Annotated in this window: 59 protein-coding genes and 1 riboswitch (1 of these 60 running past the window's edge); of the genes, 21 read left to right on the plus strand and 38 right to left on the minus strand. The window is 70.6% G+C overall.

Features of this window, described 5'->3' with window-relative positions:
* Positions 1–550: nucleoside hydrolase (locus CJ226_RS18280; protein ID WP_219719860.1), on the plus strand; the 550-nt coding region annotated here is incomplete at its 5' end.
* Between the two features lie 3 nt (positions 551–553).
* On the opposite strand, the gene CJ226_RS04695 is transcribed toward CJ226_RS18280, so the two are convergent.
* Positions 554–1555: a LacI family DNA-binding transcriptional regulator gene (locus tag CJ226_RS04695; protein WP_180964535.1), complete on the minus strand. Its 1002-nt coding sequence runs from the start codon at positions 1553–1555 to the stop codon at positions 554–556.
* A 131-nt stretch (positions 1556–1686) separates the two neighbouring features.
* Here CJ226_RS04695 and CJ226_RS04700 point away from each other — a divergent pair, with 131 nt between their 5' ends.
* Complete coding sequence (locus tag CJ226_RS04700) at positions 1687–3096, plus strand: MFS transporter (protein WP_102208465.1); 1410 nt, start codon at positions 1687–1689, stop codon at positions 3094–3096.
* 6 nt (positions 3097–3102) lie between these two features.
* Here the strand turns inward: CJ226_RS04700 and CJ226_RS04705 are convergent, their stop codons facing one another.
* Genes CJ226_RS04705 through CJ226_RS04715 form a run of 3 tightly spaced genes read right to left on the minus strand, consistent with a single transcriptional unit; the run spans position 3103 to position 4989 of the window.
* Positions 3103–4254 carry a calcium:proton antiporter gene (locus tag CJ226_RS04705; protein WP_102208466.1) on the minus strand — a complete coding sequence of 384 codons (1152 nt, stop codon included), beginning with the start codon at positions 4252–4254 and terminating at the stop codon, positions 3103–3105.
* Positions 4255–4295: 41 nt separating this feature from the next.
* Positions 4296–4673, minus strand: a complete 378-nt coding sequence (locus CJ226_RS04710; RefSeq protein WP_102208467.1) for a multidrug efflux SMR transporter — start codon at positions 4671–4673, stop codon at positions 4296–4298.
* A 1-nt stretch (position 4674) separates the two neighbouring features.
* On the minus strand, positions 4675–4989 hold the full coding sequence (locus CJ226_RS04715; RefSeq protein ID WP_062637676.1) for a multidrug efflux SMR transporter: 315 nt from the start codon (positions 4987–4989) through the stop codon (positions 4675–4677).
* 165 nt (positions 4990–5154) lie between these two features.
* Positions 5155–5218, plus strand: a riboswitch (guanidine-III (ykkC-III) riboswitch).
* Between the two features lie 130 nt (positions 5219–5348).
* On the opposite strand from CJ226_RS04715, the gene CJ226_RS04720 reads away from it, so the two are divergent.
* The 3 genes from CJ226_RS04720 (at position 5349) to CJ226_RS04730 (ending at position 7961) form a co-directional block, all read left to right on the plus strand.
* Positions 5349–5606: a hypothetical protein gene (locus tag CJ226_RS04720; RefSeq protein ID WP_062637674.1), complete on the plus strand. Its 258-nt coding sequence runs from the start codon at positions 5349–5351 to the stop codon at positions 5604–5606.
* A 74-nt stretch (positions 5607–5680) separates the two neighbouring features.
* Positions 5681–7378 (plus strand): ubiquinol-cytochrome c reductase cytochrome b subunit, encoded by a 1698-nt coding sequence (locus tag CJ226_RS04725; protein ID WP_102208468.1) that lies wholly within the window; start codon positions 5681–5683, stop codon positions 7376–7378.
* On the plus strand, positions 7356–7961 hold the full coding sequence (locus tag CJ226_RS04730; RefSeq protein WP_102208469.1) for a hypothetical protein: 606 nt from the start codon (positions 7356–7358) through the stop codon (positions 7959–7961). Before CJ226_RS04725 ends, CJ226_RS04730 begins: the two co-directional genes overlap by 23 nt.
* A gap of 10 nt (positions 7962–7971) precedes the next feature.
* On the opposite strand, the gene CJ226_RS04735 is transcribed toward CJ226_RS04730, so the two are convergent.
* Genes CJ226_RS04735 through CJ226_RS04750 form a run of 4 tightly spaced genes read right to left on the minus strand, consistent with a single transcriptional unit; the run spans position 7972 to position 9850 of the window.
* Positions 7972–8775: an SDR family oxidoreductase gene (locus tag CJ226_RS04735; protein ID WP_102208470.1), complete on the minus strand. Its 804-nt coding sequence runs from the start codon at positions 8773–8775 to the stop codon at positions 7972–7974.
* A complete protein-coding gene (locus CJ226_RS04740; RefSeq protein ID WP_062637668.1) occupies positions 8772–9245 on the minus strand; it encodes a MarR family winged helix-turn-helix transcriptional regulator in 474 nt (157 codons plus the stop codon). Before CJ226_RS04740 ends, CJ226_RS04735 begins: the two co-directional genes overlap by 4 nt.
* Before the next feature lie 27 nt (positions 9246–9272).
* Positions 9273–9587 carry a hypothetical protein gene (locus CJ226_RS04745; RefSeq protein ID WP_102208471.1) on the minus strand — a complete coding sequence of 105 codons (315 nt, stop codon included), beginning with the start codon at positions 9585–9587 and terminating at the stop codon, positions 9273–9275.
* Entirely contained in the window at positions 9584–9850 is a 267-nt protein-coding gene (locus CJ226_RS04750; RefSeq protein WP_071328022.1) for a hypothetical protein, read from the minus strand. The genes CJ226_RS04745 and CJ226_RS04750 overlap by 4 nt, the downstream gene beginning before the upstream one ends.
* A gap of 351 nt (positions 9851–10201) precedes the next feature.
* Here CJ226_RS04750 and CJ226_RS18420 point away from each other — a divergent pair, with 351 nt between their 5' ends.
* Together CJ226_RS18420 and CJ226_RS04755 are read left to right on the plus strand one after the other, a co-directional pair.
* On the plus strand, positions 10202–10336 hold the full coding sequence (locus CJ226_RS18420; RefSeq protein WP_255218720.1) for a hypothetical protein: 135 nt from the start codon (positions 10202–10204) through the stop codon (positions 10334–10336).
* 137 nt (positions 10337–10473) lie between these two features.
* Positions 10474–10785, plus strand: a complete 312-nt coding sequence (locus tag CJ226_RS04755; RefSeq protein WP_102208472.1) for a hypothetical protein — start codon at positions 10474–10476, stop codon at positions 10783–10785.
* A gap of 8 nt (positions 10786–10793) precedes the next feature.
* On the opposite strand, the gene CJ226_RS04760 is transcribed toward CJ226_RS04755, so the two are convergent.
* From CJ226_RS04760 to CJ226_RS04775, 4 genes are all read right to left on the minus strand, one after another.
* Positions 10794–11774: an SRPBCC family protein gene (locus tag CJ226_RS04760; RefSeq protein ID WP_062637659.1), complete on the minus strand. Its 981-nt coding sequence runs from the start codon at positions 11772–11774 to the stop codon at positions 10794–10796.
* The gene (locus tag CJ226_RS04765) at positions 11771–12016 is read right to left on the minus strand and encodes a hypothetical protein (RefSeq protein ID WP_062637658.1); all 246 of its coding nucleotides are present in this window, start codon (positions 12014–12016) and stop codon (positions 11771–11773) included. Before CJ226_RS04765 ends, CJ226_RS04760 begins: the two co-directional genes overlap by 4 nt.
* A gap of 69 nt (positions 12017–12085) precedes the next feature.
* The gene (locus tag CJ226_RS04770; protein WP_062638014.1) at positions 12086–13270 is read right to left on the minus strand and encodes a zinc-dependent alcohol dehydrogenase; all 1185 of its coding nucleotides are present in this window, start codon (positions 13268–13270) and stop codon (positions 12086–12088) included.
* 104 nt (positions 13271–13374) lie between these two features.
* Positions 13375–14703, minus strand: coding sequence for a cytochrome P450 (locus CJ226_RS04775; RefSeq protein ID WP_102208473.1), 1329 nt, complete (start codon positions 14701–14703; stop codon positions 13375–13377).
* Positions 14704–14851: 148 nt separating this feature from the next.
* Between CJ226_RS04775 and CJ226_RS04780 the strand changes: the two genes are divergently transcribed.
* Complete coding sequence (locus CJ226_RS04780; protein ID WP_060923431.1) at positions 14852–15289, plus strand: SRPBCC family protein; 438 nt, start codon at positions 14852–14854, stop codon at positions 15287–15289.
* Positions 15290–15304: 15 nt separating this feature from the next.
* On the opposite strand, the gene CJ226_RS04785 is transcribed toward CJ226_RS04780, so the two are convergent.
* Positions 15305–16126, minus strand: coding sequence for a shikimate 5-dehydrogenase (locus tag CJ226_RS04785; RefSeq protein WP_180964536.1), 822 nt, complete (start codon positions 16124–16126; stop codon positions 15305–15307).
* 481 nt (positions 16127–16607) lie between these two features.
* Here CJ226_RS04785 and CJ226_RS04790 point away from each other — a divergent pair, with 481 nt between their 5' ends.
* Complete coding sequence (locus tag CJ226_RS04790) at positions 16608–16814, plus strand: cold-shock protein (RefSeq protein WP_017203899.1); 207 nt, start codon at positions 16608–16610, stop codon at positions 16812–16814.
* 92 nt (positions 16815–16906) lie between these two features.
* Here the strand turns inward: CJ226_RS04790 and CJ226_RS04795 are convergent, their stop codons facing one another.
* Complete coding sequence (locus tag CJ226_RS04795; protein ID WP_102208474.1) at positions 16907–17572, minus strand: HAD hydrolase-like protein; 666 nt, start codon at positions 17570–17572, stop codon at positions 16907–16909.
* Between the two features lie 144 nt (positions 17573–17716).
* Here CJ226_RS04795 and CJ226_RS04800 point away from each other — a divergent pair, with 144 nt between their 5' ends.
* Positions 17717–17953, plus strand: a complete 237-nt coding sequence (locus CJ226_RS04800; protein ID WP_025105184.1) for a hypothetical protein — start codon at positions 17717–17719, stop codon at positions 17951–17953.
* 3 nt (positions 17954–17956) lie between these two features.
* On the opposite strand, the gene nucS is transcribed toward CJ226_RS04800, so the two are convergent.
* Positions 17957–18652 carry an endonuclease NucS gene (gene nucS / locus CJ226_RS04805; protein WP_060923428.1) on the minus strand — a complete coding sequence of 232 codons (696 nt, stop codon included), beginning with the start codon at positions 18650–18652 and terminating at the stop codon, positions 17957–17959.
* 35 nt (positions 18653–18687) lie between these two features.
* The gene (locus tag CJ226_RS04810; RefSeq protein WP_102208475.1) at positions 18688–19539 is read right to left on the minus strand and encodes a GAP family protein; all 852 of its coding nucleotides are present in this window, start codon (positions 19537–19539) and stop codon (positions 18688–18690) included.
* A gap of 115 nt (positions 19540–19654) precedes the next feature.
* Here CJ226_RS04810 and CJ226_RS04815 point away from each other — a divergent pair, with 115 nt between their 5' ends.
* Together CJ226_RS04815 and CJ226_RS04820 are read left to right on the plus strand one after the other, a co-directional pair.
* Positions 19655–20851: a sensor histidine kinase gene (locus CJ226_RS04815; protein ID WP_102208476.1), complete on the plus strand. Its 1197-nt coding sequence runs from the start codon at positions 19655–19657 to the stop codon at positions 20849–20851.
* A complete protein-coding gene (locus CJ226_RS04820; protein WP_062637640.1) occupies positions 20848–21492 on the plus strand; it encodes a response regulator transcription factor in 645 nt (214 codons plus the stop codon). Before CJ226_RS04815 ends, CJ226_RS04820 begins: the two co-directional genes overlap by 4 nt.
* A gap of 1 nt (position 21493) precedes the next feature.
* Here the strand turns inward: CJ226_RS04820 and CJ226_RS04825 are convergent, their stop codons facing one another.
* Positions 21494–22732, minus strand: coding sequence for an MFS transporter (locus tag CJ226_RS04825; RefSeq protein ID WP_102208477.1), 1239 nt, complete (start codon positions 22730–22732; stop codon positions 21494–21496).
* Positions 22733–22792: 60 nt separating this feature from the next.
* On the opposite strand from CJ226_RS04825, the gene CJ226_RS04830 reads away from it, so the two are divergent.
* Positions 22793–23854: a LacI family DNA-binding transcriptional regulator gene (locus CJ226_RS04830; protein ID WP_062637633.1), complete on the plus strand. Its 1062-nt coding sequence runs from the start codon at positions 22793–22795 to the stop codon at positions 23852–23854.
* A 13-nt stretch (positions 23855–23867) separates the two neighbouring features.
* Here CJ226_RS04830 and CJ226_RS04835 read toward each other — a convergent pair whose 3' ends face one another.
* Positions 23868–25370, minus strand: a complete 1503-nt coding sequence (locus CJ226_RS04835) for a hypothetical protein (RefSeq protein ID WP_102208478.1) — start codon at positions 25368–25370, stop codon at positions 23868–23870.
* Positions 25371–25490: 120 nt separating this feature from the next.
* Between CJ226_RS04835 and CJ226_RS04840 the strand changes: the two genes are divergently transcribed.
* The 6 genes from CJ226_RS04840 to mnhG are packed head-to-tail and all read left to right on the plus strand — an operon-like array spanning position 25491 to position 31845.
* The gene (locus tag CJ226_RS04840) at positions 25491–28463 is read left to right on the plus strand and encodes a Na+/H+ antiporter subunit A (RefSeq protein ID WP_062637630.1); all 2973 of its coding nucleotides are present in this window, start codon (positions 25491–25493) and stop codon (positions 28461–28463) included.
* Positions 28463–29053 (plus strand): Na(+)/H(+) antiporter subunit C, encoded by a 591-nt coding sequence (locus CJ226_RS04845; protein WP_257996519.1) that lies wholly within the window; start codon positions 28463–28465, stop codon positions 29051–29053. Before CJ226_RS04840 ends, CJ226_RS04845 begins: the two co-directional genes overlap by 1 nt.
* Positions 29050–30603 (plus strand): Na+/H+ antiporter subunit D, encoded by a 1554-nt coding sequence (locus CJ226_RS04850; protein ID WP_062637628.1) that lies wholly within the window; start codon positions 29050–29052, stop codon positions 30601–30603. The genes CJ226_RS04845 and CJ226_RS04850 overlap by 4 nt, the downstream gene beginning before the upstream one ends.
* Entirely contained in the window at positions 30600–31193 is a 594-nt protein-coding gene (locus CJ226_RS04855; protein ID WP_062637626.1) for a Na+/H+ antiporter subunit E, read from the plus strand. The genes CJ226_RS04850 and CJ226_RS04855 overlap by 4 nt, the downstream gene beginning before the upstream one ends.
* On the plus strand, positions 31190–31459 hold the full coding sequence (locus CJ226_RS04860; RefSeq protein WP_025105196.1) for a monovalent cation/H+ antiporter complex subunit F: 270 nt from the start codon (positions 31190–31192) through the stop codon (positions 31457–31459). Before CJ226_RS04855 ends, CJ226_RS04860 begins: the two co-directional genes overlap by 4 nt.
* A complete protein-coding gene (mnhG, locus tag CJ226_RS04865; protein ID WP_102208479.1) occupies positions 31456–31845 on the plus strand; it encodes a monovalent cation/H(+) antiporter subunit G in 390 nt (129 codons plus the stop codon). Before CJ226_RS04860 ends, mnhG begins: the two co-directional genes overlap by 4 nt.
* Positions 31846–31911: 66 nt before the next feature.
* Here mnhG and CJ226_RS04870 read toward each other — a convergent pair whose 3' ends face one another.
* From CJ226_RS04870 to CJ226_RS04890, 5 genes are all read right to left on the minus strand, one after another.
* Complete coding sequence (locus CJ226_RS04870; protein ID WP_062637622.1) at positions 31912–32673, minus strand: alpha/beta fold hydrolase; 762 nt, start codon at positions 32671–32673, stop codon at positions 31912–31914.
* Between the two features lie 35 nt (positions 32674–32708).
* Positions 32709–35351 carry a penicillin acylase family protein gene (locus tag CJ226_RS04875; RefSeq protein ID WP_102208480.1) on the minus strand — a complete coding sequence of 881 codons (2643 nt, stop codon included), beginning with the start codon at positions 35349–35351 and terminating at the stop codon, positions 32709–32711.
* A 132-nt stretch (positions 35352–35483) separates the two neighbouring features.
* Positions 35484–37319: a YhgE/Pip family protein gene (locus tag CJ226_RS04880; protein ID WP_062637620.1), complete on the minus strand. Its 1836-nt coding sequence runs from the start codon at positions 37317–37319 to the stop codon at positions 35484–35486.
* A complete protein-coding gene (locus CJ226_RS04885) occupies positions 37316–38077 on the minus strand; it encodes a hypothetical protein (protein WP_180964537.1) in 762 nt (253 codons plus the stop codon). Before CJ226_RS04885 ends, CJ226_RS04880 begins: the two co-directional genes overlap by 4 nt.
* The gene (locus CJ226_RS04890; protein ID WP_062637618.1) at positions 38074–38700 is read right to left on the minus strand and encodes a TetR/AcrR family transcriptional regulator; all 627 of its coding nucleotides are present in this window, start codon (positions 38698–38700) and stop codon (positions 38074–38076) included. The genes CJ226_RS04885 and CJ226_RS04890 overlap by 4 nt, the downstream gene beginning before the upstream one ends.
* A 203-nt stretch (positions 38701–38903) precedes the next feature.
* Between CJ226_RS04890 and CJ226_RS04895 the strand changes: the two genes are divergently transcribed.
* Positions 38904–39611 carry a GntR family transcriptional regulator gene (locus tag CJ226_RS04895; protein ID WP_180964538.1) on the plus strand — a complete coding sequence of 236 codons (708 nt, stop codon included), beginning with the start codon at positions 38904–38906 and terminating at the stop codon, positions 39609–39611.
* Positions 39612–39655: 44 nt separating this feature from the next.
* Here the strand turns inward: CJ226_RS04895 and argG are convergent, their stop codons facing one another.
* The 3 genes from argG to CJ226_RS04910 are packed head-to-tail and all read right to left on the minus strand — an operon-like array spanning position 39656 to position 41777.
* Complete coding sequence (argG, locus tag CJ226_RS04900) at positions 39656–41101, minus strand: argininosuccinate synthase (protein WP_025105204.1); 1446 nt, start codon at positions 41099–41101, stop codon at positions 39656–39658.
* Positions 41102–41143: 42 nt separating this feature from the next.
* The gene (locus CJ226_RS04905) at positions 41144–41581 is read right to left on the minus strand and encodes a PIN domain-containing protein (protein WP_062637614.1); all 438 of its coding nucleotides are present in this window, start codon (positions 41579–41581) and stop codon (positions 41144–41146) included.
* Entirely contained in the window at positions 41544–41777 is a 234-nt protein-coding gene (locus CJ226_RS04910) for an AbrB/MazE/SpoVT family DNA-binding domain-containing protein (protein WP_231868294.1), read from the minus strand. The genes CJ226_RS04905 and CJ226_RS04910 overlap by 38 nt, the downstream gene beginning before the upstream one ends.
* A gap of 78 nt (positions 41778–41855) precedes the next feature.
* Here CJ226_RS04910 and CJ226_RS04915 point away from each other — a divergent pair, with 78 nt between their 5' ends.
* A complete protein-coding gene (locus CJ226_RS04915; RefSeq protein ID WP_062637612.1) occupies positions 41856–42563 on the plus strand; it encodes a ZIP family metal transporter in 708 nt (235 codons plus the stop codon).
* Positions 42564–42585: 22 nt separating this feature from the next.
* Here CJ226_RS04915 and CJ226_RS04920 read toward each other — a convergent pair whose 3' ends face one another.
* From CJ226_RS04920 to CJ226_RS04975, 12 genes are all read right to left on the minus strand, one after another.
* On the minus strand, positions 42586–42981 hold the full coding sequence (locus CJ226_RS04920; RefSeq protein ID WP_062637610.1) for a pyridoxamine 5'-phosphate oxidase family protein: 396 nt from the start codon (positions 42979–42981) through the stop codon (positions 42586–42588).
* An 82-nt stretch (positions 42982–43063) separates the two neighbouring features.
* Positions 43064–43654: a hypothetical protein gene (locus tag CJ226_RS04925; RefSeq protein WP_146008201.1), complete on the minus strand. Its 591-nt coding sequence runs from the start codon at positions 43652–43654 to the stop codon at positions 43064–43066.
* A gap of 97 nt (positions 43655–43751) precedes the next feature.
* A complete protein-coding gene (locus CJ226_RS04930; protein WP_062637606.1) occupies positions 43752–44555 on the minus strand; it encodes a hypothetical protein in 804 nt (267 codons plus the stop codon).
* Positions 44552–44875, minus strand: a complete 324-nt coding sequence (locus CJ226_RS04935; RefSeq protein ID WP_062637605.1) for a hypothetical protein — start codon at positions 44873–44875, stop codon at positions 44552–44554. Before CJ226_RS04935 ends, CJ226_RS04930 begins: the two co-directional genes overlap by 4 nt.
* A gap of 8 nt (positions 44876–44883) precedes the next feature.
* Positions 44884–45369: a hypothetical protein gene (locus CJ226_RS04940; protein ID WP_146008202.1), complete on the minus strand. Its 486-nt coding sequence runs from the start codon at positions 45367–45369 to the stop codon at positions 44884–44886.
* 208 nt (positions 45370–45577) lie between these two features.
* Entirely contained in the window at positions 45578–46681 is a 1104-nt protein-coding gene (locus CJ226_RS04945) for a DUF4064 domain-containing protein (protein WP_102208485.1), read from the minus strand.
* Complete coding sequence (locus CJ226_RS04950) at positions 46675–47418, minus strand: hypothetical protein (protein ID WP_062637598.1); 744 nt, start codon at positions 47416–47418, stop codon at positions 46675–46677. The genes CJ226_RS04945 and CJ226_RS04950 overlap by 7 nt, the downstream gene beginning before the upstream one ends.
* A 127-nt stretch (positions 47419–47545) precedes the next feature.
* On the minus strand, positions 47546–51049 hold the full coding sequence (locus CJ226_RS04955) for a PKD domain-containing protein (protein ID WP_257996520.1): 3504 nt from the start codon (positions 51047–51049) through the stop codon (positions 47546–47548).
* Positions 51050–51264: 215 nt separating this feature from the next.
* Complete coding sequence (locus CJ226_RS04960) at positions 51265–52317, minus strand: VWA domain-containing protein (RefSeq protein ID WP_102208486.1); 1053 nt, start codon at positions 52315–52317, stop codon at positions 51265–51267.
* Positions 52314–53300: a VWA domain-containing protein gene (locus CJ226_RS04965; protein WP_257996521.1), complete on the minus strand. Its 987-nt coding sequence runs from the start codon at positions 53298–53300 to the stop codon at positions 52314–52316. The genes CJ226_RS04960 and CJ226_RS04965 overlap by 4 nt, the downstream gene beginning before the upstream one ends.
* On the minus strand, positions 53291–53779 hold the full coding sequence (locus tag CJ226_RS04970) for a hypothetical protein (protein ID WP_062637591.1): 489 nt from the start codon (positions 53777–53779) through the stop codon (positions 53291–53293). The genes CJ226_RS04965 and CJ226_RS04970 overlap by 10 nt, the downstream gene beginning before the upstream one ends.
* Positions 53766–53835 carry the 3' end of a DUF58 domain-containing protein gene (locus CJ226_RS04975; protein WP_062637589.1) on the minus strand. The gene runs 818 nt beyond the window's last position, so only the last 70 of its 888 coding nucleotides appear in the window; the start codon falls outside the window, past its right edge; the stop codon is at positions 53766–53768. The genes CJ226_RS04970 and CJ226_RS04975 overlap by 14 nt, the downstream gene beginning before the upstream one ends.

Consider the following 53835-nt stretch of genomic DNA (forward strand, 5'->3'; position numbering starts at 1 on the left):
GAACATCGCCCTGCTCCTCCAGCAGCACCCGGAGGCCGCCCGCTCCATCAAGGAGATCATCTGGATGGGCGGATCGACCGGGCGCGGCAACGTCGGCGCCTACCCCGAGTTCAACGCCTGGGCCGACCCCGAGGCGGCCGCGGTCGTGTTCGCGTCCGGTCTGCCGCTCACCATGGTCGGACTCAACATCTCCCATCAGGCCCTCATCACCGAGGAGGTCGTGCAGCGGATCGCGGCGGTCGGCAACCGCACGGCGGCGTTCGGTGTCGAGCTGCTGCGCTTCTTCTCCGCGTCGTACGACCGGGCCGAGGGGATGCCGGAGGGGCCGCTGCACGACCCGATCACCGTCGCCATCGCGATCGATCGCGCCGTCGCCACCGTGCAGCGCTGCCACGTCGACATCGAGACGGCGGGCGAGTTCACGGCCGGTGCGACCTGCGTCGACCTCCACGACATGCTGGGCAAAGAGGCGAACGCCGACGTCGCGCTGACCCTGGACGTCCCGGCCTTCTGGAACCTGGTGACGGATGCCGTCGCAGCGCTGGCCTGACGATCACGCCTCCGGTGCGGCAGACGTGGATTCCGCCACGCGCAGGGTCGGCGTCACGCGCCGCAGGGCGTATGGCGTCTCCGGATCGTCCATCCGCCGTACGAGCGCTTCCACCGCTTCCGCGGCGAGCTCGTCGAACGGCTGGACCACGGTCGTGAGCCGCGGCTCGCACACGTCCGCCAGCATGGTGCCGTCGAACCCCGTGATGAGGACGTCGCCCGGGACGCGCAGGCCTGCGCGCTTCAGCGCGGCGATCGCGCCCGCGGCGACCAGGTCGTCCCCCGCGACGATCGCATCCGGAAGCGGACCGCGGGCCCGCAGCTGCGCGACGGCGGACTCTCCGAACGAGAGAAGGTACTCGCCGAACACGTTCTCCTCGACCGGCAGCGACCGCGCGCGCACGATCGCCTCGAATGCGGCGCGGCGCTCGCGGCCGACCGACGTCACGTCGTTGCCCGACACGAGGACGATGCGAGAGGCGCCGCGGGAGGCCAGATGGTCGACGGCGAGCCTGATGCCATGATCGTTGTCCACCCCGATGAAGTCGGCATCGAGGTCCAGCACCCGCCGGTCGACCTGGACCAGCGGGAGCCGCTGGGCGGTGTCGGCGACGGCGTCGAAGGACAGCTCCGCGTCGGACGGAACGACGAAGACCCCCTCGACACGGCGCTCGACGAGCATGCGCAGGCGCGCGCGCTCGCGGTCGACATCGCCGTGCGAGTCCGCGATGACGAGATCGAACCCGCGGCGCTGCAGGTGGTCCTCGAGCCGGTGGACGAGTTCGCCGTAGAACGGGTTGCTGATCACCGGGACGACGACGCCGATGGTCGCGCCCGTGCCCTCGCGCAGACCGCGGCCGATGAGGTTGACCCGGTAGCCGAGCTGCTCGGCCACCCGCGCCACATGCTCAGCGGTGGCCCCGGACACGCGCTCCTTGCCGTTCAGCGCGCGGGACACCGTGGCGATCGACACCCCGGCCGCGGCTGCCACATCGTGCAGCGTCACCGACGGCTTCCTCATCCGCACCTCGACTCCCGACGGGCACCGACATCGGCGCCTCGACTCCCAAGATAAGCCGCGCGTAAAGGATTACGCATTCCGGCGCCCCCGCACCGACACGAAGAAGTGAGTACGACATGCACACCACCGCCCTCCGGCCGCGAACGGCCGTCGCGCCCCTGATGGTCGCCCTCCTCGCGGCCTGCCTCGCGTTCCAGCTCAACGCGAGCATGCTCAGCCCGGCGCTGGTCTCGATGGAGCGCGAGCTCGACGCGACGGCCTCCGAGATCGCCGCCACCCAGACGGTGTTCTTCACCGCCGCCGCCCTGTTCACCCTCTTCCTCCCGCGGCTGGGGGACCTCATCGGACGGCGCCGGGTGCTCGTCGGCATGCTCGTGGTGATGGCGGTCGGCTGCGTGGTCGCGGCGCTCGCGACGAACGTGCCGATGCTCTTCATCGGTCGCCTCATCCAGGGCGTCTCCGGTCCCGTCGTGCCGCTGTGCCTGATCATGCTGCGCGCGGCCGTCGCCGACCCGAAGATGTACGGCACCCTGCTCGGCGTCGTGACAGCCGTCAACGGCGGGATCGCCGGCGGCGACGCGCTGCTCGGCGGCTACCTCGCCACGAACCACGGATTCGCCTCGATCTTCTGGACCATGGCCGGTGTCGCCGTGGTCGCGGCGCTCGTCGTGCGCCTGCTCGCGCCGGAGACGATGGCGGAGGACCGTCCGCGCATGGACTGGTGGGGGTCGTTGCTCCTGGTCGTCTCCGTCGGATCGATGCTCGTCGCCCTCAACGAGCTCGGGAAGCTCGCTGAGGCGGACGTGCTCCTGGTGGTCGTGCTGGCCGTCGTCTCCGTGGTCTCCTTCCTCGCGTTCTGGAAGCTCGAGGGTGCGCTGCGGGACCCGCTCGTCTCGCCCGCCCAGTTGAAGCAGCGTGCCACCTGGGCGCTCTCCGCGACATCGTTGCTGACCCTCTCCGGGATCTTCGCGGTGATGAACGGCGTGGTCCCTGCACTGGCGCAGGACACCGCGATGGGACTCGCGATGAGCGCGGAGGAGGTGTCGTTCTGGATCCTGATGCCGTACGCCCTCGCGGGCCTGCTGATGGGACCCCTCACCGGACGGCTCGCCGCGACGGTGGGCTACCGGGCGATGCTGCGGATCGGACTGGTCGGCACGATCGTGGTGCTCGTGCTGATGGTCGCGAACGTCGGGACCTCGTCGCGGATCACCCTGCTGCTCCTCTCGGTCGCGGCCGGCATCACCTACGCCGGCATCGGCAACATCATGTTGAACGGCCTGGGGGTCGTGCTGTCGCCCACGGAGAAGCCGGGATCCCTCCCCGGGCTGAACACCGGTGCGATCAACCTCGGGGCAGGGCTGAGCTTCGTCGTGATCTACGCGGCCCAGACGTCGTTCGGCGGCAGCGGGGACGCGGCGGGTGGCTACGTCGCCGCGCTCCTCACCGGTGCCGTCGTGCTCGCCGGCGCGCTGACGTTCTCCCTCTTCATCCCGAAGCCCGTCCACGCCGAGCTGACCCGCTGAGGCGGCTCAGCTGAAGAGGACGAGGACGTAGACCCCGAAGGTCACCAGGTGGGCGGCACCGTGCATCGCGGTGACCCGCTTCGCCGCGAAGGTGGTGACGGAGAGCAGCAGCGTCACGGCGAGCATGAGGAGGTTCGCCGGCGACTCGGCGAGCACGACCTCCTGCCCGGTGAGCATGCCGATCAGGAGGACCGCCGGGATGGTCAGGCCGACCGTCGACACGAGCGCGCCGTGGCAGAGGTTGTTCACTCGTTGCGCCTCGCCGTTCAGGGCCGCGCGGATCGAGGTGATCGACTCCGGGAGGAACACGATGCCTGCGATCAGGAGGCCCGCCAGAGCGACGGGGGCGCCGAGCCGTCCGAGACCGTCGTCGAGGAGCGCCGCCATGTCGTGCGAGAGCAGCACGATGGGGAGGACCGTCACGACGAGGAGGGCGAGGCGGGTCAGCACTTCGACACGATGGGTGGCGAGCACCTGCCGGACGGGGACCCGCGGCTCCGCTGTCGCGGTCGGACGGCCCGCGGACCGCAGCCGCTCGTCGACCTCGGTGAAGTCATCGGCCTGCGGACCCATCTGCCGGAACAGGAAGAACGCGTAGAGGGCGAGGGTGAGCACGATGATCGGGATCTCCTGCCCGATCGTGTAGGCACCGCCGTCGCCGATGAGGCCGGGGAGCCCGAATGCGAGAGCGACGAGCACCACGAGCATCGACAGGTACGCGGACGTACCGGTGCGGTTGTGCGCCATCCCCCGATGGCGGAGGCCGCCGAGGAGGAGGGCCAGACCGATCACGAGGTTGAGGATGATCATCGACACGGCCATGACCGAGTCGCGCGCGATCGTGGCGTGCTCGCCCGGCCCGAGCATGACGGCCGAGATGAGGATCACTTCGATGAGCACGATCGACAGCGTCAGCACCAGGGAACCGTAGGGGTCGCCCAGCCGGTGGGCGAGGGCCTCCGCCTGCTTCACGACGCCGAAGGCACAGACGAGGATGACGGTCACGATCGCAAGGAGGGTGACGACCAGGAGCGGTCCGGGCACCGGCGGCGCCAGCAGCGGATGCAGGGCGAGCAGGGCGGCGAACGCCCCCCACCCCAGCGCCACGCGCAGCACATCGGTGCGGGTGATGAACGACGTCATCGACGATCCGGACATGGAACGCTCCTCGACGACCGGGGCCGTCCCCGGATGATCCTTTACGTCAGGTCGTCCTGCTCGCAGCGCTGCGCGGGTGCGCAGACTTCGATCGTACGCGCCGGCGTCTTCACGAGCTTGAGTCCGATGACGGCAGCCACGATCCCGGCGATGAACACGGCCTTACCGACCGAGAAGCTCTCCCCACCGGTGAGCATCGCCCAGGACACCGTCAGCACCGCCCCGAGACCGACCCACACCGCGTAGGCGGTGCCGATCGGGATCGACTTCATTGCGGCGCCGAGGCCGATCATGCTCAGGGTCAGCGCGCCGAGGAAGACCACTGTCGGCAGCGGTTTCGAGAACCCGGCCGAGGACCCCAGGGCCGTCGCCCACACGGCTTCCAGGACGGCGCTGATCAGGAGGATCACCCAGGCCATCTCAGCTCACCACCTTCAGCCCGACCACGCTGGCGACCAGCAGCAGAAGGAGCAGGATGCGCGGCAGCGAGGCCCGCTCCTTGCCGGTGACCATGGCCCAGAGGACGGTGAGCGAGGCGCCGATCCCCACCCAGACCGCATAGGCGGTTCCCGTCGGCAGGTCGTTCATGGCCCACGCGAGGCCCACCATGCTCAGGGCGAGGGCGACGAGGAAGAGCACCGTCGGGCGCGGCTTCTTCAGCCCCTCCGACGCGGACAGCGCGGTCGCCCACACCGCCTCGAGAACGCCGGATGCGACGAGGATCACCCAGGACATGACGACTCCTTCTGCGAGTCAGTCGTCGTGTGCGGGTACTGCTCCCTCGTCCGCTGCTCCGGGTGCCGGAGCCCTCCCAGGGTAACCCGCGAAACACAACACCACCTGTGCAGACGGGCGATGGTCGTGGTTGGCGACCGCGGCGCGCTCTCTGCTACGGTGGCCGCAGGTTCGCAACCCGAACCTGCGGACGAGGGCGCAGTACCCGCAGAGCGACAAGACTGACCAAGAAGGTCGTCTCGTGTCGCATCTCGCCGGTGGAACCGCCCCCGCAGCCTCCGCCTCTCCGTGCATGCCGGCCTTCTCGGTGCCCCGCCCTTCCGCCGACCGCATCGCCGCATCCTCGGAAGGGAGGTTCCGTGGACGCGCTCTTCGGAACGATCATCGGGCTGGCCATCCTCACCGTCATCCTCGGGCTGTCGCGTGCCTTCGCACGCGGGTACGACCACGCCGTGCGCTACGACGAGCTGACCCACGAGCGGCTGCACGCCCTGACGGAGGGCGACCTGGCAGCGCTCGAGATCCGCGATGTCGATGCCTGGCTCGAGCTGCGCCGGGTGGAGCGGCGGATGACGGCTCTGCGCGCCCGCGCGGCGGCCGTGCGCAGCGAGCGCTGACGCGCGTCGGCCCGTTCTCCGACACCACCCAGACCCCGACCACCCCCTGACCGATCCCGAAGAGGACACGCATCATGGCCACGACCGACACTCGCGACCAGACCGAGCCCGACGCCCCGCCGAAGCGGGGTACGCGCTTCGTCGGTGCCGCGTCGAACTACATCGACGAGCGCACCAGCATCTCGGGGCTCGTGAAGGAGCTCGGGCGGAAGGTGTTCCCCGACCACTGGTCGTTCATGCTCGGGGAGATCGCACTCTGGGCGTTCGTGGTCGTCTTCATCACCGGTACGTTCCTGACCTTCTTCTTCCAGGCGTCGATGGTGCCGACCCACTACACCGGTGCGTACGCCCCGATGCGGGGCATGGAGATGACGGCGGCGTTCGACTCCGCCCTCCGGATCTCCTTCGACATCCGTGGCGGACTGCTCGTCCGACAGATGCACCACTGGGCGGCCCTGGTCTTCGTCGCGGGCATCGGACTGCACATGCTCCGGGTGTTCTTCACGGGCGCGTTCCGGAAGCCGCGCGAGCTGAACTGGGTGATCGGCTTCGTGCTGTTCATCCTCGCGATGGCCGAGGGCTTCACCGGCTACTCGCTCCCCGACGACCTGCTCTCTGGCAACGGCCTGCGCATCATCGACGGCATGATCAAGGGTCTCCCCCTGATCGGCACCTGGACCTCCTTCCTCCTCTTCGGCGGCGAGTTCCCCGGCACCGACATCATCGGCCGGCTGTACACGCTGCACATCCTCATCCTGCCGATGCTGGTGATCGCGCTCATCGCGGTGCACATGCTCTTGATGATCGTGAACAAGCACACCCAGTTCGCCGGCCCCGGCCGCACCAACGCGAACGTCGTCGGATACCCGATCATGCCGGTGTACGCGGCGAAGATGGGCGGGTTCTTCTTCCTCGTCTTCGGAGTGATCGCGGTGCTGGGAACGTTCTTCCAGATCCTCCCGTTCTGGATCTATGGTCCGTATGACCCGTCTCCGATCTCGGCCGGTACGCAGCCGGACTGGTACATCGGGTTCGCGGACGGGGCGCTCCGCCTCGCCCCGCCGAACTGGGACATCGTGCTGTTCGATCGCACCTGGTCGTTCGGGATCATCATCCCGGTGGCGGTGATGGGACTCTTCATCCTGACGGTGCTCTTCTACCCGTTCATCGAGGCGTGGGTCACCGGCGACAAGCGCGAGCACCACATCGCCCAGCGTCCGCGCAACGCGGCCACCCGCACCGCGATCGGCGTCGCCGGCGTCATCTTCTACGCGGTCCTGTGGGCGGCGGCCTCGTCCGACCTCATCGCCACGCACTTCATGCTCACCATGGAAGGGGTCATCCACTCCCTGCAGGCGTTGCTCATCGTCGGACCGCTCGCCGGCTACTTCGTCACCAAGCGCATCTGCATCGCGCTCCAGAGGAAGGACCGTGAGATCGTCTTGCACGGCTTCGAGTCCGGACGCATCGTCCGCCTGCCCGGCGGCGAGTTCGTCGAGGTGCACCAGCCGGTCGACGTCTACGACCGCTGGAAGCTCATCGACGTCGACGGCTACGAGCCGCTCGTGGTCCGCCCGAACGCCAAGGGCCGCATCCCGTGGACGGAGAACCTCCGCTCCGCGATGTCGCGCTGGTTCTTCGAGGATCGTCTCGCCCCGCTCACGCAGGCCGAGATCGAGCGGGTGGATGCCGGGCACGGGTCGCCCGCCTCAGAGCCGGGCGGCGAGATCGAGGGGGACGGGCGGACGCATGGGTCGGATCACGGCCGCTGACCCCCGCGCGCTGAGCGGGGTCGGCGTGGCCATCGGCCTCGCGGTCGTGGTGGTCGCATTCCTCCTCGCCGGTGTCCCCGCGGCCGGAGGTGCGCTCGCCGTGGTCGGCGGGATCGCCCTCGTCCGCCGTTCCTCTCGGGCGCAGCGGTCGAAGGAGGGGGAGCCGACCTTCCTGTTCGTCCTCCTCGCCCAGGGAGGCCGCTCCGCCCCGGGGCTGCTGCTGCGGCTGCCGTCAGGCGGCGGGGACGCCGGGCGGTTGCGGGCCGGCGGATGGAGGGTGCTGGAGCCTCCGGTGAACGGCCCGCTGACGCCGCTCGGGCGGGTGGCCGTGGAGTTCGACGGCGACGACCGCCTGCGGGTGCGCGACCTCGCGGGGGTGCGGGGCGCGCACACCGAGGCGGCGCGGGGGAACGCCGTACCCCACGGCTGGGGGGCTGCGGCGCAGGAGCTCGGCTACGTCGTGCTGCTCGCAGTGCCGGAGGGGGAGGAGTACCCGCTCCGGCACGACGGCACGGTGCGGGCTCCCACCCTCGGGGCGTATGCGCTCCTCCGCGGCACGCCGTCGGGGCGTCTGCGGGCTTGACCGGCGGGACTCAGCCCTGCGGGGCGTCGTTCCAGGACCAGATGTCGTCGCCGCGCAGCACGGCGTCGGCTCCGCCGTCGCAGTAGATGGTCTGCCCCGCCATGTGGGTGTTGGCCGGACTGGTCAGCCAGACGAGCAGCTCGGCGATGGAGGACGCCGGCTGGTGGTAGTTCAGCGGCATCGGCACGGCGGCGTCCACCATGGCCAGGCCCTCGGGCGAGTCGAGCAGGCCGGCCGTCATCGCGGTGGTGACCGTGCCGGGAGCGACGGCGTTCAGCGGGATGCCCGCTCCCGCCCACGCCGGGGTGACGCTCTCGCGACGGACCCAGCGCGACAGGGCGCGCTTGCTGGACGAGTAGTTGAGGAACCCGGCTTCGGGGGTCGCGGCCAGACGGTCGCCGATCTCGGTCGCGCGCGCCTCGTCGCCGGCGAGGGCGGCGTCGACGAGCTCGGGTGACACCGGCTGCAGCGAGGCCATCGACGACACCACAGCGGCACGCGGCGCGTCCGCCAGGCTCAGCGTGGGCTGCAGCGCGGTCAGGAACTCCGTCACGCCGAAGAAGTTGATGGACATCGTCTTCGAGATCGGAGCCGAGATGCCGGCGCAGGCGATGACGGCGTCGATCCCGTCGTCGGCGGCCTCGACCGCGGCGCTCGCCGCGGCCAGACGGCCCTCGTGGGTGGACAGATCGCCCTCGACCTCGGCGCCGGCGAGGTCGACGCCGATGACGGTGTGGCCCTGAGCGCGGAGCAGGTCGGTGGTGGCGGCGCCGATGCCGGATGCGGATCCGGTGACGACATAGGTGCGGGTCATGAGGTTTCCTCCTTGATGGACACGACCGGCGGCGTGCCGGACAGTGCGGTGACGAAGCGGCCGAGCTGGCGGCGGAATCCGTCGATCTCGTCCGGTGACCAGCCTGCGAGCGCATCGTCGACCATGCGATGGCCGGCCTCGACGAGGCGCGCGTAGGCCGTCCGGCCCGCGTCCGTCAGGCGCACCTCGACCGTGCGTCCCGAGCGCACGGGGTCGACGACGCCCTGCGTCGCCATGCGGGCGACGAGCTTCGACGTGGTCGGCCGCGACAGCGTCGCGTGCGCGGCCAGATCGCCGAAGCCCATCGCACCCCCGTTCATCCCGAGCAGGTAGAGCGCGCGGATGGCGGAGGGGTCGAGGGCGACGTCGACGGCTTCGGCGACCTGACGTTGCAGGTCGCTCTCACTCCATTCCGACACCACCCGGACGAGGGCCAGATGGATGCCGGCGACGTCTTCGCCGGTGGTCATGTGTCCAGGGTACGCCTCAAAGTTGCCTCAGGCAACAGTCGTGATGTACCCCGCGCTGGCCGTGTCCTCCACGAGGGTGAAGAAGTGTCGACCGCCCGCGCGCCGCGCGCGACGCCACCGGCGCTGCTGCCCATCGGCGTAGTCGAGCACGATCCACGCGGGCGCAGGCGTGCCCTGCGGGCCGAGCACGAACGAGCACGCCCCGAGGCCGGGGGAGGCGAGCTCGGCGACGAAGCGGTCGTCCCCGGGGGCGAACGGCGCCGTGTCATGGAGCTCGGCCGGCTGCAGGCGGAGGACGGTGTCGGCGTGTTCCTGGGTCTCCGTGCGGAGCCGGCGCCTCATGCGGCACCGCCCTGGCGTGCCGCCCACTCCCGGGTGTCCCGAAGGCCGTGCGCATCGAGGTAGGCGCGGATCACGTCCGCGGTCAGGCGGATCTGCGCCTCCGTGCCCATTGCTGCCTGCATGACGCCGATCGCGGGCGCCGGCTTGCCGTCCACCCGCTCGAGCGCCTCCCAGACGATGTCCTCGCGGCCGCCGCGACCGAGGGCGTGCGGCATCGAGGTGAACCCCGTCCTGCGCTGATCAGTGGGTCGTGTCTCTGGCATGCGTGTTCCTCTCTCGGGGCGGATGGGCAGGCTCGCGCCGAGGGACGGGGGTCCCTCGCGAGGCGCACGTCAGGCGGCGGGGTGGTCTTCCCGCGTCGGTGCGCGTGGCGCGCGCTCCGCCGGCGGCCCGGTGAGGGGCGTGCGGAGCGGTCGGCCTGGCCGGTTGCTGTCCTCCGACGGTACCACGTTATTTTGAGTCATTCAAAAGAAGTCGCCGAATCGTCCTCACGCCGGATGCGGTCCTGAGCGATTCCCGCGTGCGTTTTTCTCCCGTTCAGCGGGAAATTTGACTTCCCTGTGCTTCCCGGTATGGTCGGGGGTTACGCCAGCCAGTCACAAAGGGGAAGCGCCATGTCAGGAAAGTCCACACCGGGTCGCGCAGGGAAGAAGGCGCCGCAGCTCTCGCTCAAGGAGAAGCGGGCGGCGAAGCGCGCGAAGAACGCCCCGGACGAGTTCCTCAAGCCTCGCAAGGGCGCGAAGAGCTGAGGACTCCGGCCCGGTGGGGGCGGCGGTCCTCCGCCGCGCCCACCGGGGATACCGGGGCGACGACGACCTGTCAACGGGCCTTGTCCTCAGCACGGATCCGACGCACTCTGGAGTCTCCGCTACGAGAGGAGCGCGTCATGTCGAACCCGGAAGCCTTCATGTACCCGGATGAGCCGTTGCTGTCGGAGGAGGCCCTGCGGCTCGCGGAGGAGAAGGACGGCGAATCCGACGCGGAGCCTTCCCGCGAGGGCGTCGCGGCACACCTCGCCGAACGGGGCGGCGACGACCCCGACGCCCTGCAGGACGTGCCCGCCGGTGGCGCCGGTGCGGACGCCGGGGCCGGAAACGCGGCCCGCGTCGATCCGTCGTCGAAGAACCCGCCGGAGCCCGCCTACGAGTCGACCCACAGCAGGGAGCCTGGTGTCGGTCCGCGGCACGAAGACGACTGAGCCGACGCTCAGCGGAAGAGCCGGCTGATCCCGCTCTCGACCTGCGCGAGCTGGATGAACACGACGCCGCGCCAGAGCGGCATAAGTGGTGCCCGCAGCACCCGCCGCACCGGACCGCGGGGCCTGGTCTCCCACGTCATCGTCGCGCGGATCTGCGTCCCGCCCGCGGCCGGTTCGAGTGCCATCGTGAGGGTGCGCGGATTCGCGTGGGGCGCGTCGGGGTACTCGAAGCGCCAGGTGACGGCCCCGGACTCGTCCTCCTCCCGCATCACGCAGAGGCGATGGAGTTCGGGCTTGCGGCGCAGGGGCCGTCCGTCCGGCGCTGTGGTCGGGGCGAACGCCTCCCAGGGGCCGTCACTCCCGGCGGGGAGAACGCTGGCGACGCTCTGCTCCCACTCCGGGAGCCGTTCCGGGTCGGCGAGCACGGCCCGGACCTCGGCGTCGGCGGCGGGCACGAACATCGACCGAGACCCGGTGATCCCCCCGGCAGCCCCCTTTCGGCCCGGCTGTAGGGAGCGCGCGGTGCCCTCGACCTCGTCGAGCTGGGCCGTGAGGTCGTCTTCCGTCACGGCGAGTCGACCGAGGATGGCGGCGATCAGGCCGCTGGGTTCTGCGAGCAGGGCGCGAAGCACGGCGGCGGAGTCCCCGCGGCGACCTCCTTGGGACGCGGCTCTGAGCACCGCGAGGGCACGCTCGGTCCAGTCGTAGCCGTCGGTCTCGTGGAAGACGATGCGCCCCGGACCCACCGCCGGGGCATCGATCCCCATGGCGAGGAGCTGCCCCGCGTGCTGCGCCTCGACGGCGGCCCGGGCGGTATCGAGGCGGATCCCGGCCCTCCGGAGCACCTGTCCGCCGGTGTCCGCATCGAGCGTGAGCGCGAGCAGCAGATGATCGATGTCCGCGTCATGCACGCCGAGGCGCGACGCCTCCTCCATCGCCGCGAGCGACAGCGTGTGCATGGTGGCGGCCGCCTGCGTGAACCGGCTCATGCGTTCCTCCGCGGCACCGGGATGGTGGGGTCGATCCGGCGGCTGTGCTTCTTGTGCACGGCCTGCCGCGTGACGCCGAGGGCATCCGCGATGGTCTGCCAGCTCATTCCGGCGCGGAGCGCGGCCTCCACCTGACGCAGCTCGAGCGCGTCGGCGAGAGTCCGGAGGGAGGCCACGGCGCGCAGCCCGGCACGCGGATCGGTCGTGTCCGCCGCGGTGCGGGCGATGTCGAGGGACTCCATGCTGTCAACCTACGTTGCTTGCCGAAGCTCTGTCAACACGGGTTGCTCCCGGGTCCCTCGACGGGCCCGTCAGGCGGCGGAGGGGTGCAGCACGACCTTGATGCAGCCGTCCTTCTTCTCCTGGAACGTCCGGTACAGCTCCGGGGCATCCTCCAGCGCCGCGTGATGCGTCGTCAGATCCATCACGCCCAGGGGATCCGACGGGTCCTCGACGAGCGGGAGGAGGTCGTCGATCCAGTTCTTCACGTTGCACTGGCCCATCCGGAGGCTGATCTGCTTGTCGAAGAGGGTCTTCATCGGCAGGATGTCGGCATCGCCCGCGTACACGCCGCTCAGCGAGACCGTGCCACCGCGGCGGACGGCGTCGATCGAGGCGTACACCGCCGCGAGCCGGTCGACCCCGGCCTTGTCGAGCATCTGCCGCGCTGCGGGATCGGGCAGCAGGCCGACCGCTTTCTGCAGGAACTCCACTCCGCTGTTGCCGTGCGCTTCCAGCCCCACCGCATCCACCACGGCGTCGGTGCCACGGCCTTCCGTGGCATCGCGGATCTCCTCGACGGTCGTGTCGGTGAGGTCGAGCGTCTCGATGCCGTGCCGCTCGGCCATCGCGCGCCGCTCCGCCACCGGTTCGACCGCGATGACGCGGTGACCGCGGTGGCGGGCGATCCGGCTGACGAACTGTCCGACGGGTCCGAGGCCCATCACCGCGAGGGTGCCGCCTTCGGGGAGCTGCGCGTACTCCACGCCCTGCCACGCCGTCGGCAGGATGTCGCTGAGGAAGAGGTAGCGCTCATCGGGCAGGTCCGGCGCGACCGGGATGTGGTTGTAGTCGGCCAACGGCACGCGGAGGTACTCCGCCTGCCCCCCGGGGACCTGGCCGTAGAGCTTGGTGTAGCCGAAGAGCGCCGCGCCGCTGCCGTACTTGCGCACCTGGGTCGTCTCGCACTGCGACTGCAGCCCCCGGAGGCAGAAGAAGCACACGCCGCACGAGATGGTGAAGGGGATCACCACCCGGTCGCCGGGCTTCAGCTTCGTGACGTTCGCGCCGACCTCCACCACGACGCCCATCGGCTCGTGCCCGAGGATGTCTCCGCGGTCGAGGAACGGCCCCAGGAGCTCGTAGAGGTGCAGGTCGGAGCCGCAGATGGCCGACGAGGTGATCCGGATGATGGCGTCCGCCGGCTGCTGGATCACCGGGTCGGCGACCTCCTCCACCGTCACGTTCCGCTTGCCCTGCCAGGTCAGTGCCTTCATCATGTCCTCCACGTCTCGATGTCCGTCGTCCCTCCACGCTCTCGGGTGCGGCGCAGCATGGCCACCCGGTTGACAGGCCGTGGACGACGTGCGATCCCCGGGACTCAGTGGAACGGGCAGCCGCGCCCGGAACCGGTGGCACGCACCCGTCCGCCCGACGAGGGCTTGGTGGGAAGACGACGACGGTTCACCGCGAGCCCCTCGTCGAGCACCGTCAGCTCGGGGTCGCTCAGGACGGCGATGGCGGCGGACAGGCCGGCGATGACGAGCTTCTCCCCGGGGCAGCGGTGTCCGGTGGCGACGTCGCCCCCGCCCTGAGGGACGAAGGTCGTGATCTCCTCGTAGTCGTCCACGTCGGTGAACCGCTCGGGGGCGAAGCGCTCCGGGTGGGACCACGACCGCTCGTCGGTATTCGTGCCGAGGATGTCGAGGACGACCCGGCCGCCTTCCGGGACCGTGACGCCGTCGATCTCGACCTCGGCGATGGTGCGACCAGGCAGCATCGGCACGAACAGTCCGGTCCGCCGCACCTCCTGCGCGAACATCGTCGCGAGCGTTCCACCCACGAGCGATCCCCGCTCGGCGGTCTCGGCGGCGATCCGGGTACGCCACTCGGGGTGGTCGTGCAGCTGCTTCGCGGCGAAGGCCACGAACCGCGCGGCGGCGATCATCGGACGGATGCTGTTCTGCAGCTCGACGCCGGCCACCTGGGCGGGCAGCAGCTCGCCGTTCTCGTCGCGATGCGCGGCCCACAGGGCGAGCGCGGTGCCCTCCGGTGCCGTCAGATCGCCGGCGCGGACGGCTTCGATGAGGCGACGCGCGTGCCGGTCCGAGAAGATCCGGTTCGCGAAGGCCTCGACGTAGGCGGGGGAGTAGGGGGTGCCGAACCCGTCCACGATCTGCGCGAGGCGCGCGGCCCAGCGAGTCTGCGCCGCCGCGGTCCCCGGCAGTCCGGCCCAGCGCATCATGGCGCGCCCGAAGGCGCCGACGGCCGCGTCGTAAGCGCTGCGGGTGCCGCCGGCGCGCCAGTCCTCGCGCTCGGCAGCCCATTCCCGTTCGAGGAACGGTGTGAGCCGTTCGACCTGCGCATCCTCGTACGCGGCTTCGACGAAGGTGGCCTTGCGGTGGCGGTGGGCGGTGCCGTCGAGCGCGTGCACGGACCCGTGCCCGAACAGGGGCTCGCGGACGATCCCCGGCATGGCGCCGGCGCGGGCGATGCGGCTCTCGTCGTAGAACAGCTCCACCCCCTCGGCACCGCGGACGAAGGCCGCCGGGTGCCCGAGGAGGCGCATCGGGGCCGACCGGGCGCCGGGGCGCGCTCGGCGCCAGATGCGCTCGCCGAAGTCGTAGCCGCGGGTGAGCAGCGACGGCGAGTCTTCGTGCAGGACCGCGTCGACACCGTCGGACAGTCGGGAAGTCAGTCGCTGAAGCATGATCCGACCCTGACACGGGATCTCGACGAGGCCCAGGGGGAAGCATCCTCGAGACGTTTGTGCTAGCCGGACGGTCGGCTCTGCGGATGTCAAGCACCTGTCCGACCGTCTTCCGGAGCGCGCAGGATGAGGTCGGAACGGAGGAACCATGGCCACCAACACCCGCGACCTGACGTGCACCACCCATGACGTGTTCCGCGTGCTGGCGAACGGCTGGCTCTACCCCGCGTGGGTGGTCGGCGCCTCCCGCATGCGCGACGTCGACGACTCCTGGCCGGCGGCCGGAGCCCAGCTGCACCATTCGGTCGGCACGTGGCCCGCGCTCCTGGACGACACCACCGAGCTGGTGGAGTGGCACCCGCCGCACCGTGCGGTCATGCGGGCGCGCGGCTGGCCGGTGGGAGAGGCGCAGGTGACGATCCGTGCACGCACGACCCCGACGGGGTGCCAGGTGCGCATCGACGAGGAGCCGGTCAAGGGCCCGGCGACGATCCTGCCCCGGTTCCTGACCACGCCGATGCTCCGCTGGCGGAATGCGGAGACGCTGCACCGGCTCGGCTACCTGGCCGAGGGCCGCGCCTCCTGACGCGGGTTCTGCGCATCAGGCTCCGGCGCGCATGAACTCCTCGGCGGCGCGCACCTGCTCCGCGGACGGCCGAATGCCGGTGTAGAGGACGAACTGCTCCAGCGCCTGCCGCGTCGCGACCTCGGCTCCCGAGATCACGGTCTTGCCCGCGGCCCGACCGGCCGCGATGAGCGGCGTCTCGGCGGGCAGCGCGACGACGTCGAACACGACCGCGGCGGCGTCGATGGTCGGCTGCGGGAAGGCGAGGGTGTCGGCCTCCGCACCTCCGGCCATGCCGAGCGGGGTGACGTTCACGATCACGTCGGCCCTCGCGTCTCCGACCTCCGTGCGCCAGGCGAACCCGTACAGCTCGGCGAGGGCGTGGCCCGCCGTCTCGTTCCGGGCGACGATGGTCACGTCCGTGAAGCCGGCGTCGCGGAACGCGGCGGCCGTCGCCTTCGCCATGCCGCCCGAACCCCGGAGGAGGACCGACGACGCCGGGTCGAGGTCGTTCTCCGCGATGAGCTGCGCGATCGCCGAATAGTCGGTGTTGTGGGCCGTGAGCACGCCGTCGTCGTTCACGATCGTGTTGACGGAGTCGATGGCCTGTGCCGAGGGGTCCATGCGGTCGACGAGCGCGATGACGTCCTCTTTATAGGGCATCGAGATCGCGCACCCGCGGATGCCGAGGCCGCGCACCCCCGCGATGGCCTGCGCCAGGTCGGTCGGCGCGAACGCCTTGTAGATCCAGTTCAGATCGAGGGCCTCGTACAGGTGGTTGTGGAAGCGCGTGCCGTTGTTGCTCGGCCGTGCGGACAGCGAGATGCAGAGCGTCATGTCCTTGTTCAGCATGGTCACCGAATCAGGCTACCCCGGCGTCTGTCAAGGTCCATGGCGGGAGATCGCGTCCTCCCCTATGGTGAAAGTGCATGCAAGGGGATCGATCGTCTACGCCTCTCCCCAGGAGGCGGAGGCCCTCCCCACGGGCCGGGCGATCCGTGCATGCGATTGGGCCCTCTCGAGTAGTTCAGTCCCCAATGAACTCCTCGAGAGGGCCGCTACCCGGCCGTCCGCCACGAAGATTTTTCAAATTTGTCCCCCAAAAGGGGGACAAGAAGCGCGCGGAGGGGTTAGGCTGTTTCTGACGCACCCTCCGGTCGTCTTCGGCCCTCATCGCTCCCCCCGCGGTGAGGGCCACACCATTTTCCGGGCGCGTCCGCTCATGCAACATTTGGATTACCTTCTCGCAACGGCTATTCCGCCGGGGGTCCCCTCCACTAGCGTTAGCGATGTCGGTGCACCCCTGCGTCGGCTTCTACATCAGCAGAACAGGCAGTACATGAGCACCCAGGGCACGGTCAAGTGGTTCAACTCGGAGAAGGGCTTCGGCTTCATCTCCCCCGACGACGGAGGCGCTGACGTCTTCGCGCACTACTCCGCCATCCAGTCATCCGGCTACCGCTCTCTCGAAGAGAACCAGCGGGTCGAGTTCGATGTGGCGCAGGGCCCCAAGGGCCTGCAGGCAGAGAACATCCGCCCCGTCTGAGGCGGAAGCAACACCGGGAACTCCCCGTCGGATCCACGCGCAGGCGCTGACCCGGCGGGGAGTTTCGTCTTCCCTGACGGCCCTGGAGCCGGTCAGGGCAGCAGGAGTGCGCGCAGCTGGTCGACGGTCGAGACGCGGAACGCCGCGTCGTCGCCCTCGTGCGGGTCGCTGAAGCCCCAGCCGACGAAGATCACGGGCACGCCGTTGGCGAGACCGCCCTCGACGTCGTGGTGCCGGTCGCCCACGAGGACCGGGCGGGAGGTGTCGGCACCGAGTGCGCGCAGCCGTCGCAGCGCCTCGGCCACGATGTCGGTCTTGGACGCGAGCGTGGCCTCGTCCGGCGTGGCGCCCACGGTCGTGAGGAACGACGGCCGGAGTCCGAAGTGATCCACCAGGGCGTCGACCTGATTCTCCGGCTTCGAGCTCGCCGTCGCCTGGGGGACGCCCGCCGCGTGCAGGTCATGGATCAGCTCGGCGACCCCGGGGTACGTCTGCACGTCGGTCGTGTACCCGTCGGCCTTGCCGAGGGTGCGGTAGAACGCCACCGCCTCGGTCGACTGCTCCGGCGTCATCCCGGCCTGGTCCTGGAAGGACTGGAACATCGGAGGGCCGATCCAGTGCACGAGCTCCTCGCGCGTCGGCGCCGGGTGGCCGAAGTGCGTCAGGGCGATGTTCAGGCGACGCAGGATCCCGACCGAGGCGTCGACGATGGTCCCGTCGACGTCCCAGAGCACACACGAGTAAGGCGAAGAGGGCATGCCTCCAGCCTAGGGTCCCGCGAACGGGTGCCCGCCCGTCCTGCACAGGTGTGCACGAAACGGGTTCATCCACCGAACGCGGGAACACCCTTTACGCCGATCTAGAGTCGTGACAGCGGCGGGATCACGGGTGAGAATGGGGGCATGTACGTGTCGGTGGAAGTCATCACGATGCTGGCGACGGCCGCGACGACTCTCGTCGCGATCATCAGCGGATTCGGCTGGATGATCGGTCGGATGGACACGCGGTTCGCTGCGGTGGACGCGAGGTTCGCGGCCCAGGACGCGAAGTTCGACCGGATCGAGCACGAGCTCACGGAGGTGAAGATCGCGATCGCGCGGCTGGAGGGCCCGCGGCCGCGCCTGGTCTCGACGCGCTGAGGGTCAGAAGAGGCGGGGGATGCCCGACTCGATGCCCTTCATGTCGTCGTAGTCGAGCACGAGGCAGCGGATGCCGCGATCCTCGGCGAGGACGCGGGCCTGGGGCTTGATCTCCTGGGCGGCGAACACGCCCTGCACCGGGGCGAGGTGGGGGTCGCGTCCCAGGAGCTCGAGGTAGCGGGTGAGCTGCTCGACGCCGTCGATGTCGCCGCGGCGCTTGACCTCGACCGCGATCGCCACGCCGTCGGCGTCGCGCACCAGCAGATCGACGGGGCCGATGGCCGTGGGGTACTCGCGACGGACGAGGGTGGCACCCTCGGCGACGCGGTCGACCTGCTCCGCGAGCAGCCGCTGCAGGTCGGCCTCGACGCCGTCCTTCTGCAGTCCGGGGTCGATCCCGAGTTCGTGGCTGGAGTCGTGGATGACCTCGTAGATCTGCACGCGGAGGGCGTCGCCGGTCTTCTTGTGGGTCACGCGCCACACCTCGACGACGCCGGCGCCGGCCTCCTCCTCGCCCGGTTCCTCGGTCGCGAGCACGCACGGCGGGCTCATCCAGTTCAGCGGCTTGTAGCTGCCGCCGTCGGAGTGCACGAGCAGACTCCCGTCCCCCTTGTGCACGAGCAGGCGGGTGGCGAGCGGAAGGTGGGCGTTGAGTCGGCCGGTGTAGTCGACCGAGCAGCGGGCGATGACGAGACGCACCCGACGAGCCTACTTCGTCGTCGCCGGTCACGCGGTCAGAGGAGCGCGTCGAAGAGTCCGAGCTCCGTCGCGGCCGAGCGGGCGATGAGGAAGCCGATGATGCCGATGATCCACGCCGTGTTCTCCGCGCCCGTCCGCTCCATCCAGGCGGCGAAGCGCTCCAGCGGACGCTGCACGAGCGGCGCCGCCACCAGTCGCAGCACGAGGAGCACGAGCGCCGGGGCGATCATCAGCGCGCAGTACCCGGCGAGGGAGAGCACCCGGAGCGGCGTGTCGACGCCGGCGTCCGCGAGCATCGTCATCGCCACGATGTACGGGAGCATCGTCGCCACCTCCACGAGTCCGGCCGCGATGGCGACGGCCATGACCGCGAATCCCCGAGTCTGCGGGTCGAGCAGGCGTTCCCGCCACCGAGCGATCCGACCGGGACGCGGTGCGCCCGCGGTGGCAGCGGTGGCCGGAACGGGAGGGGGTGCCGGGGCGTTCGTGCCGGACAGAGGATCGCTGCCCGGAGCGCCGGGGCCGTTCGCCGCGGTGGTGGCCGCGGGTGCTCCGACCGGCGCCGCCTCCGCAGGCTTCGTCGGCATCACGAAGGCGGTGACGAGCAGCGCGGCACCAACGACGAGACGGGTGATCATGCCCGCGGGAGAGCGCAGGAAGTCGGAGGCGACGTCGACGAGATTCACCAGCCCCCAGAGGAAGAGGAGCCCGACCACGAGATAGAACGCGGCGATCGTCGCGAGATAGAGGAGGATCCGTCCGGCGCGTATGCGGCCGGGATGCAGCAGCAGGAAGACCGGAATGAGCAGCGTCCCGACGCTCAGGCCGTCGATGAGCGCGAGCACGGCGAGGGAGAGGGGCAGCGGCAGCCCGCCGAAGAGTTCCATGCGTCCACGATCCCGGCGGCACGCCGAGCGCGGATCGGGCGAAAGTCGGGGTCGTCCGGATGCCCTCATCCTTTGGTCGGATGCGACGCCGACCGCGCCGTGGTTGCATGAGGACATGCACGATCCGGCCGACGGAAGGCCCGCCGCCTGGTACCGGCGGCACCGGTGGTGGGTGGACCCGCTGGGCATGGCCGCTCTCGCGACGGTCATGGCGGCGCTCGGGTTCCACGGCATCTGGGGGCCCTTCTCCCTTCTACCGGAGGACGTCTCGCCGTGGTGGGCCCTGGCCCTCGCATTCCCCGCCTGCGCCCTGGCCCTCGGCAAGCGGCGTCATCCGTGGACGGTGCTCGCGCTCGTCGCCGGGCTCTTCGTCGCCGACCTCCTCACCGTCGGCGGCGTCGGGACGCTCGTGGTGCTGCTGGACGTGCTGTGGACGGCGGCCTTCCTCGCCGGCCCGCGTGGGCGCCGCGTGCTGCTCGTGCTCCTGGGCGTGGCGACCGTCGCCCTCTTCCTCGCCGCGCTGCTGCTCTCGGCGGCGACTCCCGCGGTCGCGGTGCTGTTCGCGGTGCAGTTCGGCGCGATCTTCGGTACGGACTACTGGTGGGCGGTGGCGGTGTCGCAGGCGCACGAGCTGGCCGACCTGCACCGTCAGCGAGCGGAGGACGCCGCAGCCACCGCCGCTCGAGACCGGGCGCAGGCCGTGCAGCGTGAGCGCGAGGCGATGGCGCGCGAACTGCACGACGTGGTCGCGGGGCACGTGATGGCCATGGCGATCCGAGCCGAGGCGGCACTCGCTGCTCCGCCGGACCGCTCGGACGACCGTGCCGCGCTGCAGGCCGTGCGCGATGCCGGGCTGGACGCGCACGGAGCCCTGCGCACCATGATCGGGGTGCTGCGCCGCGGCGACGGGGCGCTCGCGCCGACCCCGGGATGGGCCGACCTCGAGGGCCTCGCCGCGGAGGCCCGACGCTCGGGCTTGGACGTGCGCCTCGCCGTCGAGGACCCGGGTGCCCTCGGCGGCGGCGGTGAGCAGGCGGTCGTGCGGGTGGTACGTGAGGCGTTAGGGAACTGTGTCCGCCATGCGAACGGTGCCGTGGTCGAAGTGACCATCGGCCCGGTCGACGAGCAGGCGCGCGTTACGGTGCGGTCGCGGGGCGGCGCGCCGACCGTCACCGCCGGGCAGGGCGGCGAGGGGTGGGGGCTGCAGATGCTGCGGGAGCGCATCACCGCGCTGGGCGGGACGTTCCGGGCCGGTGCGGAACCCGACGGCTGGCTGGTCGAGGCGCGACTGCCGCTGGGGGTACGGGCATGACCGCACCGACCGTGCTGCTCGCCGACGACCACGGCGCGATCCGGGCCGGCCTGCGCATCATGCTGGAGACGCACGACATCACTGTCGTCGGGGAGGCCGCGGATGGCGAGGTGGCCGTGCGCAATGCCGCAGCGCTCCGGCCGGATGTCGTCCTCATGGATCTGCGCATGCCAGGACGCGACGGGGTCTCGGCCACCCGCGAGATCGTCGAGCGCGGTCTGGGGGATGTGCTCGTCCTGACGAGCTTCGACGAGGACGAGCTCGTGCTCGCGGCGATCCGGGCGGGAGCGGTCGGATTCCTCCTGAAGACCGTCGACGCGCCGACTCTCGTGCAGGCGGTGCGCGCTGTCGCCGCCGGCGACGGGGCGCTGGACCCACGGGTCACGCGCCGTGCGCTCGCCGCCGTCGCGGCGTCCGCTCCGGAGCCCACGCCGATGACGACGTTCGCGCTGCCGGAGCTGACGCCCCGGGAGCGCGACGTCCTCGACGGGATCCTGCAGGGGTGGTCGAACGCCCAGCTCGCCGCGCGCCTGCGGATCTCCGTCCCGACGGTGAAGACGCACGTCTCGAACGTCCTCACCAAGCTCGGCGCGCGCAGCCGGTCGCACGCGGCCGCGCTCGTCCGCGGGGTCGAGGACTGAGTCAGCCCTCGACGGTCGGAACCGCCGGAGCCTTCTCCTCGGCGCGGAGCGGTCGGGCGGCGCCGGAGAACAGCCCCGAGAGCACCACGAGTGCGACCAGGATGAAGAGCGTGTTGAGCAGCCCGATGTGCTCGCTGATGACCCCGAGCACCGGCGGGCCGCCGAGGAACGCCACGTAGCCGATGGTCGCCGCCGCGCTCACCCGTGCTGCGGCCTTGGCCGGATCGTCCGCCGCGGCCGACATGCCGAGGGGGAAGCCGAGCGACGCGCCGATGCCCCACAGCGCCGCGCCGACGAGGACCAGCGGCAGCGTGGGCGCGAGGATGAACAGGAGGATTCCGGTGGCGGCGGTCGCGGCCAGGATGCGCAGCACCAGCACCCGGCCGAAGCGGTCGACCAGCGGCCCGCCGAAGAGGCGCACCACCGTCATGCCCACGGAGAAGACCGCCAGGGCGACGGCGCCGGTGCCCTCCGCGAAGCCGTGTCCCTGCTCGGTGCCCAGGGCGATCCAGTCGTTGGCGCCGCCCTCCGCGAAGGACATGCCGAGCATGACGGTTCCCAGCAGATACGTGCGCGGTTCGCGCCAGGCCTCGAGCGCGGTGTGCATGCGCTGGCGGAACGGGGGCTTCTCGTGGTCCTCGGGGTCGAGCGCGGCCTCGCGCACGGGCACCTGGAAGAAGCAGACGACGGCGATCACGGCGATGAGGACGCCCATCGACACGGCGTGCGTGCCGACGTCGACCTGGAGGGCCGCGGCGAGGGCGCCGATGCCGGCGCCGAGCACGGTGCCGAAGCTGAAGAACGCGTGGAAGACCGGCAGGATCGTGCGGCCCATCTGCTGTTCGATGGCGGTGGCCTCGACGTTCATCATGACGTCGACGCAGCCGTTGCCGAAGCCGAAGAGCACCATGCCGATGAGGACGACCGGCACCGACCCGAACACGGTCGCGCCGAGGCCGACGAGCGCGATGCCCGTGGCGAACGTGAGCATGGCCAGGAGCATGCCGCGCCGTGCCCCGGTCCGGGCCATGACGGCGGGGCTGGTCGAGATGCCGAGGATGGACGCCACGCCCATGCCCAGGAGGATCAGCCCGACCTGCGCATTGTCGAGGCCGAGCGCCTCCTTGATCCCGGGCACGCGGGAGGCCCAGGTCGCGATCGAGAGGCCGCTGGCGAGGAAGATGGCGAAGATCGCGGTGCGCCAGCGCACGAACTGCGAACGGGAAAGGGCGGTGTCCATGGCGGACAGCCTATCGAATCGATTCGACCTTGCGCGACCGAACCGGGCTATCCTCGGAGTATGACCAGGGAGACGCCGCGCCGGCCCACGATCGCCGATGTGGCTCGCGAGGCGGGGGTCGCCACCTCGACCGCGTCCGTCGTCTTCAGCGGCAAGGCCAAGGTCGCACCCGCCACCCGTGACAGGGTGCTGGCCGCCGCGACCGACCTCGGCTACACGGGGCCCGACCCGCGCGCCGCCTCCCTCCGTCGCGGACGCAGCGGCATCGTGGCGGTGGTCCTCGAGGGGCATCTGCGCGCCGCCTTCCTCGACCCCGTGACGACCGCCATGATGGACGGCCTCACCGACGGCCTGGCCGACCTCAGCGCCGGGATCCTCCTCATGCGCGACGAACCGGGCGAGGACGGCTCGGCCATCGCGAGCGCCCCCGTCGACGCGGTGGTGCTCATCGGCTGCTCGGGGCGCACCCGCGCGTCCCTCGAGATCGTGCGCGGACGCGGTCTCCCCGTCGTCGTCATCGAGGGGGACGCGGGTCTCGACGTCCCGCGCATCACCCTGGACAACGTCGCCGCCTCCGCCGAGATCGCCCGGCACGTGCGCGACCTCGGCCACCGGGACGTCGCGCTCGTCACGCTCTCGCTCGACGCCGAGCGCGAGCGCACCCTCATCACGCCGGAGCGTCTGGCCCACGCCACCGTCGACGTGACGGTCGACCGCCTGGCCGGCATGCGGGAGGTCTTCCCCGACGCACCGGCGATCTCGGCCTCGGGCAGCCTCATCGACGAGGGCATCCTCGTCGGGCGGATGCTGCTCGCCGATCCCGACACCCGCCCGACCGCCGTGCTCGCGCAGAGCGACCTGCTGGCGGTGGGTGTGATCCGCGCCGCGGAGGAGCTCGGACTCCGCGTTCCCGAAGACCTCTCGGTCGCGGGGTTCGACGGCATCCCCCTCGACGGTCTCGGCGATCTCACCCTCACCACGAGCGTGCAGCCGGCGGTCGAGAAGGGGAGGGCTGCGGGGGAGCAGGTCGCCAGGATGCTCCGCGGGGAGCCCGGCGTCACTCAGGACCTGCACTGCGTGTTCCGCGCCGGCACCACGACCGCGCCGCCTCCGTCGCGCTGATCGCGCGCACCGGTCAGGAGCGGGCGGGTCCGAGGGGAAGCGTCGCCGGGGCGTAGTCGAGGATGCGGTATCGCCCGCACGCGATGACGGCTGTCGGGGCTGCAGCGGTCGGCAGGTTCCACGCCACCGTCTGCGAGTCCTCGATGAGGAACGACACCTCCCCCGCCGCGAAGTCGCGACGATCGACCAGCCACGCGTACCCGCGGAGCTCATGATCGACCTGCACGAGCCGGGTCGGGTCGGCCGCGTGCAGCTTCGGCAGCCGGACGGTCCAGAACTGTCCGGCACCGGTGCGCCCCGACGAGTCCACCCAGTCCGTCACGCACGCGAGGTCGGGGTCGGGAGCGCTCGCCGCCTGCACGATGCGGGGTACGGACGCGGCGCCAACGACGAGGAGGACGACGGCGACGACGGCGGGGACGACCCGCGCCAGCGTGGCTCGCGGCATCCGGACGCGTGGCAGGGCGAGGAGGGCGAGGACCGGGGCGAAGACGAGCGGCTGCAGGTATCGCGCCGCGTGGGTTCCCGCCGCGATGCCGCCGATCAGCACGACGAGCGGGAGTGCCCAGGCGGCCGTGGCCACCAGGCGGTCACCGGCGTCCGACGCGTGGGCCGTCCGCACGACCGCGAGCAGCGTCAGCGCCAGCACGGCGACCGTGCCGAACACCCCGCCGGGCGACGACAGCCGGTCGATCGCGAGGTCGGCGTAGTACGCGGCGGAGTGGATCCATTCCGCGGGCTGGATGTAGCCGGCGCCGGAGTTCGCAATCCATGCCGAGAAGGGAATGCGACCGAGGAAACCGAGGATGCTGCCCCCGACCAGCGCGGCGATCAGCGCGAGACTCCGGCGCCGGACCGCGAGAGTGGTGAGACAGAGGCCGCCCAGGACGAGGGAGAGGGGCACCGTGGCCCAGGCCGCGAACAGCGGATTGCAGAGGGTCGCCACTGCCGCGACCATCCCCAGAGACACGGGCAGTGCCGCACCCTTGCGGGTGCGATCGAGGAACCGCCGACACAGGCCGACGGCGAGGACGACGGCGACGACGATCGCGGAGTAGTACGTCGTCGTCAGCATCAGCGACGCGAGCTCGAGCGCGTCTCGCGACGGCGAGGACTCCATGGCGATGAGGAGACAGAACACGCCGAGGGCGGCGACCGACCAGGCGACCGGTGTGCGACCCTCGACGCGCCGTCCGGCGACGAGCCGGATCGCCCCGTAGAGCGCGAGCACGTTCACGACCGCGTTGACCGCCAGCACGCCGTTCACGTCGAACGGCAGCGAGGCATCGAGGGCCGTGAACACCGCGATCTCGGGAAGGAAGAGCACGCTGGACAGCGCCCAGTCGCCCCCGCCCCCATCCAGGATCGATCGGCCGACGAGGGCCACGATCAGCGAGTCCCCGTCGTCGAACATCAGGGCCGAGCGCGGCGAGGAGGTGAGGCGTCCGACGGCGAGGAGCGCCAACGCCAGCGCGGCCGCCCACCCCGCCAGCTCGCGCCCCCAGACCCGCCGCATGCGACCACTCTGACACGCGATCTCGAAGCTCGCGGGGCCGACAGGCGCCTCGGCCCGGTAAACTGGACGGACACCGCCCGCCTGAGCCGCATGGCCGACGAGCCCCGAGGAGCCGCGTATATGCTGATGCTCCTCGCAGTGTTCCTCCTCGGGTCGCTCTTGATGCCCGTTCTGGTGCGCTGGCTGGGAGCTCAGGCTTTCGCCGTCGCCGCCCTCGTCCCGGCCGCCGCGTTCGTGCACGCGCTCGTGCTCACCCCGCACGTGCTCGACGGCCCCGTGCCGTTCGTCTCCGTGCCGTGGATCCCGCAGCTCGGACTGAACCTGTCCATGAACATGGACGTCCTCGGGTGGGTCCTCACGCTCATCGTCACGGGCGTCGGCGCGCTCGTGCTCCTCTACTGCCGCTGGTACTTCCACGACGAGGCCGCCGGCATCGGGCAGTTCGCGGGCGTCCTCCTCGCGTTCGCGGGGGCGATGTACGGTCTGGTCCTCACCGACGACCTCGTGATGCTCGTGATGTTCTGGGAGGCCACGAGCATCCTCTCCTACCTCCTCATCGGTCACTACCGTCGCCGCGCCGCCAGCCGACGCGCCGCGCTGCAGGCCCTCCTCGTGACCACGCTGGGCGGACTGGTGATGTTCGTCGGCGTCGTGCTCCTCGTCGTCGACACCGGCACGTCGAGCATCCGGGAGATCCTCGCCATCGCGCCGACCGGCCCGATCGTCGATGCGGCGATCGTCATGCTCCTGATCGGCGCCATCAGCAAGTCGGCGCTGTTCCCCTTCCACTTCTGGCTCCCCGGCGCGATGGCGGCCCCGACTCCGGTCAGCGCCTACCTGCATGCCGCGGCCATGGTGAAGGCCGGCATCTACCTCATCGCCCGCTTCGCGCCCATCTTCGCGTTCAGTCCCACGTGGCGGCCGATCGTGCTCACGCTCGGCATCCTCACCATGCTCCTCGGCGGCATCCAGGCGCTGCGGGAGACCGACCTCAAGCGGGTGCTCGCGTTCGGCACGGTGAGCCAACTCGGCTTCTTCGCGGTCGTCGTCGGCTACGGCACGCAGGCGGCCGCCCTCGCCGGCATCGCCCTCGTGATCGGGCACGCGCTGTTCAAGTCGGCGCTGTTCCTGATCGTCGGCGTCATCGACCGGCAGCTGTCCACCCGTGACGTGACCGAGCTCTCCGGCGTCGGCCGTCAGGCACCGGTCATGGCTACGGCCGCGTTCATCGCCGTGGCGTCGATGGCCGGGGTGGCACCGACCATCGGGTTCGTGGCGAAGGAGTCGACGCTCACGGCGCTGCTGGACGATGCGCAGGGCGGGTCGGCGTGGGGCCTCGTCGCCCTGATCGGCGTCGCTCTCGGGTCCATGCTCACTGCGGCATATGGCGTCCGCTTCCTCTGGGGGGCGTTCTGGACCAAGCGCGATGCCGACGGACAGCGGCAGCCGGACACGGTCTGGCCCGACCCCCCGGTGGGCTTTCTCTCCGCGCCGATCATCCTCGCCGGAGTGACGCTCGCCGCGGGTATCGGCGCCCCCGCGCTCGACGTCGCCCTCCAGCCGTATGCGCTGACCGCGACGCCGGGACTCGACCACGAAGGCGCAGCCGTCGAGGGACCGGGTCACCTCGCCCTCTGGCACGGCCTCGAGCCCGCACTCGGCATCTCGATCCTGTCGATCCTGCTCGGCATCGGGCTCTTCCTGCTCACGCGCCGGACCGGGTGGGACCGCCGCCCCCGCCTGCTGCCGTTCACGGCCGCCGACGCCTATTACGTGGTGATGCGCGGCATCGACCGGCTCTCGGTGCTGAGCACGACGCTCACCCAGCGGGGCTCGCTGCCCGTCTACGTGGGGACGATCTTCGTCGTCTTCGTCGCCGCCGAGGTCACCGCGCTCGTGGCGAGCGACATCGACCGCTATCAGCTCTCGCTGTGGCACACGCCGGCCCAGCTCGCCGTCGCGCCGATCATGGCCGTCGCCGGCGTCGTGGCGGTGCGTGCGCGCAAGCGCTACACCGGCGTCGTGCTCGCCTCGGTCACCGGTCTGGGCATGGTCGTCCTCTTCGCCACCAGCGGCGCACCGGATCTCGCGCTCACCCAGATCCTCGTCGAGACGGTGACGATGGTGACCTTCGCGCTCGTCCTGCGCCGACTGCCGGCGCGCATGGGCGAGCACAACGCCTCCGTGAGCCGTATCCCGCGCGCTCTCCTCGGCATCGGCGTCGGCCTCACCATGGCGTTCGTCGCCGTCGTCGCGACCCAGTCCCGCGTGGCCGACCCGATCTCGGCGATCTTCCCGGAGATCGCGTACGAGATCGGCCACGGCAAGAACGTCGTGAACGTGGCGCTCGTCGACCTCCGCGGCTGGGACACGATGGGCGAGCTCTCCGTGCTCGTGCTCGCTGCGACCGGTGTCGCCTCGCTCGTCTTCGTCACGCACCGCGCCGACCTCCTCGCCGCCACCAAGACCCTGCCCCGCTCGCTGCGGAAGTCCGCGCGCAGCCGGCCGCTCGTGGAGACCCGGGACGGTGTGCGCTTCCAGACCGCGGAGAACCGCTCGGCACCGCGGGCCTGGCTCGTCGGCGGCCAGAAGATGAAGCCCGAGAACCGGTCGATCCTGCTCGAGGTCATCGTCCGCATCCTGTTCCACACGATCATCGTCGTGTCGATCTTCCTGCTCTTCGCCGGGCACAACCTCCCCGGCGGCGGCTTCGCGGGCGGGCTCGTCGCCGGCATGGCGCTCGTCATGCGCTACATCGCGGGAGGGCGCTGGGAGCTGGGCGCTGCGGCGCCGACCGATGCCGGTCGCCTCCTCGGCACGGGTCTGATCCTCGCCGTGGGCACCGCGGTTGTGCCGCTGTTCTTCGGCCTCGCGCCGCTCACCAGCACCTTCTGGGAGTGGGAGATCCCCGGCATCGGACACATGGAGTTCGTGACCTCGACCATCTTCGACATCGGCGTCTACCTCGTCGTGATCGGGCTCGTGCTCGACGTGCTCCGCAGCCTCGGTGCGGAGGTCGACCGGCAGGCCGCGCTCCGCCCCGGCGAGAGCACCGCCGTCGACTTCTCCTCGCGGACCGGGGGGAACGGCTGATGGACGTCTCGCTCGCCCTCATCGCGATCATGGCCGTGCTCTTCGCCTGCGGCGTGTACGCGATGCTGGAGCGCAGCCTCACCCGCGTCCTCATCGGCTTCCTCCTGCTCGGCAATGCGACGAACCTGCTGCTGCTCATCGTCATGGGCGTGCCGGGCAACGCGCCGTTCTTCGGTACCGACGGCGATCTGAGCGACCCGCTGCCGCAGGCCCTGACGCTCACCGCCATCGTCATCACGTTCGCGGTGTCGGCCTTCCTGCTCGCGCTCATCTACCGGTCGTGGCAGCTCGGCCAGGCGGACACGGTCGAGGACGACGAGGCCGACATCGCGCTGCGCGAGCGCACCGACGAAGACGAAGACCTCATGGACGACGAGTCGGAGACGGACGACGACGACGCCACGACCGACTTCGTGGGCGTGCAGACCGCGCCGATCACCGTCCTGCACATGCGCGACAACCCGGCGATCCACGATGACGCGCCGTACGACGCGCCCTTCGTCGCCGAGCCGGAGCCCGAACCCGACGGTGCCGCCGACGGCGCTGCAGACCGGGACGACGACACGACAGACGGGGAGGGCAGGCCATGACCACGCTCGTCCCGCTCCTCGTCGCCCTGCCGCTCCTCGGGGCGGCCATCACCCTCGTCTTCGGTCGCAACGCGCGCCTGCAGGTGTTCGTCACCGTCGCCACGCTCGCGGTCGTGTCCGTCATCGCGGCGGTGCTGCTCGTCGTCGTCGACGCGGGCTCCCCGCTCGCGGTATCCGTGGGCGGGTGGCCGGTGCCATTCGGCATCGTCCTCTACGTCGACCGTCTCGCCGCGCTCCTGGTGCTCGTCTCCAGCGTGGTGCTGCTCGCGGTCCTCCTCTTCTCCATCGGTCAGGGTGTGGCCGACGGGGCGGACGAGACCCCGATCTCGATCTTCAACCCCTCGTACCTGATCCTCGCCGCCGGCATCTTCAACGCCTTCATCGCCGGTGACCTGTTCAACCTGTACGTCGGGTTCGAGATCCTCCTCGTGGCCTCGTACGTGCTCATCACCCTGGGCAGCACGGAGTCGCGCATCCGCACCGGCGCCGTCTACATCGTCGTCTCGCTCGTGTCGTCGATCCTGTTCCTCGCGTCGATCGCGATGATCTACGGCGCACTCGGCACGGTCAACATGGCGCAGATCGCCGAGCGGATGTCGGAGCTGCCGCAGGACACGCAGCTCGTGCTGCACCTCATGCTCGTGGTCGCCTTCGGGATCAAGGCCGCGATCTTCCCCGTGTCGTTCTGGCTGCCCGACTCCTATCCGACCGCTCCCGCGCCCGTCACGGCCGTGTTCGCCGGCCTGCTGACCAAGGTCGGCGTGTACGCGCTGATCCGCACCGAGACGCAGCTCTTCGCCTCGAACAGCATCGACACGCTGCTGCTCATCATCGCGTTGGCGACGATGATCGTCGGGGTCCTCGGCGCCGTCGCGCAGGCCGAGCTCAAGCGGATCCTGTCGTTCACGCTCGTCAGCCACGTCGGCTACATGATCTTCGGTCTCGCGATCGCGACCCCGGCGGCGATCGGCGCGACCGTGTACTACATCGTCCACCACATCGTCGTGCAGACCACCCTGTTCCTCGCGGTGGGACTCATCGAGCGTCGGGCCGGCAGCACCTCCATCCTCCGGGTCAAGGGTCTGCTCAAGATCGCGCCCGTGATCGCCCTGCTGTACTTCATCCCGGCGATCAACCTCGGTGGTCTGCCGCCGTTCTCCGGGTTCATCGGCAAGTTCGCCCTGTTCGAAGCGGCCGCGTCCGTGGGCACGCCGCTCATGATCGTGCTCATCTTCGGCGGCATCATCACGTCGCTGCTCACCCTCTACGCGCTCATGAGGGCCTGGAACCTCGCGTTCTGGCGTGAGGAGGAGGACTCGACCGAGACCGAGGGGCGCATCTCGTACCTCACCGGAGCCCCCGCCGCGGATGAGCAGCAGGAGCGCCGGCACATCCCCAAGATCATGACCGTGGCCACCGCCGGGATGGTCACCGTGACGGTGGCCCTGACGATCTTCGCGGGACCGCTGTACGCTCTGTGCGACCGTATCGGGGCGGGCCTGCTGCAGCCGGTCAACCTCGTCCAGCTGGAAGACGAGGTGGAGGGATGAGCCCCGAGACCAAGAGCGTCTGGCGGGACATCGGCATGCAGCTGCCGTTCCTCGCCTGGCTGATCGTGCTGTGGATGCTGCTGTGGGCCCAGTTCACGGTGCTCTCCTTCCTCACGGGGCTCGTGGTGGCCATCTTCGTGACGCGGGTGTTCCGCCTGCCCACGGTCGAGCTCTCCGGGCGCATCAACCTCTGGTACGGCGCGCTGTTCGTCGTGCAGTTCCTCTTCGCGATCCTCCGTGGCGCGCTCTCGGTGACCGTGCAGGTGTTCGACTTCCGCCGGCAGCCCGGCACCGCCATCATCGCGGTGCCGCTCCGCTATGCCGACGACCTCGTCATGACGCACGTCGCCGTGGTGTCGTCGCTCATCCCGGGCTCCCTGGTAGTCGAGGCCGACCGCGACCGCGGGATCCTCTATCTGCACGTGATCGGCGTGCGCAGCCGGGAGGACGTCGAGAAGCAGCGGCAGGGCGTGCTCGGCTGGGAGAAGCGCATCGTCCGGGCGCTCGGCAATCCGACCCAGTACCGCGCGCTCAAGGCCGACGAACGTGCCGGCCGCATCGACCCCGCGACGATCGGCGGTGCCCGATGAACACCCTGCTCCTCATCATCCTCGCCGTGTTCGGCGTGGCCGCGATCCTCGCCGTCATCCGCATCGTGCGCGGTCCGTCGATCCTCGACCGTGCCGTCGCCGCCGACGTGCTGCTGACCGAGGTCATGTGCGTGCTCGGCGCCGAGATGGCCATCAACGGCCACACCCGCAACATCCCCGTGCTCCTCATCATCGCGGCGGTCGGTGTGTTCGGATCGATCGCGGTCGCCCGGTTCGTCGCGAGAAGGGACAACACGACACCATGAACGTGTTCGGTCTGATGATCCCTGATGCCGTCGTCGACGTGGCGGTGCTCGTGCTCATCCTGCTCGGGGCGATCCTCTGCCTCTCCGCCTCCGTGGGACTCCTGCACTTCCGCGACGTGCCCACGCGACTGCACGCCGCGACGAAGCCGCAGGTGCTCGGGCTGCTGCTGATCTGCGTGGCGATCGCGCTGTCGCAGCGGTCCGTCGGCGGTGTGCTGTTCGGCCTCGTGCTCGTGGCCCCCGTGGTGCTCATGCAGTTCGCGACTGCGCCCCTGTCCGCGCACATGGTCGGGCGTCAGGCCTACCGCAACGGCACGATCGAGCACCGGGGTCTCGTCGTCGACGAGCTCGCCGAGTCGAAGCAGACCCCTCCCGCCGCCGGCTGACCGCTTCGAGTCGCGCACTGTGCTCCATTTCGGCCGCAGATGCCGCACAGTGAGCGATTCGAAGGGCTAGGTGCGGGCGGCGAAGGCCTCGATGAGGCGGGCGGCCGGCTCGGAGTCGCTGATGAGGGTGCCGTGTCCGTGGTCCGGGATGACGGCGAGCTCCGCGCCGGGGATCGCATCGAGGATGTCCTGGCACCAGCTCATCGGGGCTAGCGGGTCGTCCTCGCCGCGCAGCACCAGCACCGGGCAGGCGATGCGCACGAACGCCTTCTCCGGCTGATGCACGATGGTCGCCCGCATCTTGCGGATCAGGTGCGGGCCGCCGCGGAGGTACTCGCGGGCACCGCGCCAGATCACGAGGGGGCGCTCGCCCAGGAGGTCCTGAAGGAGGTAGCGGGCCTGGGCGCCGATGTTCCGTTCGGCCTTGTCGACGGTCGGACCCGCCAGCACGACCCCGGCCACGAGGGACGGATGCCGGGCGGCGAGCTCCGCGGCGATCTGACTGCCCATGGAGTGCCCGATCACCACGACGGGGTCGGCGTCGACATGCCGGAGATAGGCGGCCACGAGGTCGGCGTGCCGCTGCATCGTCAGCGTCCGTGTGGGCTCGGGGGCCTCGCCGAAGCCGGGGAGGTCGAGCGCGATCACCCGGCCCTGCAGCCGCTGGGTGAGGTCGAGGTAGACGCTGCGCCCCATGCCGATGCCGTGCAGCAGCAGGAAGGTGGGCGGACCGTCGCCGAAGGTCTCGGCGATGAGGGTCGCTCCTCCGTGCTCGAACTCGAGGAGGGTGGCCGGCGTCCCCTTCGGGGCGAGGTAGCTGGTGGGCACCCGACCACGCTAGCCGAGCAACCTCAGCCCCTTTCTCAGCCGGCAGGGGTGAGCGTCAGGGTGTCGACCGCGGCCGCCTTCACGGCCTTCGGTGTGAACGCCCAGTGACGCTGGACCCCCGTCGACCAGTCCTTCGTCTGATCGACGTAGTGCGCGTGGAAGGCGTGACCGGAGGCTCCGGTGAGGTGGATCCAGGTCGAGTCGTCGAAATCGGCGAGGTCGACGACCATGCGCATGGAGGGGACGGTGGTGGTGGCGTACGAGACGCCGAGCTGCCACCCCGTCGCATCGACCACGGAGGCCCCACCACCCACCGGATAGGGCCCACGGTTGAAGAGGGCCTCGATCGGGGCGATGCCGGAGGAGCCGAACGTGTCGCTGGTGAGGGTGAGGGCGTGCAGGTCGCCCCAGTTCCAGCGCGCCACGTCCGTGCCCTGGATCCCCGACAGCTCGTCGTACGCCTCCTCGGCCGACAGCGCGAGCATCTCGTCCCTGCTCTCGACATCGAGCTCGGGGTTGCTCCACAGCGGGTCGTCCGGGTCCTCGAGCATCGCACCGACGACGGTGAACAGGCGGCCCTGGCCGTCGATCGGCAGGGGCTGCTCGCGCTCGGCGAAGATGTTCTGCACGAGGTTCGACCACAGCACGTTCGCGTATGCGGCCCCGGCGGACGACGCGCTGTTCTGCGCGTCCCACCCGCGCAGCAGCTCGACCGCGCGCTGGGGCCCCGCTCCCTCGACCTCGACGTCGTCCATCGCGGCCACGAGCTGCGTGCCGATCCACATCTCGCCGTCCATCTGGATCTCGCGCATGTCGTCGGCCGTCAGTGGTCCGGCGGCGGCCCGGCGCTCGATGAGGTGCGCAATGCGGGCGGCGCGGTAGCCCTGGTCCCAGTCCCGCGAGAGGAAGTGCTCGTAGTCGTCGGTGACGATGGCATTGTTGGCCGTGACGATGTACCCGGAGCGGGGGTTGTAGGACACCGGCAGCTCCTCGAACGGGATGTACCCGGTCCAGTCGTAGCTGCTGTCCCATCCGGGCTGCGGCATCCAGCCGTCGCCGGCCCCGCGGATCGGCAGGCGGCCGGGGGTCTGGTAGCCGATGTTGCCGTCGACGTCGGCATAGATGAGGTTCTGCGCCGGCACGTCGAACAGCGAGGCCGCGCGGCGGAAGTCCTCGAAGTCCTGGGCGGTCGACAGCGCGAAGATCGCCGTCGCGGTGGTGCCGGGGTCGAGCGCCGTCCACCGCAGGCTCACGGCGTACTCGGCATCGTCGGACCCGGGGGCATCGGGCACGGTGCCCTCCGCCGCGAGCCCGGGCGTCGGATCGTCCGCGATCGCGGTGAAGTCGTCCGTGAGGCCGGAGATGATCGGTCCGTGCACGGTGGACCGGATGGTGAGCTCGATGTCGTCCCCGCCGGCGACCTCGATGGTCTCCGTGCTCTCCTCCAGCGGCACGAGCTCGCCGTCGCGCCAGTAGGAGTCGCCCTCGATGCGCTCGACGTACAGGTCGGTGACATCGGTGGTGAGGTTGGTGAAGCCCCACGCCACGCGCTGGTTGTGGCCGATGACGATGCCGGGAAGGCCGGAGAAGGAGAAGCCGCCCACGTCGAACGGACAGTCCTCGTCCACCGTCGAGCACTTGAGCTGCACCTGGTACCAGACCGACGGGAGCGAGGCGCCGAGGTGTGGGTCGTTGGCGAGCAGCGGCATCCCGGACTCGGTGAGGTCGCCGGAGACGACCCAGGAGTTGGAGCCGATGCCCTCGCCGACGTCGCCGACGAGCATGCTCGCCGCCTCGATGACGGAGGACGTCTCCTCCCACTCCACCGTGGTGAGCGCCTGCTGCGCCTCGCCGTCTCCCTGAGGCGTGGGGAAGGCCGCAGGCTCGGCGCCGGGCTCCAGCGGCGGGACGGTGGAGATGGTGGGCACGATCACCGGGTTCCGGTCGAAGGGGTACTCCGGGTAGAGCGTGCCGAGCAGGGCCTCCACGTCGGCGTCCGGGTCGTCGGCGAGCTGCCCCGCGAGCAGTGCGCGCTCGGTCTCGTCCTCGACGTTGGTGCGGAGATCCCAGGCCATCGCCTTCAGCCACGCCACCGAGTCCGCCGGCTCCCACGGCTCCGGCTCGTAGTCGGGGTTCTGCAATCCGAGGACCGCGTACTCGAGCGACAGCTCCGCGCCCGAACGCGAGGACAGATAGGCGTTGACGCCGTCCGCGTAGGCCTCGTAGTAGCCGCGGGTGACGTCGTCCATCGCCTCGACCTCGGCCTCGGCGGTGGTGCGCCAGCCCAGGGTGCGCAGGAACGCGTCGGTGCCGGCCTGGGAGGCGCCGAACAGCTCGGCGACCCGCCCGGAGGTGACGTGGCGGCGGAAGTCCATCTCGAAGAACCGGTCCTGCGCGTGCACGAAGCCCTCGGCGAAGAAGAGGTCGTCCGAGGAGTCGGCGGTGATCGTGGGCACCCCGCTGGCGTCGCGCTGCACCGTGACCTCCGCCTTCAGGCCGTCGAGCGTCGTGGTGCCCGAGGTCTGCGGGAAGGAGCGCTGGATCGTCCACGTCACGAAGAACGCGGCGGCGACGGCCACGATCACGACAGCGGCGACCACGAGGAACGCGATGCGTCCGATGCGGGCACCCAGGGAGGGGCGCGGGGGAACGGCGGACGCCGGCGAATCGGTCATCATCGTCGAGAACTCTTTCGGGTAGCCAGGTGGGACTCAGTCCCACCGAGCCCCAGTACGCGTTTCACGGGTACGCGCTCTCGCATCATAGCCCTCCCGCGCTCGCCGCGGGACGGCCCGCGGCGAGCGGGAGGCTCAGCCGATGAGGCTGGGCTGCAGATCGCGCAGCGTGCGGCGATGCGTCATGCGGGTCACCCCGATCATCGCCAGCAGCAGGGCCCCCGCCAGCCAGGCGCCCAGCACCGCCAGATCCCAGCCGGCCCGGGCGTAGTCGCCGCCGTACATGAGCTGGCGCATGGCATCGACGACGTAGCCGAGCGGCAGCACATGGTGCAGCGCCGCCAGGGGAGCGGGCAGGGTCTGCCACGGGAACGTCCCGCCGGCCGTGACGAGCTGGAGCACCATGAGGACGAGCCCGAGGAACTGCCCCACGGAGCCGAGCCAGACGTTGAGGGCGAGGATGATCGCGGCGAACGTGGCCGAGGCGAACATCATCACCCCGAGGGTGCCCAGCGGATGATCGAACGTGAAGCCGAGCGTGAGCGCCAGGATGCCCATCAGCCCGAGCATCTGCACCGCGCCGAGCATCGCCGGCGTCAGCCAGCCCGCGAGCGTGATCCGGATCGGGGAGTGCAGCGCCGTGACGGCGCGGCGGGAGATCGGCTTCACGATGAGGAACAGCGCATAGATGCCGATCCACGCGGAGAGGGCGGCGAAGAACGGGGCGAGGCCCGCGCCGTAGTCCTCGGCGGAGGCGACCTTGTCGCTGGAGACCTTCACCGGATCGGCGATCGTGTCGGCCTGCAGTGAGCGCAGGTCGGGGGTGGAGGCGGGGATGGCCTGCACGCCGTCGGCGAGGCCGTCCCGCAGCTCCGCGGTCCCGGAGGACAGCGTCTGCAGACCGTCGCGGAGCTGGGCCGCGCCCGCGTTCGCCGCGGCCGCGCCCGTCGCGAGGGTGCCGGCACCGCCGGCGAGATCGCGCGCCCCCGCGGCCAGGGAGGCGGAACCGGCGGCGAGCTGGTCGACCTTGCCGACCGCGTCCTGCACCTGGGCGTTGCCCTCCTCGATCCGGGTGCCGAGAGGATCCAGGCGCGCGAGCACCGCGTCGATCTCCTCGGGCGCGAGTCCCTGCTCGGTGAGGACGTCGGTGATGTCCGCGCGCACCTGCGGCAGGGCATTCGTCGCCTCCTGCACTGCGGCCCCGGCCCGGTCGGCGACGTCGGCGAGCTGGCGGTTGCCTGCACTCACCTGCTGGGCGCCGTCGGCGAGGGTCTGCGCCCCGGAGGCGAGCTGCGCGGAGCCCTCGGCGAGCTGCGCTGTGCCGTCGGCGAGGGACGTGCTGCCGGAGGCCGCGGTGCTCGCGCCGTCGGCGAGCTGTGTGGCGCCGTCGGTCGCGGAGATCAGGTTGTCGCGCACGTCGCTGAGGCCGGTCAGCAGTCTCTCCGCGGCCTCGCTGCCGACCATCTCGGCGACGGAGCTGCGGATCTTCTCGACGGCCTGCGATCCCATCGACGAGGCGAGGTAGTTGTTCGCGTCGTTCGTCTCCAGCTCGATCCGGGCCTGGTGCGGGTCGTCGCCCGCCGCGGAGGTGAGGGCGGCGGAGAAGTCGGCCGGGATCGTCACAGTGAAGTCGACCACGCCATGGCGCAGGGCGTCGGCGGCCTCCTCCTCGGTCATGCGCTGCCAGTCGAAGGCGTTGCCCTCGATGAGGTTCTCCGCCACGTCCTCGCCGTAGTTGACGGTCTCGTCGGTCGCCGGTTCGGTACCGGTCGTGGGGGCGGGAGCGCCCTCGTCGTCGACCACGAGGGCCACGGGGACCTCGGAGAACTTGGCATACGGGTCCTGGTTCGCCCAGAGATAGAGGCCGCCGTAGAGGATCGGCACGCAGATGAGGGCCACGAGGGCCAGGATGCCCATCCGGCTCGCGGTCAGGCGGCGGAGCTCGGCGGCGATCATGGCGGGAACCTTCATCGCGCTTCTCCTTCCTCGTCGGTCGTGGGTTCGCCCTGGTCTGGGGCGTCATCGTCGGTCGCGGATCCGTCCGCCGCCACGCTCTCCTCCGGCGTGTCCGCCGTGGGTTCCGGACGTTCGAGCGCCAGGGGCTCGATCGGTCCGGACGCATTGATCGCGTCGAACTCGTGCATCCGCTCGAGGGCGACGGCGGCGGAACCGCCGACGATCACGAGCATCGCGTATCCGCGGTCCGCGAACTCTGCCGCGATGCGCCACCATCCGTCCGGGCTGCCGCCGTGACGGTCCGGCGCGACGAGGACGATGCCCTCCACGCCCTCGCGGAGCACCGCGAGCTCGCACAGGATGCGCACGCGCGCGGCCGGATCGACCGAGCCGATGGGGACGGAGGCGAGCTCCTGGTACCCCACCCGGCCGAGCCAGCGGCGGGCGTGGAGCGGAGTCGCGCCGCGTCCGGCGAACATCAGCTCCTCGCCCACCACCCCGGCGAGGGTGATGTCCGGGTGCGGGTCGCTCACGTCGGGGGCGTCCACGAGGGCGACCCGGCGGCGCAGCTCCTTCGGACTCGCCGCCGCATCGATGGTGACGCGGCCCGTGTCCGGACGCATCCGCCCGCTCGCGATGAGGCCGAGCACAGTCGGCCGCTGCTCGGTCTCCGCGAGGGCGTAGCGGACGGCGCCGGAGTGGAACTCGAGACTCATGGACGGAAGCGCCTGGCCGGCGCGACCCTTGCTGACCTCGTGCAACGTGATCCTCATGCGCCGACCTCCTGGTCCTCGGCGGTGATGTCCTGGTGAGTGGAGAGCAGCTCGTCGGCCTCGCGCCAGGAGAGCCCGGCGATGCTGAGCACGGCCCGGACGGCGACGTCTCCCGCGCCGCGGCTCTGCGCGTCGGTGCGGGAGACGACCGTGCGCGCCATCTCCTCGATCAGTCGGGCGAGCGTCGGGGCGGCGAGGTCCGTGCGGAAGCTGCCGTCCTCCTGTCCCCGTCGTACGAGGGCGGCGACGCTCCGGCGCAACGGCGCGAGGGCTGCCGCGGTGTGCCCGACGTGCGCCTCGTCGAGGGCGAGCGCGGCGGCGACCTGGATGTGCCCCGCCTCCTCCCAGAGCCGGGCGGCCAGTCGGGCGAGAGCGAGGCGGGCGTCGGGGTCGTGGATCGAGGCGGCGATGGCGTTGAAACGCTGAGCGCCCGTGGAGACGAGTTCGCGGATCAGGGCGTCCCGGTCTTCGAAGTGCCCGTAGAGGGTGCGGCGGGACAGGCCGGCGGTGCGGGCGATCGCGTCGAGGGAGGCGTGCGGGTCGGTGGCAAGGGCGCTGCGAGCCGCGGACAGGATGCCGGCGCGGTTCTCCGCAGCGTCGCGACGAAGGGCGCGAGTGGTCATCCCTTCATGGTAATAACGTGCACAGCTCTGTGCAAGATAACTCAGCAACCTCGCAGCGTTCCGGTCCTGCGCCAGGATGCGGAGGTTCCTCCGGGGTGAGCTGTGTTATGTTACGCGTCGCGCTTCGGCGCATTTCTCAGCGGAGAGACCGGTCCGGACCGGCATTCCGGCGGGATCGGTCCAGGGAACGGCGGGGGGACGCCATGATCGAGAAGAAGGACGATGTGCGCGCGGGGAGTGCGACATCGGTGGCAGGGGATCGGCACCGCGGTCTGCAGGGCAGGCTGACGGACGCGATCGTCTCGGGGGCGCTCGCGCCGGGGACACGGCTGGACGAGCGCGACCTCGCTGTCGCACTCGACGCCCAGGCGGCAGAGGTGCTCCGCGCCCTCGACCGCCTCGCCGCGATCGGGCTCGTCGCGGTGCGCCGCGACGGCACGCGGTGGGTGACCGCGCTCGACGGCGACCGGGCGCGTGATGTGGTGGCCCTGTTCGGCGACGTCTGGATCGGCTCCGTCCGGCGCACGATGACGGTGCTCCACGCCGACGACCTCGCCTACCTGGACGAGCTCGTCGACGATGTGGCCCTGGCGGTCCGGTGGCGGGACGGAGCCGCGTTCGGCAGGGGCCTGCGTGCTCTCGCCGTCGCCTTCGCCCGGATCGAGGGCAACACGGAGCGCGCCGAGCTGGTCGGGAATCTGGGCACGCTTCTCGCGTGCGTCGCCCGTCGCGCGGGAAGTGTCTTCGATTGGTCGGATGTGCGCGCCGCGGTCGCAGGGATCGCCGTCGTGCTCCCCGGTCGCGACGCCGCGGCGATGCGCGCCGCTCTCATGACGCTGTTCGATGACGTGCTGCCGGGGATCGTCGACCGCGCGGTGGCGCCGACGCGTCCGCTCGCCGCCGCGTCCTGATCGCGGCCCGAGGGGCGCCCGGTGACCCGCAGCGCCCCGTGCGCTCAGTCGGTGCCGGAGTCGAAGGCCGCGCGCTCGGAGGCGGTGTCGACCGCGTCCGCGAGGTTCTCGTCCGCCTCCGAGATCGAGCCGTGCACCGACTCGGTGATCTCCGCCGACTCGCCGGCGGTCACGCGTCCGACGAGCTCGCCCGTCGCGCCGCCGACGAGGCCGAGGCCCGCGTACTGCTCCAGGCGGGCGCGGGAGTCGGCGATGTCGAGGTTGCGCATCGTGAGCTGACCGATCCGGTCCACGGGGCCGAACGCGGCGTCGCCGACGCGCTCCATCGACAGCTTCTCCGGCCCGTACGACAGGTTCGGGGAGACGGTGTCGAGGATCGTCCAGTCGTCGCCGCGGCGCAGGCGGATCGTCACGGTGCCCGAGATCGTCGAGCCGACCCAGCGCTGGATGGACTCGCGGAGCATGAGCGACTGCGGCTCGAGCCAGCGGCCCTCGTACATGAGGCGGCCGAGGCGGCGACCCTGCTCGTGGTACGTGGCGAGGGTGTCCTCGTTGAGGATGCCGTTGACGAGGCGCTCGTACGCGATGAAGAGCAGCGCCATGGCCGGAGCCTCGTAGATGCCGCGTGACTTCGCCTCGATGATGCGGTTCTCGATCTGGTCGCTCATGCCGAGGCCGTGGCGCCCGCCGATCGCGTTCGCCTCCTGCACCAGGGCCACCGGGTCGCTGAACTCGACGCCGTTGATCGCGACCGGACGGCCGCCCTCGAACGTCACCGAGACGTCCTCGGTCTCGATGGCGACGGACGGGTCCCAGAACTTCACGCCCATGATCGGGTCGACGGTCTCCAGCGACACGTCGAGGTGCTCGAGCGTCTTCGCCTCGTGGGTCGCGCCCCAGATGTTCGCGTCCGTCGAGTACGCCTTCTCGGCCGAGTCGCGGTACGGGAAGCCGTGCGCGACCAGCCATTCGCTCATCTCCTGGCGACCGCCGAGCTCGGTGACGAAGTCCGCGTCGAGCCAGGGCTTGTAGATGCGCAGGCGAGGGTTGGCGAGCAGGCCGTAGCGGTAGAACCGCTCGATGTCGTTGCCCTTGTAGGTCGAGCCGTCGCCCCAGATGTCGACGCCGTCCTCGCGCATCGCGCGCACGAGCAGGGTGCCGGTGACCGCGCGGCCGAGCGGCGTGGTGTTGAAGTAGGTCTTGCCGCCGGAGCGGATGTGGAAGGCGCCGCAGGAGAGCGCGACGAAGCCCTCCTCGACGAGCGCCGTCTTGCAGTCGATCAGGCGCGAGGCCTCGGCGCCGTACTCCAGCGCGCGCCCGGGGATCGAGGCGATGTCGTCCTCGTCGTACTGTCCGAGGTCACCCGTGTAGGTGAAGGGGACGGCGCCCTTGTCGCGCATCCAGGCGACGGCGACGGAGGTGTCGAGTCCTCCGGAGAAGGCGATGCCGACGCGCTCGCCGACGGGCAGGGACTGGAGGACCTTGGACATGGCTCCCAGTCTATCGGCGGCGGCGTGTCGCCCCGTCTCGCCTCAGACGAGCCGCGTCATGACGCCCAGCGCCGCATAGGTGCCCAGCGCGCGGCGATCGCACGTCACGAGCGGGGCGCCGGCATCCCGTGCGGCGAGGCCCACGAGGCCGTCATAGACCGCCCCGCCGGAGATCCCCGCATCGGCGAGAACATCGACGGCGGTGCGAGCGGTGTGCTCCGAGAGTGACACCGAACGGGGAAAGGCGGTGCGGATGGCGAGCGCGGCGGCCGACGGGGTCAGCCGATCGGGGGGCGGCAGGCGGGTCAGGACGGAGTACGTCTCTGCCGAGGCGTGTCCGGCGAGGCCGAGGGTCGCGCCGGCGCAGAAGGTCTGCACCGCGCCGTGCGCCGTGTGGTCTTCCACGAGAAGAGCGACCGCCGCACTCGTGTCGAGCACGAAGTCAGCGCTGGTCGGCAAGGCGGAGCTCGCGAACGTCATCAGCTGTGAGGGTGGTGCCGGAAGAGCGGACGACCAGGCGGCCGTCCTTCTCGACGAGGTTGTCGGGGGCCTCGATCTCGATCCGGATGCCGTTGCCGTCGAGGACGAGGTCCACCGGCCCGGGAACCAATCCGACACGCTCGCGGAGTGCGGCGGGGATGACGATTCGTCCTGCCTTGTCCATGGTTGCCTTCATGCCGGGAGAATACCATTCGGATGGGTGGCACGGGTGTCGGCTGCGTGAAGTGAGAGAGTGGACGCACGGAGGTCGGACATGGGTGGAGCGATTCTGTGGGGAGCCGTCGCGGCAGCTCCGCTGTTCGTCGGCGCGGTGCTCGCGATGCTGCGCACCTGGCCGCCGCGGTGGCTGGGCATCGTGCTGGGTTTCGGCGCCGGAGCGCTGATGGCCTCCATCGCCTTCGAGCTGTGGGAGGAGGGGCTCGACCGGGGTGGCCCGATCCCGCTCGTCACCGGCGTCGCCCTCGGAGCCCTCAGCTACTACATCGCCGCCCGCATCCTCGACGCCAGGGCCGCGAGGAAGAAGGGCGAGGCCGGGGGAGGCCAGCTCGCGGTGGGCGCCCTCCTCGACGGGATCCCGGAGCAGCTCGTCCTCGGCATCGGTCTCGCCTCGGGGGAGCCGGTGAGCATCGCGCTCGTCGTCGCCATCCTCGTCTCGAACCTTCCGGAGTCCATCGGCTCCGCCGCCGACCTGCTCGACGGCGGCATGCGGCGGTCCAGAGTGCTGCTGCTGTGGGCCGGCGTCGCCGTGGTGTGCGCGCTCGCCACCGTCGCCGGCTTCGCGCTGGCCAGCGTGACCGGCGAGGTCTTCCGTTCGGGGGCGAGCGGTTTCGCCGCGGGCGCCCTGCTCGTCATGCTGGTGGACTCGATGGTCCCGGAGGCGCAGTCGAAGGCGAAGGAGTCCACGGGGCTGGCGACCGTCCTCGGATTCGCGCTCGCCGCCGGTCTCGCCTTCGCGTCCTGAGCCGCAGCCGTGACGCCGCGCGTCAGGCGCTGCCGCGGCGCACGCTGCGCCCGGTGATGCTCTGGATGCGGAATGACAGCGGAAGGTCGCGGTCGTCTCCGGCCCAGGGGTTCACCCGCGCCGCGGCGCCTGCGGCCCGGTCCTCCGGAACCCGCGACAGTGTGCCGTGCATCAGAACGCTCCACCCCATCCCCCCCAGCGGGTCGTGATAGTCCACCTCGAACGACACTTCGGCCGATGCGTCCGACAGCGCGGCCAGACGACCGTCCGGAGATGTCCGCAGGAGCAGCTCATGACCCGAGACGGCGAAGTTCACTGGATGGATCTTCACCCTGCCGTCGTCCAGGTAGCCGATGCGGCCCACCGTGGTGGTCGCCAGCAACTCGTAGGACTGCTGTTCGTCGAGTTCGTGGATCATGCGGACACTTCCTCCCCCTGTGCCGCCAGTGTAGCCACGGCGCGTCGGATCATCGAGGGCGCCCGTCCGGAATCACGACGACTCAGCGCGAGGGGAGCGCCACGACGTCGAACTGCACCTGGACGTCACCGGGGATGTCGGCGACGACGCTTCGGGTGCTGCTCGTCCCGGGAGTCAACAGGTTCGGGGCGAAGGCCGCCGTGATCGTGTACTCGCCCGGGTAGACGAGGTACAGCGACGGTGCGGTAGCCGCGTCGGAGGACAGAGGATCATCGATGCCTCCGATGCGGAACGGTGCCGGCTCGAAGGAGACCTTGCTCTGCACCGCGTCGATGAACAGCGAGAGGGTCAGGGACTGCGTGAGCACCCACTCCGACGACTCGTCGTCCCAGCGGACGTCCAGCGACGACTCGTGCGGTTGGCCGGCGAGCTCGTAGCGGAAGAACACGCGGCGCGCGTCATCATCACCGCTCACCGCGGGTGCCTCCTGCTCCACCGACACGTCCGTGATGCGGCCGTCCGCCGCTTGCAGGACCGCGTCGGAGCGGAGCGTCTCGAAGTCCCCGGTCTCTTCGGCCGTCGTGCCGTCATGCTGAGCGGCAACGGCGGCCTCGTCGAGGGCGGTCGCCGTGGTCGCGTCGCCCTGGGAGATCGCGGTGAGGTATTCGCTCACGATGGTCGATGGATCGGGCCGCTGGCTGCCTCCCGTACAGGCCGTCAGGACGATGGTCGACACCACGATGAAACCCGTGGCCGCCAGGGCGGAGCGTCTACTCGATCTGCGCAAAGGACGGCTTCCTCCACTCGATGAGGTCAAGCTGAAGCGAATCGAGCTTGTTGGACGTGTTCTGCGTCGCACTCACGAAGAGCTGGACCGCGCCGATGGTCGAGGCGACGGCGCCGAACATTGCCGTGACCAGCGAGAGCGCGGCGGCGATGATGCCGAGGACCGCGCCGACGCCTGAAGGGGACGTCAGCACTGCCGCCGCGAGGCTGAGGATGGCGGACACGACGCCCATGATGGCGATCACGGCCCCGCCGACGAAAGCAGCCAACTCGAGATAGTAGTTCTCGATATCGTCCGCGTGCGTCCGGAGCACGTCCTTGAGCGCGCTTGCGGCGGGCTCGACGCGGGCAAGATCGACGATCTGGTTCTCGATCGCGATTCCGTACCGCTTCGTGGGCTCGCCGTCGTCCCACGTCATGTAGCCGTCGAGCTTGTCCTTGTTGATGTCGAGCTGCACAGCGGCGTCGCCGATGCCGTCGATCTCGGAGGCGACCGCACGCAGCTCATCGGGGCTTCCGAGGTATCCGGCCGCCTCACGGAGGACGGCGATACGCGCGAGGCAGTCGTCCAGTGCCGCCAGCGCGGCATCGGTGATCCGCCGTACCATCCAGTCGATCACCGGCCCGGGGATCGGAATCGCGACGGTTCCCAGGCGCGCGTTCATGCTGGCTTCGACGGCACTCCGGATCAACCCCGGTGCGATGCGGATGGTGTCGCGCACGCTCCGCTCCGCCTCGTCGAGCTGGCTGATGATCTGCCGCCGGAGGGCGTCCACATAGCTGCTCACAGCGATGCCATCTCCTGTTCGACGCGAGCGATCTCGTCCTGCGCGTAGCCTTCCATCTCCATGTACTCGATGGAGGAGTCGAGCAACGCGCGTGCGATGCCCTCGAAGACTTCCTCGCCGTCGCGCAGATAGGTCCGGACGGCGGTCAGCGCGCCGGTGAAGGCGGTGAACAGCTCCGCGGATCCGGGGGCGATGGAGAACGCCTGGCGGTTCAGATCAAGGGCGTCGATCGTCTCGCCCCATCCTCGGAGCGTGAGGCTCCACTGCTGCCACGACTCGTTCGCGTCGGTGCGAAGAGCTTCCTCGTCGTACTCGGACATGGCTTCTCCTACTCGAATCGGTGGAACGTGTCGGACGCCTTGGCCGCCTGCTGGGCGACACGGAGGATCTCCTCTGCGAGCACGCGGTCGGAGCACGAGCGCACCCATTGGTCCTCGAGGTGCACGCTGCGCACGCTCCCGAAGGACGCGGTGACCGCGAGCTGGCCGAAGTCGTCCGAGATCGTGAGGGAGGGTGGCTCCTCCCCGGAGGTGACGGCGGCGATGATCGCCCTGGAGGCTTCGATCGGCAGAGCCGCACCGGTCGCCTGTGTCACCAGGAAGGCGGTATTGACGGCGGCCGTGTATTCGGCGGCGGAGCGGTCCTTCGCGGGGCCGTGGATCTCCAGTTCTGCCGGGAAGCCGGTCTCTGTCAGCGAGACCGTGACCTGCACGGCCTCCGTACCCACGTACGCGGAGATCTCGCGCTCGACCTCCCTTCGGCTGGCGCGCAGCTGCTCCTGCAGAGCCACCCCCTGCTCCTGCAGGAGCTGCATCCTCTCGAGAAGGGTCGCCTGCTCGCCCATCATGCCCACCGTGCATCCAGGGCTTCGGCGATGCTGCGGTTCGCTCCTTCGACCGCCGCTGCCGCCCCCCGTATGCGCCCCGGGTCGTATGACTTCACGGGACTCATGCGCCCCAGTGTAATTAGCGCCCGGGAGAACGCCAGGGATCGGCCCCGATCGAGGTGCTCGGTGCGGGTGATCACTCGAAGCCGGGGTACTCCTGCAGCCGCTCCTCGAACTCCGCGCGGTCGGCCTCGCTCAGCACCTTGCCGGCGATGACGACGAGCTGGAGCCCTTCGATCGGCTCTCCGGTGCGCGCACTCTGTGCCTCCCGCGAGGTGCGGAAGCCGCCGTCGGCGTCGTTCGACAGGTCGTAGATGTTCGCGTAGAAGCGCAAGGGGTCGGGGTAGTTCTCCGTGTAGTACTCCCACGTCGTCTGCGCGCGCGGGTCGTCGCTGCCGTAGAGCTTGGCGATCATGGACGGGTCGATGCCGGAGCCCGCGGGGTCGTTGAACGAGTACAGGTTCCACAGGCCGTGCTCCGCCACCACCTCGTCGATCGCGGCCATCACCTCGAGCTTGCGCGGGTAGCCCTGCACGGGCTGCTCGGTCGCCCAGGCCGCCGACGTGTACTCCGACAGCATCGACTCGCCGCCGTAGCCGTTCCGCTCCGGTCGCACGTCTTCCTCGCCGACCTGGACCCAGGTGAACCCGAAGTCCGCGGCGAGCCGCTCGCGGATGTCGGCGAAGAGAGCGTCCGCCTCGGCGCGGACCTCCTCCATGGACTGCTGGGTGAGCGCTTCCTGCGGGGCCGTGCCCTTGATCCCGGGGTAGGCCTCCGCATGCCGCTGCTCCGCGGTCTTCACGCCTTCGTAGTTGCCCGACGCCGAGGTGCGCAGTGCGCTGAGCGCCCCGACCGTTGCGACGTTGAACAGGATGGCGAGGACGAGCGCGATGATCCCGAGACGCCGTCCACCAGGCGTGAAGAGCGCGGCCACGATCACTCCCAGCACCACGAGTTGCAGCGTGATCATCGTCACGCCGTACAGCAGGTCGGTGCCGCCGACCACGAGCGTGCCGAACAGGATCAGGACGAAGAGGATCGCGGCGACCAGCGCGATCCAGCCCAGGGCATTCGCCGAGGGCTTCTTCTCCTCGGGCGGCAGCGGGGAGAGGGCGGGCGGCGTGGGACCGACCTGCTGCTGCCGCCGGGCGCCGCGATAGCCCCCGGGTGGCGGGACCGGCGGGGCGCCCTCGGTGCCGCCCACATACCGGGCGCGCTGTCGCTCGTGATCGCTCACCATGGCTTGTCCGCCCCGGTGCCGCCGGGCTCATCGCCCTGCTGCTGATCGCGTTCCTGCGTCCCCTGCTCGAGCTTGTCCTGGAGATCCTGAAGCTTGTCCTCCGACGGCTGCGGCTCCTCCTGCTGTTCCTGCTCGTCCTGGGGCTGCTGTTCCTGCTCCTGCTGTTTCTGCTTGAGGCGGTCCTCGGTGCTGTCGAGGGTGTCCGTCATGTCGCGCTCGGGATCGGGAGACTGCTGCTGCGCCTCCTCGCTGTGGCACTCCTCCGGGGTCTCGACGGTGATCGTCAGCGCCTCGCCGTAGAGGGCGGTCGCCCCGGCACCGTCGCCCTCGGCCCTGGCGGCATCGCCCATCCGCTCGACCACGAGGGCGAGGTTGATCCGGACCGGGCAGACCTCGAGCCCGCTGGCGAGACCCAGGGCACGCTCCAGTTCTGCGCGGGAGGCGGGGAGTTCATCGGCCCCGGCCAGTGCGGTGCCGATGTTGTACGGCGCCTTGAACGGCTCGAACCAGTTAAGGACGTCCTGTCCTCGCGCCGAGGACTCGGAACCCGCGAAGTCGTCGACGACGTAAGCGGTGATGGCCTGATGGGCGAACGCGTACATGCTGAGCAGTTTGCCGACGAAGAGCAGCGCGGCGAGGGTGAGCGGGATCGTCCCGATCGCGACCCAGCGGCGGATGAGCCGGCGACGGCGGTTCGAGCGGAGGAGGTCTGTGGCGGCCTCGTCCCGGGCAGGCATCACGACGCACCTCCTCCCCTGTCGTCGCGTCTGAACATCCTATCCGCGGCCAGTGGACGGGAGGCTCCAGACGACGGACGCCGGCCCCGAGGCGATCGAGGCCGGCGTCCGTGCGTGGGCGGTCCGGTTACTCCGCCGCCCTGACGCGGAACGTGTCGAAGGACACGCCGAGCGGTGCGGTCGCGCTCGCCGAGCGGCTGCCGCTCAGGCCCACGCCACCCGCTGGCAGCGGGGCGGCGTCGGTCGCCCGCAGCTGCCAGTCGGCGGGCTCCGCGGTATCGGCCGCCCAGAGCTTCGCGACGAGGGAGGTCTTGTCCGTCCCCGTCACGGCGACCTTGAGCGTGTACGCGGTGCCCGGCGTGACCGCGACGCCGCTCAGAGCCCGGGTCGCGAGGACGGTGCCGTCGCGGTGGGCCACGAGCCAGACCGTGCCGTCCGGGCGGAGCCACGCGCGCACGAGGTACCGACCGGCGGACGAGTCCCGGGCGATGACCCCGATGTAGGAGCCTCCCGTGCTCGACGGCTGATCCACGCGGAAGGTCGTCTCCAGCGTCGGGTTCGGCACCGACGGGGCGTTCAGCGTCGCGTGGCGGGTGTCTCCCGCGGCCAGCTTCAGCTGCCCCGAGCCGTCGGCGACGCTGGCCGCCGCGGCGGATCCGCCGGTGATCTTCCAGGCGCCGCCGGCGAGGGCTTCGCCCCAGCCGGGACCGGCCGTGCGGTCGAACTCGTCGCTCGCGAGCGGCGCGGGCTCCGCCACCACGGCTTCCCGGGTGGTCGTCGCCGAGCCCCCGACGTCGTCCGTCACGGTGAGGGTGACCGTCCGCGTGCCGGCCGTCGCGTACGTGTGCGTCGCCGACGCGCCTTCGCCGGTCGTGCCGTCACCCCAGTCCCAGCGGTAGCTGCGGACGGTGCCGTCGGCGTCCGTCGACGCCGACGCGTCCGCCGATACCGTCAGTCCCGACACCGAGAGCGTGAACGAGGCGGTGGGCAGCGCGTTCGCGCCCTGAACCACCACCGGCTTCGTGACCGATCCCACGAGGTTCTGACTGTCGGTGACCGTGAGCTTGACCGGGTACGTGCCGGGCTTCGCGTACGTGTGCGTCGGCGTCTTGCCGGTGCCCGTCGAACCGTCGCCGAAGTCCCAGCGATAGTCCGAGATCGTGGTGGACCCCGGGGGCACGGACGTGCTCGCGTCGAACGCGACATCGAGGCCGGTGGCCGTTGCGGTGAACGCGGCGACCGGGGCCGTGGAGCCCTTGCCCACCCAATAGTGCGTCTTGACCTGTGCGGCGCTCAGCCCGTACGGGTACACGGCGAACTCGTCGACGGCGCCCGTCAGCGAGAGCGAGTTCGGGGTGTTCGGCCAGTTGGCGAGCTTCCCTCTGCCGATCTTCCAGAAGCCCTCGTAGTCCTGCCCCTTGGTCACTCCGGTGATCTGATCGTTCAGTTCCCCGTCGACGAAGAGCTTCATCCCTTCGGGACTCACGGAGGCGACGACGTGGTGCCACCGGTTGTCGTTGTAGGCGGCCTTGGTCGTGATGACCTTCGTGCTGCCGTCGTAGACCCCGAAGTTGAGGCGGCCGTCGTTCGACAGGTAGACGTTCCGATCGTGGTTCCTCGAGAAGCCCGCGGCGGAGCTCTCGAAGTCGAAGAGCAGCCCGCCGCTGGTCGTCGACGTCTGGAACCACATCTCGGCCGAGTACGACTCCGGCGCCCGCATCTTGGTGGTGGTGTCGACACGTCCCGTCTCGGTGCCGTCGAGCGCCGTGGCCCCCGCGAGCCCCTGCGGGACTCCCGACGACTGCGGCTTCGTTCCGGCCCGGAAGATCGGGCTGTTCGTGCCCGCGACGTCCTGGGCGACGGTTCCCAGCGGATAGTACAGCTGGGGCTCGTCGGCGAGGATGGCCGCGGAGTACGGCGGAGTCGTTCCCGCCGCCGTGACGGTCGCCGATGCACTCGTGACCGTGTTGCCGTCGCCGTCCGTCGCCGTGAACGTGTAGGTCTGCTGCGAGCCGGCCGGGGCTGTCGTGTCTTCGAAGGTGACGGCGGGCAGGTTCCACCACGTGGAGTCCACCTTCGTGGTGAGCAGCGGAGCGGGCGAACCGGCCCGGCGGAGCTCGTAGGTGAGCGTCAGGTCGTCTCGATCCCAGTTGGCCGGGATCGAGACCTTCACGGCGCCCGAGGCGAGCGAAGTCGCCGTCGGCGTCCACTTGTCTCCGGAGAGGCGGGGGCCGTCCTTCGCACCACCGGGCGGAGTCGTAGAGAAGCGCACGAGGCCCTCGAATCGACCGTTGTTGACCGAGCGGAACTCGCCGCCGATGGAGATCATGTTCCCCGTGCCGGTGATGGAGAGACCGGCCTGACCCAGACCGGTCGTCACGCCGACCGCCCAGTCGGGAGACCAGGCATACGGCGACGGCGCGGGGCTTCCGCCCCAGTCCTTGCGGCCCGGGGCGCCGGGCTGCGGGGCCAGCGTGCCGCGGGCGTCGGCGGTGTACGCCTCGGAGTACCTGTGCACGCGCGGCGCTTGCTCGGGGTGCAGACCCAGCGTCTCGCAGGTGTGGGTGTGGCTGGTCGTGTAGACGACCTTGCCGGTGGAGTAGACGCCGTAGTGGTCGCCGATGCAGTCCGCGATCCAGCGGACCTTTCCGGTGCCGGCCTCGGCGGCGAAGGTGCCCTCGAGGCTACCCGTCGCGGCGTCGGCGAAGCCCCACCCGGTGCCGTACACCCCGGTGGCATCGGCTGCGAGACCGAACGTCCCTGCCTTGCCGGCGTAGATGCCGGAGCCGGCGCCGTTCTTGACCGTCTTCGCCAGCTCCCACTCGGTGTTCAGCGCTCCGGTGGTCTTGTCGACGGAGGCGCTGCCGCGCATCTCGGTGTTGCCGTTGACCTGGGAGAAGCGTCCGCCCACGATCGTGTCGTTGCCCGCCGGGTCCATGACCATGGCATCGACCTGCAGGTCGGTCTGCGGAGCCCACGGACGGAGCGCGCCGTTCGTCGTGTCGAAGGCGGCCAGGTTCTTCCGCGGCGTGCCGTTGGCCTGGGTGAACAGGCCGCCCGCGTAGACGGTCGTGCCCGAGGTCGCCAGCGCGTAGACGCCGGATCCGCCGATGGAAGGCACGAAGCCCGGGACGAGCTCGCCGGTCTTCGCGTCGATCGCGGCGATGTTCCAGCGGTCCTTGCCGTTCACCTTGTTGAAGGAGCCGCCGATGTAGATGCGGGTGCCGTCGGGCGAAGCGGCGACGGCCTTGATCACGCCGTTGACCTGCGGAGCGAACGGCAGGAGCGCGCCCGTGTCGATGTCGTAGGCGAGCACGTTCGCGCGCGCCGTCAGCGCGGTCCCCGGTGCCGCCTTCGGCTCCCGGGCGTTGTCGAACTTGCCGACCGCGTACACGGTCGAGCCGATCGTCGTCTGCGCCCAGACGTACCCGTTGTCGATCTGCACGGTCGGGATCGGATCGGATGTCACGACGTTCTCATCCCGCTGCAGCAGCGGAGGCAGTCCGCCCGGATCGTCGGCCGCGGCGGCGGCACCGCCGCCGAGGGCGACCAGCCCCGCTGTGACCATCACCCCCACGATCAGCCCGGCCACGCCCGTGCGTGCGCGCTTCCAGACAGCACTGTTCCCCATGTGTGTTCCCCAGTCATTCGATGGCCGACCCCACGTCGGCACGTCATCGTCGGACGATCGACCGCGAGAGCTCCCCCAGAGATGCTCGGACCGCGGCGGTTCGTTCCGACGAACCCCCGCCGAAGTCATAGAAGCCTCCGGCGGGTAACACAATACCATCACCGGACGCGGAGTACACGCCGTACCCGCACGGATCCCCGGGGTCTCGGGGCCTGTCAGGGTGTGTCGAGTGGAGCGGGCCGTGCCGAGCGGGGAGCCCGCAGCCCGCGGAGCCGGGCGACCAGGATCGTCGCGCGCGTGAGCTCCACGCCGAGCGCGGCGAGGACGACCAGCGCGGCGACCCAGTACAGCTCGATCACGTTCCCCACCTCGCCGGCGTCGGCGTAGGCGGTGGTGCTCGACGGTGCGGCGGGGAGGGAGGGAGCCACCCCCGCCTCCCGGTGCTCGTATCCGACGCCCAGCTGCCCGGCGATCGTCTCGAGGTTCCCCTCGTCGATGACGGACAGCGCATCCGCACCCTGGTACTGGATGTACTCGGAGTCGCTCTGATCGAGGCCGCCCGTCGTCACGCGCATGGGTCCGCCCTCCGCCGTCCCGTATCCGAAGACGGCTCCGGCGTCGGTGTAGCGCGCGCTGTCGGCGAAGGACTCCGGGGCGGAGCCCGTGGTCTGCTCGCCGTCGCCGAAGTAGAAGACCATGCGCGAACGGTCCGGCGATGACTCCGCCGCGGCCGCGAGGGTCTCGCTCAGCAGCGGAGCGGCCACGCCGATCGAACTGCCGCGCGACTGGCTCGTGACCTCGGGGCGCAGCACGTCGAGGGAGCCGAGCAGGGCCGTGGTGTCGGTGGTCAGCGGGATCCGCAGCTCGGCGGCCGCATCCGAGGTGACGAGGGCGAAGCGGGCGCCGGGGTACTCCTCCACGAGCGCACGGACGTCGGCGCGCACACCGTCGAGCCGGGGGGCGCCGTCGTCCCAGTCCTCGGCGACGATGCTCGCGGTGGTGTCGACGACGAGCACGATGTCGGTGTCGGTCGCCAGGGTCTGCGTGGAGCCTCCGGGGAGCCCCGGCCGCAGCAGCATCACGGCGCAGGCGAGCACCATCACGAGGCGCAGCGCCCAGAGGGACCGATGCACGGCGAGAGCACGTCGGTCGGTCACAACCTCGCCCCCGGCACGCGGAGCGCGCACGAGCATCCAGACGGCCACGCCGGCGACACCGGCGCACAGCAGCAGGATGAGGAACACGGGGAGCACGGGCTGGAAGATCACAGGCGCACCCTCCAGACCAGCACGACGAAGCCGAGCGCGAGGACCGACAGGACGGCGATCCACAGGTTCGGGGTGTCCGTCCAGACCACCTGCGCCTCGCCGCGCAGTGCCGTGGCCTCCTGCTTCTGAACCTCGTCGATGATGTCCGCGACCGTGGTCGTGTCGCGGAGCCCGTAGGCGGCGCCTCCCGTGGCCTCGGCGGCGGCGGCCAGCTCGGCGCTGACGTCGGCGTCCTTGCCCTCGACCGGGTTGATCGCGAACACCCGCACGTCCTTCGAGGCCGCATACGCCGCGGCCTCATCGAGCGTCACGATCGAGGCGCCGTTGATCTCGTTGTCCGTCGCGAAGATCACCGACCGCGACCGGTCGTCGTCCGGGTGATCGAAGCCCATGGTGCAGGCCGCGAGTCCGTCGCCGATGAGCGAGGCGCCGTCGCCGTTGAGCGTGCCCAGCCAGTGCTCCGGGATCTCGTCCACGTAGTCGAAGCTCGACATCATGCTCGCGAGGTGCTCGCGGATGAAGTCGTAGTCGTCGGTGAGGGGGAAGATCTGCACGGGAGAGCTGTTGAAGATCGTCAGGCCGATGCGCTCGCCCTCGAAGCCGTCGAGCATCTCGTCGAACACGGAGAGCACCTCGACGTCGACCTCCGACATCGACCCCGACACGTCCAGGCAGAGCATGATGTCGCGGCTCGTGTCGACGGGTTGGATCGTCTGGGCGGACATCGGACGCGCGGCCACGACGCCGGCGACCAGCGCGGCCCCCGCACCGAGGGCGAGCAGACCCGTCAGGGCGACGGCGCGACGGGACAGCGCCTGGCGGAAGGACGGCAGCGCTCGCAGCCGCTCCGCCCTGGCCACGCGAGCGGTGTCCGCCGCGCGCCGGTCCCGGTGACGGCGCAGGCCGACGGCGAGACCGATCGCCACCGCGGCGACGACGACCGCCGCGGCGAGGACCAGCATCCAGACGTTCGCTAGTGCCACGCGCGCACCACCGTCCTGGCGGCTTCGGCGCCGGCGACCGGATCGATGGCGGGTCCCTGCCGGAAGATGCTCGGATAGTAGTGGCGGCCCATCGCGTCGATGAGCGCCGGGTGCACGCCGCGGGAGACGAGGTCGTCGAGGGCGAGCACCGGTGCTTCCAGACCGCTGTACTCGTTGACGAACGTGCGCACGACGCGGCTCAACTCCAGGTTCGCCTGCCGCGCGGAGAGACGGCGGTCCCGGTAGTCGTGCTCGACGCGGTCGATGCGGTCGAGGTACTCCGAGCGCAGGGCGGACAGCACGTCGAGCGTGGACGGCTGCCCCGCATCCGCGGCCGCTCCGGAGGCGGCGGTGCGGGGGCGCGTGAGCCGGAACAGCAGCCACGTGCCGACGATCAGCAGGGCCAGGATGCCGAGCGCGAGCAGCATCCATCCCCACCCGTACTGCGCGGGCGGGTAGAGCTCGTCAGAACCGGGCATCGGACCTCCGGTTCAGCAGGTGCAGCAGCTGGGGAACGGCGTCGTCCTGACCGTCG

Source organism: Microbacterium sp. UMB0228, assembly GCF_002871415.1.
Taxonomy (GTDB): domain Bacteria; phylum Actinomycetota; class Actinomycetes; order Actinomycetales; family Microbacteriaceae; genus Microbacterium.

Excerpts from the sequence above, each read along its gene's own strand:
- CJ226_RS04700 (WP_102208465.1), top strand. The coding sequence starts at position 1,687 with ATGCACACCACCGCCCTCCGGCCGCGAACGGCCGTCGCGCCCCTGATG.
- CJ226_RS04705 (WP_102208466.1), bottom strand. The coding sequence starts at position 4,254 with ATGTCCGGATCGTCGATGACGTCGTTCATCACCCGCACCGATGTGCTG.
- CJ226_RS04710 (WP_102208467.1), bottom strand. The coding sequence starts at position 4,673 with ATGGCCTGGGTGATCCTCCTGATCAGCGCCGTCCTGGAAGCCGTGTGG.
- CJ226_RS04715 (WP_062637676.1), bottom strand. The coding sequence starts at position 4,989 with ATGTCCTGGGTGATCCTCGTCGCATCCGGCGTTCTCGAGGCGGTGTGG.
- CJ226_RS04725 (WP_102208468.1), top strand. The coding sequence starts at position 5,681 with ATGGCCACGACCGACACTCGCGACCAGACCGAGCCCGACGCCCCGCCG.
- CJ226_RS04730 (WP_102208469.1), top strand. The coding sequence starts at position 7,356 with ATGGGTCGGATCACGGCCGCTGACCCCCGCGCGCTGAGCGGGGTCGGC.
- CJ226_RS04735 (WP_102208470.1), bottom strand. The coding sequence starts at position 8,775 with ATGACCCGCACCTATGTCGTCACCGGATCCGCATCCGGCATCGGCGCC.
- CJ226_RS04740 (WP_062637668.1), bottom strand. The coding sequence starts at position 9,245 with ATGACCACCGGCGAAGACGTCGCCGGCATCCATCTGGCCCTCGTCCGG.
- CJ226_RS04745 (WP_102208471.1), bottom strand. The coding sequence starts at position 9,587 with ATGAGGCGCCGGCTCCGCACGGAGACCCAGGAACACGCCGACACCGTC.
- CJ226_RS04750 (WP_071328022.1), bottom strand. The coding sequence starts at position 9,850 with ATGCCAGAGACACGACCCACTGATCAGCGCAGGACGGGGTTCACCTCG.
- CJ226_RS18420 (WP_255218720.1), top strand. The coding sequence starts at position 10,202 with ATGTCAGGAAAGTCCACACCGGGTCGCGCAGGGAAGAAGGCGCCGCAG.
- CJ226_RS04755 (WP_102208472.1), top strand. The coding sequence starts at position 10,474 with ATGTCGAACCCGGAAGCCTTCATGTACCCGGATGAGCCGTTGCTGTCG.
- CJ226_RS04760 (WP_062637659.1), bottom strand. The coding sequence starts at position 11,774 with ATGAGCCGGTTCACGCAGGCGGCCGCCACCATGCACACGCTGTCGCTC.
- CJ226_RS04765 (WP_062637658.1), bottom strand. The coding sequence starts at position 12,016 with ATGGAGTCCCTCGACATCGCCCGCACCGCGGCGGACACGACCGATCCG.
- CJ226_RS04770 (WP_062638014.1), bottom strand. The coding sequence starts at position 13,270 with ATGAAGGCACTGACCTGGCAGGGCAAGCGGAACGTGACGGTGGAGGAG.
- CJ226_RS04775 (WP_102208473.1), bottom strand. The coding sequence starts at position 14,703 with ATGCTTCAGCGACTGACTTCCCGACTGTCCGACGGTGTCGACGCGGTC.
- CJ226_RS04780 (WP_060923431.1), top strand. The coding sequence starts at position 14,852 with ATGGCCACCAACACCCGCGACCTGACGTGCACCACCCATGACGTGTTC.
- CJ226_RS04790 (WP_017203899.1), top strand. The coding sequence starts at position 16,608 with ATGAGCACCCAGGGCACGGTCAAGTGGTTCAACTCGGAGAAGGGCTTC.
- CJ226_RS04795 (WP_102208474.1), bottom strand. The coding sequence starts at position 17,572 with ATGCCCTCTTCGCCTTACTCGTGTGTGCTCTGGGACGTCGACGGGACC.
- CJ226_RS04800 (WP_025105184.1), top strand. The coding sequence starts at position 17,717 with ATGTACGTGTCGGTGGAAGTCATCACGATGCTGGCGACGGCCGCGACG.
- CJ226_RS04810 (WP_102208475.1), bottom strand. The coding sequence starts at position 19,539 with ATGGAACTCTTCGGCGGGCTGCCGCTGCCCCTCTCCCTCGCCGTGCTC.
- CJ226_RS04815 (WP_102208476.1), top strand. The coding sequence starts at position 19,655 with ATGCACGATCCGGCCGACGGAAGGCCCGCCGCCTGGTACCGGCGGCAC.
- CJ226_RS04820 (WP_062637640.1), top strand. The coding sequence starts at position 20,848 with ATGACCGCACCGACCGTGCTGCTCGCCGACGACCACGGCGCGATCCGG.
- CJ226_RS04825 (WP_102208477.1), bottom strand. The coding sequence starts at position 22,732 with ATGGACACCGCCCTTTCCCGTTCGCAGTTCGTGCGCTGGCGCACCGCG.
- CJ226_RS04830 (WP_062637633.1), top strand. The coding sequence starts at position 22,793 with ATGACCAGGGAGACGCCGCGCCGGCCCACGATCGCCGATGTGGCTCGC.
- CJ226_RS04835 (WP_102208478.1), bottom strand. The coding sequence starts at position 25,370 with ATGCGGCGGGTCTGGGGGCGCGAGCTGGCGGGGTGGGCGGCCGCGCTG.
- CJ226_RS04840 (WP_062637630.1), top strand. The coding sequence starts at position 25,491 with ATGCTGATGCTCCTCGCAGTGTTCCTCCTCGGGTCGCTCTTGATGCCC.
- CJ226_RS04845 (WP_257996519.1), top strand. The coding sequence starts at position 28,463 with ATGGACGTCTCGCTCGCCCTCATCGCGATCATGGCCGTGCTCTTCGCC.
- CJ226_RS04850 (WP_062637628.1), top strand. The coding sequence starts at position 29,050 with ATGACCACGCTCGTCCCGCTCCTCGTCGCCCTGCCGCTCCTCGGGGCG.
- CJ226_RS04855 (WP_062637626.1), top strand. The coding sequence starts at position 30,600 with ATGAGCCCCGAGACCAAGAGCGTCTGGCGGGACATCGGCATGCAGCTG.
- CJ226_RS04860 (WP_025105196.1), top strand. The coding sequence starts at position 31,190 with ATGAACACCCTGCTCCTCATCATCCTCGCCGTGTTCGGCGTGGCCGCG.
- mnhG (WP_102208479.1), top strand. The coding sequence starts at position 31,456 with ATGAACGTGTTCGGTCTGATGATCCCTGATGCCGTCGTCGACGTGGCG.
- CJ226_RS04875 (WP_102208480.1), bottom strand. The coding sequence starts at position 35,351 with ATGATGACCGATTCGCCGGCGTCCGCCGTTCCCCCGCGCCCCTCCCTG.
- CJ226_RS04880 (WP_062637620.1), bottom strand. The coding sequence starts at position 37,319 with ATGAAGGTTCCCGCCATGATCGCCGCCGAGCTCCGCCGCCTGACCGCG.
- CJ226_RS04885 (WP_180964537.1), bottom strand. The coding sequence starts at position 38,077 with ATGAGGATCACGTTGCACGAGGTCAGCAAGGGTCGCGCCGGCCAGGCG.
- CJ226_RS04890 (WP_062637618.1), bottom strand. The coding sequence starts at position 38,700 with ATGACCACTCGCGCCCTTCGTCGCGACGCTGCGGAGAACCGCGCCGGC.
- CJ226_RS04895 (WP_180964538.1), top strand. The coding sequence starts at position 38,904 with ATGATCGAGAAGAAGGACGATGTGCGCGCGGGGAGTGCGACATCGGTG.
- argG (WP_025105204.1), bottom strand. The coding sequence starts at position 41,101 with ATGTCCAAGGTCCTCCAGTCCCTGCCCGTCGGCGAGCGCGTCGGCATC.
- CJ226_RS04905 (WP_062637614.1), bottom strand. The coding sequence starts at position 41,581 with ATGACGTTCGCGAGCTCCGCCTTGCCGACCAGCGCTGACTTCGTGCTC.
- CJ226_RS04910 (WP_231868294.1), bottom strand. The coding sequence starts at position 41,777 with ATGAAGGCAACCATGGACAAGGCAGGACGAATCGTCATCCCCGCCGCA.
- CJ226_RS04915 (WP_062637612.1), top strand. The coding sequence starts at position 41,856 with ATGGGTGGAGCGATTCTGTGGGGAGCCGTCGCGGCAGCTCCGCTGTTC.
- CJ226_RS04920 (WP_062637610.1), bottom strand. The coding sequence starts at position 42,981 with ATGATCCACGAACTCGACGAACAGCAGTCCTACGAGTTGCTGGCGACC.
- CJ226_RS04935 (WP_062637605.1), bottom strand. The coding sequence starts at position 44,875 with ATGTCCGAGTACGACGAGGAAGCTCTTCGCACCGACGCGAACGAGTCG.
- CJ226_RS04940 (WP_146008202.1), bottom strand. The coding sequence starts at position 45,369 with ATGCAGCTCCTGCAGGAGCAGGGGGTGGCTCTGCAGGAGCAGCTGCGC.
- CJ226_RS04945 (WP_102208485.1), bottom strand. The coding sequence starts at position 46,681 with ATGGTGAGCGATCACGAGCGACAGCGCGCCCGGTATGTGGGCGGCACC.
- CJ226_RS04950 (WP_062637598.1), bottom strand. The coding sequence starts at position 47,418 with ATGCCTGCCCGGGACGAGGCCGCCACAGACCTCCTCCGCTCGAACCGC.
- CJ226_RS04955 (WP_257996520.1), bottom strand. The coding sequence starts at position 51,049 with ATGGGGAACAGTGCTGTCTGGAAGCGCGCACGCACGGGCGTGGCCGGG.
- CJ226_RS04970 (WP_062637591.1), bottom strand. The coding sequence starts at position 53,779 with ATGCCCGGTTCTGACGAGCTCTACCCGCCCGCGCAGTACGGGTGGGGA.